The sequence below is a fragment of the Streptomyces microflavus genome, from assembly GCF_014650075.1.
In the GTDB taxonomy this organism is placed as follows: Bacteria; Actinomycetota; Actinomycetes; order Streptomycetales; family Streptomycetaceae; genus Streptomyces; species Streptomyces microflavus.
In genome coordinates this window covers 1,054,755-1,111,129 of sequence record NZ_BMUG01000001.1, presented here as the reverse complement: position 1 = coordinate 1,111,129, position 56,375 = coordinate 1,054,755, and the positions used below count along the sequence as shown (strand labels likewise).

At 71.9% G+C, this 56,375-nt stretch carries 54 protein-coding genes and 1 riboswitch (2 of these 55 cut by a window edge); of the genes, 20 read left to right on the top strand and 34 right to left on the bottom strand.

What is annotated here, in order from left to right; translation table 11 throughout:
• The 12 genes from pgeF to rsmH form a co-directional block, all read right to left on the bottom strand.
• Window positions 1-130, bottom strand: the start of a protein-coding gene (pgeF, locus tag IE264_RS04855) for a peptidoglycan editing factor PgeF (protein ID WP_078657587.1). Its footprint begins 611 nt before the window's first position; the window shows 130 of its 741 coding nt (coding positions 1-130); its start codon is at window positions 128-130; its stop codon lies beyond the left edge, outside the window.
• Complete coding sequence (ftsZ, locus tag IE264_RS04850) at window positions 127-1,347, bottom strand: cell division protein FtsZ (protein ID WP_015607993.1); 1,221 nt, start codon at window positions 1,345-1,347, stop codon at window positions 127-129. Before ftsZ ends, pgeF begins: the two co-directional genes overlap by 4 nt.
• Window positions 1,348-1,623: 276 nt before the next feature.
• Window positions 1,624-2,418 (bottom strand): cell division protein FtsQ/DivIB, encoded by a 795-nt coding sequence (locus IE264_RS04845; RefSeq protein WP_032759491.1) that lies wholly within the window; start codon window positions 2,416-2,418, stop codon window positions 1,624-1,626.
• A gap of 49 nt (window positions 2,419-2,467) precedes the next feature.
• Window positions 2,468-3,562, bottom strand: coding sequence for an undecaprenyldiphospho-muramoylpentapeptide beta-N-acetylglucosaminyltransferase (gene murG, locus IE264_RS04840; protein WP_015607995.1), 1,095 nt, complete (start codon window positions 3,560-3,562; stop codon window positions 2,468-2,470).
• 6 nt (window positions 3,563-3,568) lie between these two features.
• Window positions 3,569-4,900, bottom strand: a complete 1,332-nt coding sequence (gene ftsW, locus IE264_RS04835) for a putative lipid II flippase FtsW (protein ID WP_032759492.1) — start codon at window positions 4,898-4,900, stop codon at window positions 3,569-3,571.
• Between the two features lie 62 nt (window positions 4,901-4,962).
• Window positions 4,963-6,405: a UDP-N-acetylmuramoyl-L-alanine--D-glutamate ligase gene (gene murD / locus IE264_RS04830; protein ID WP_180288890.1), complete on the bottom strand. Its 1,443-nt coding sequence runs from the start codon at window positions 6,403-6,405 to the stop codon at window positions 4,963-4,965.
• Complete coding sequence (mraY, locus tag IE264_RS04825) at window positions 6,387-7,457, bottom strand: phospho-N-acetylmuramoyl-pentapeptide-transferase (RefSeq protein ID WP_015607998.1); 1,071 nt, start codon at window positions 7,455-7,457, stop codon at window positions 6,387-6,389. Before mraY ends, murD begins: the two co-directional genes overlap by 19 nt.
• Window positions 7,454-8,875 carry a UDP-N-acetylmuramoyl-tripeptide--D-alanyl-D-alanine ligase gene (locus tag IE264_RS04820; protein ID WP_032759494.1) on the bottom strand — a complete coding sequence of 474 codons (1,422 nt, stop codon included), beginning with the start codon at window positions 8,873-8,875 and terminating at the stop codon, window positions 7,454-7,456. The genes mraY and IE264_RS04820 overlap by 4 nt, the downstream gene beginning before the upstream one ends.
• Window positions 8,876-8,879: 4 nt before the next feature.
• Window positions 8,880-10,598 carry a UDP-N-acetylmuramoyl-L-alanyl-D-glutamate--2,6-diaminopimelate ligase gene (locus IE264_RS04815; RefSeq protein ID WP_015608000.1) on the bottom strand — a complete coding sequence of 573 codons (1,719 nt, stop codon included), beginning with the start codon at window positions 10,596-10,598 and terminating at the stop codon, window positions 8,880-8,882.
• Window positions 10,599-10,637: 39 nt separating this feature from the next.
• Window positions 10,638-12,620 (bottom strand): peptidoglycan D,D-transpeptidase FtsI family protein, encoded by a 1,983-nt coding sequence (locus tag IE264_RS04810; protein ID WP_032759495.1) that lies wholly within the window; start codon window positions 12,618-12,620, stop codon window positions 10,638-10,640.
• A gap of 4 nt (window positions 12,621-12,624) precedes the next feature.
• Complete coding sequence (gene ftsL / locus IE264_RS04805; RefSeq protein ID WP_032759496.1) at window positions 12,625-13,218, bottom strand: cell division protein FtsL; 594 nt, start codon at window positions 13,216-13,218, stop codon at window positions 12,625-12,627.
• A 19-nt stretch (window positions 13,219-13,237) separates the two neighbouring features.
• Window positions 13,238-14,203, bottom strand: a complete 966-nt coding sequence (gene rsmH, locus IE264_RS04800; protein WP_032759497.1) for a 16S rRNA (cytosine(1402)-N(4))-methyltransferase RsmH — start codon at window positions 14,201-14,203, stop codon at window positions 13,238-13,240.
• A gap of 426 nt (window positions 14,204-14,629) precedes the next feature.
• Here rsmH and IE264_RS04795 point away from each other — a divergent pair, with 426 nt between their 5' ends.
• From IE264_RS04795 to IE264_RS04780, 4 genes are all read left to right on the top strand, one after another.
• Window positions 14,630-15,193, top strand: a complete 564-nt coding sequence (locus tag IE264_RS04795; protein WP_015608004.1) for a beta-class carbonic anhydrase — start codon at window positions 14,630-14,632, stop codon at window positions 15,191-15,193.
• A 217-nt stretch (window positions 15,194-15,410) separates the two neighbouring features.
• A complete protein-coding gene (locus IE264_RS04790; protein ID WP_015608005.1) occupies window positions 15,411-16,475 on the top strand; it encodes an AAA family ATPase in 1,065 nt (354 codons plus the stop codon).
• On the top strand, window positions 16,475-17,854 hold the full coding sequence (locus tag IE264_RS04785) for a DUF58 domain-containing protein (protein WP_032759498.1): 1,380 nt from the start codon (window positions 16,475-16,477) through the stop codon (window positions 17,852-17,854). The genes IE264_RS04790 and IE264_RS04785 overlap by 1 nt, the downstream gene beginning before the upstream one ends.
• Entirely contained in the window at window positions 17,851-20,271 is a 2,421-nt protein-coding gene (locus tag IE264_RS04780; protein ID WP_032759533.1) for a transglutaminase TgpA family protein, read from the top strand. Before IE264_RS04785 ends, IE264_RS04780 begins: the two co-directional genes overlap by 4 nt.
• A gap of 226 nt (window positions 20,272-20,497) precedes the next feature.
• Here the strand turns inward: IE264_RS04780 and IE264_RS04775 are convergent, their stop codons facing one another.
• The 3 genes from IE264_RS04775 to IE264_RS04765 all read right to left on the bottom strand — a co-directional run bounded on the left by IE264_RS04775 (window position 20,498) and on the right by IE264_RS04765 (window position 22,615).
• Window positions 20,498-20,902 carry an SCO2097 family morphological protein gene (locus tag IE264_RS04775; RefSeq protein WP_015608008.1) on the bottom strand — a complete coding sequence of 135 codons (405 nt, stop codon included), beginning with the start codon at window positions 20,900-20,902 and terminating at the stop codon, window positions 20,498-20,500.
• 302 nt (window positions 20,903-21,204) lie between these two features.
• The gene (locus IE264_RS04770; protein WP_015608009.1) at window positions 21,205-21,963 is read right to left on the bottom strand and encodes a class I SAM-dependent methyltransferase; all 759 of its coding nucleotides are present in this window, start codon (window positions 21,961-21,963) and stop codon (window positions 21,205-21,207) included.
• A gap of 124 nt (window positions 21,964-22,087) precedes the next feature.
• Entirely contained in the window at window positions 22,088-22,615 is a 528-nt protein-coding gene (locus IE264_RS04765) for an SAV_6107 family HEPN domain-containing protein (protein WP_015608010.1), read from the bottom strand.
• Window positions 22,616-22,813: 198 nt separating this feature from the next.
• On the opposite strand from IE264_RS04765, the gene IE264_RS04760 reads away from it, so the two are divergent.
• From IE264_RS04760 to IE264_RS04740, 5 genes are all read left to right on the top strand, one after another.
• Window positions 22,814-23,605 carry an ATP-binding cassette domain-containing protein gene (locus IE264_RS04760; RefSeq protein WP_032759499.1) on the top strand — a complete coding sequence of 264 codons (792 nt, stop codon included), beginning with the start codon at window positions 22,814-22,816 and terminating at the stop codon, window positions 23,603-23,605.
• On the top strand, window positions 23,577-25,664 hold the full coding sequence (locus tag IE264_RS04755; protein WP_032759500.1) for a YhgE/Pip domain-containing protein: 2,088 nt from the start codon (window positions 23,577-23,579) through the stop codon (window positions 25,662-25,664). The genes IE264_RS04760 and IE264_RS04755 overlap by 29 nt, the downstream gene beginning before the upstream one ends.
• A gap of 29 nt (window positions 25,665-25,693) precedes the next feature.
• Entirely contained in the window at window positions 25,694-26,305 is a 612-nt protein-coding gene (locus IE264_RS04750; RefSeq protein WP_015608013.1) for a TetR/AcrR family transcriptional regulator, read from the top strand.
• Between the two features lie 363 nt (window positions 26,306-26,668).
• Window positions 26,669-27,286: a DUF4126 domain-containing protein gene (locus tag IE264_RS04745; RefSeq protein ID WP_031122086.1), complete on the top strand. Its 618-nt coding sequence runs from the start codon at window positions 26,669-26,671 to the stop codon at window positions 27,284-27,286.
• 31 nt (window positions 27,287-27,317) lie between these two features.
• Window positions 27,318-28,820: a phytoene desaturase family protein gene (locus IE264_RS04740; protein WP_078657590.1), complete on the top strand. Its 1,503-nt coding sequence runs from the start codon at window positions 27,318-27,320 to the stop codon at window positions 28,818-28,820.
• Window positions 28,821-28,866: 46 nt separating this feature from the next.
• Here IE264_RS04740 and IE264_RS04735 read toward each other — a convergent pair whose 3' ends face one another.
• The 6 genes from IE264_RS04735 to IE264_RS04710 form a co-directional block, all read right to left on the bottom strand.
• On the bottom strand, window positions 28,867-29,811 hold the full coding sequence (locus IE264_RS04735; RefSeq protein WP_032759502.1) for an SCO2102 family sporulation regulator: 945 nt from the start codon (window positions 29,809-29,811) through the stop codon (window positions 28,867-28,869).
• A gap of 48 nt (window positions 29,812-29,859) precedes the next feature.
• Window positions 29,860-30,777 (bottom strand): methylenetetrahydrofolate reductase [NAD(P)H], encoded by a 918-nt coding sequence (metF, locus tag IE264_RS04730; protein ID WP_015608017.1) that lies wholly within the window; start codon window positions 30,775-30,777, stop codon window positions 29,860-29,862.
• 122 nt (window positions 30,778-30,899) lie between these two features.
• Window positions 30,900-31,550, bottom strand: a complete 651-nt coding sequence (gene thiE / locus IE264_RS04725; protein ID WP_032759503.1) for a thiamine phosphate synthase — start codon at window positions 31,548-31,550, stop codon at window positions 30,900-30,902.
• Window positions 31,551-31,632: 82 nt separating this feature from the next.
• A complete protein-coding gene (locus IE264_RS04720) occupies window positions 31,633-31,998 on the bottom strand; it encodes an Rv2175c family DNA-binding protein (RefSeq protein ID WP_032759504.1) in 366 nt (121 codons plus the stop codon).
• Between the two features lie 79 nt (window positions 31,999-32,077).
• Entirely contained in the window at window positions 32,078-33,322 is a 1,245-nt protein-coding gene (locus tag IE264_RS04715; protein ID WP_032759505.1) for an NAD(P)/FAD-dependent oxidoreductase, read from the bottom strand.
• 29 nt (window positions 33,323-33,351) lie between these two features.
• On the bottom strand, window positions 33,352-33,693 hold the full coding sequence (locus tag IE264_RS04710) for an avidin-fold protein (RefSeq protein WP_015608021.1): 342 nt from the start codon (window positions 33,691-33,693) through the stop codon (window positions 33,352-33,354).
• A 52-nt stretch (window positions 33,694-33,745) separates the two neighbouring features.
• Window positions 33,746-33,858: riboswitch (TPP riboswitch) on the top strand.
• Here IE264_RS04710 and thiO point away from each other — a divergent pair.
• From thiO to IE264_RS04685, 5 genes are all read left to right on the top strand, one after another.
• Window positions 33,856-35,064 carry a glycine oxidase ThiO gene (gene thiO / locus IE264_RS04705; protein ID WP_015608022.1) on the top strand — a complete coding sequence of 403 codons (1,209 nt, stop codon included), beginning with the start codon at window positions 33,856-33,858 and terminating at the stop codon, window positions 35,062-35,064. It overlaps the preceding riboswitch by 3 nt.
• A complete protein-coding gene (gene thiS, locus IE264_RS04700) occupies window positions 35,061-35,282 on the top strand; it encodes a sulfur carrier protein ThiS (protein WP_032759506.1) in 222 nt (73 codons plus the stop codon). Before thiO ends, thiS begins: the two co-directional genes overlap by 4 nt.
• Before the next feature lie 2 nt (window positions 35,283-35,284).
• Window positions 35,285-36,079 carry a thiazole synthase gene (locus IE264_RS04695; RefSeq protein WP_032759507.1) on the top strand — a complete coding sequence of 265 codons (795 nt, stop codon included), beginning with the start codon at window positions 35,285-35,287 and terminating at the stop codon, window positions 36,077-36,079.
• A 176-nt stretch (window positions 36,080-36,255) separates the two neighbouring features.
• On the top strand, window positions 36,256-38,184 hold the full coding sequence (gene pknB, locus IE264_RS04690) for a Stk1 family PASTA domain-containing Ser/Thr kinase (protein WP_015608025.1): 1,929 nt from the start codon (window positions 36,256-36,258) through the stop codon (window positions 38,182-38,184).
• 28 nt (window positions 38,185-38,212) lie between these two features.
• Window positions 38,213-39,067, top strand: a complete 855-nt coding sequence (locus IE264_RS04685; protein ID WP_032759508.1) for a deoxyribonuclease IV — start codon at window positions 38,213-38,215, stop codon at window positions 39,065-39,067.
• Between the two features lie 197 nt (window positions 39,068-39,264).
• Here the strand turns inward: IE264_RS04685 and IE264_RS04680 are convergent, their stop codons facing one another.
• Entirely contained in the window at window positions 39,265-39,897 is a 633-nt protein-coding gene (locus tag IE264_RS04680) for a sulfite oxidase-like oxidoreductase (RefSeq protein ID WP_031122098.1), read from the bottom strand.
• Window positions 39,898-40,049: 152 nt separating this feature from the next.
• On the opposite strand from IE264_RS04680, the gene bfr reads away from it, so the two are divergent.
• Window positions 40,050-40,529, top strand: coding sequence for a bacterioferritin (gene bfr, locus IE264_RS04675; RefSeq protein WP_015608028.1), 480 nt, complete (start codon window positions 40,050-40,052; stop codon window positions 40,527-40,529).
• 68 nt (window positions 40,530-40,597) lie between these two features.
• Here bfr and IE264_RS04670 read toward each other — a convergent pair whose 3' ends face one another.
• Window positions 40,598-40,897: a (2Fe-2S)-binding protein gene (locus IE264_RS04670; protein ID WP_032759509.1), complete on the bottom strand. Its 300-nt coding sequence runs from the start codon at window positions 40,895-40,897 to the stop codon at window positions 40,598-40,600.
• 176 nt (window positions 40,898-41,073) lie between these two features.
• Window positions 41,074-42,420, bottom strand: a complete 1,347-nt coding sequence (locus IE264_RS04665) for a class II 3-deoxy-7-phosphoheptulonate synthase (protein WP_031122101.1) — start codon at window positions 42,418-42,420, stop codon at window positions 41,074-41,076.
• Window positions 42,421-42,522: 102 nt separating this feature from the next.
• Between IE264_RS04665 and IE264_RS38625 the strand changes: the two genes are divergently transcribed.
• Together IE264_RS38625 and IE264_RS04655 are read left to right on the top strand one after the other, a co-directional pair.
• Window positions 42,523-42,591 (top strand): trp operon leader peptide, encoded by a 69-nt coding sequence (locus tag IE264_RS38625; RefSeq protein WP_106429850.1) that lies wholly within the window; start codon window positions 42,523-42,525, stop codon window positions 42,589-42,591.
• Between the two features lie 129 nt (window positions 42,592-42,720).
• Entirely contained in the window at window positions 42,721-44,607 is a 1,887-nt protein-coding gene (locus IE264_RS04655) for an anthranilate synthase family protein (protein WP_032759510.1), read from the top strand.
• Window positions 44,608-44,617: 10 nt separating this feature from the next.
• On the opposite strand, the gene IE264_RS04650 is transcribed toward IE264_RS04655, so the two are convergent.
• From IE264_RS04650 to IE264_RS04635, 4 genes are all read right to left on the bottom strand, one after another.
• Complete coding sequence (locus tag IE264_RS04650; RefSeq protein WP_032759511.1) at window positions 44,618-45,613, bottom strand: 2-hydroxyacid dehydrogenase; 996 nt, start codon at window positions 45,611-45,613, stop codon at window positions 44,618-44,620.
• Between the two features lie 96 nt (window positions 45,614-45,709).
• A complete protein-coding gene (locus IE264_RS04645) occupies window positions 45,710-46,354 on the bottom strand; it encodes a response regulator (protein ID WP_051104635.1) in 645 nt (214 codons plus the stop codon).
• A 71-nt stretch (window positions 46,355-46,425) separates the two neighbouring features.
• Window positions 46,426-47,673 carry a MacS family sensor histidine kinase gene (macS, locus tag IE264_RS04640; RefSeq protein ID WP_015608034.1) on the bottom strand — a complete coding sequence of 416 codons (1,248 nt, stop codon included), beginning with the start codon at window positions 47,671-47,673 and terminating at the stop codon, window positions 46,426-46,428.
• A gap of 32 nt (window positions 47,674-47,705) precedes the next feature.
• Window positions 47,706-48,479: a lysophospholipid acyltransferase family protein gene (locus IE264_RS04635; RefSeq protein ID WP_032759512.1), complete on the bottom strand. Its 774-nt coding sequence runs from the start codon at window positions 48,477-48,479 to the stop codon at window positions 47,706-47,708.
• A 227-nt stretch (window positions 48,480-48,706) separates the two neighbouring features.
• Between IE264_RS04635 and IE264_RS04630 the strand changes: the two genes are divergently transcribed.
• Window positions 48,707-49,486: an alpha/beta hydrolase gene (locus IE264_RS04630; protein WP_015608036.1), complete on the top strand. Its 780-nt coding sequence runs from the start codon at window positions 48,707-48,709 to the stop codon at window positions 49,484-49,486.
• Complete coding sequence (locus IE264_RS04625; RefSeq protein WP_032759513.1) at window positions 49,479-50,237, top strand: ICP22 family protein; 759 nt, start codon at window positions 49,479-49,481, stop codon at window positions 50,235-50,237. Before IE264_RS04630 ends, IE264_RS04625 begins: the two co-directional genes overlap by 8 nt.
• A 22-nt stretch (window positions 50,238-50,259) precedes the next feature.
• Here IE264_RS04625 and IE264_RS04620 read toward each other — a convergent pair whose 3' ends face one another.
• The 6 genes from IE264_RS04620 to IE264_RS04595 all read right to left on the bottom strand — a co-directional run bounded on the left by IE264_RS04620 (window position 50,260) and on the right by IE264_RS04595 (window position 55,330).
• A complete protein-coding gene (locus IE264_RS04620) occupies window positions 50,260-51,012 on the bottom strand; it encodes an endonuclease/exonuclease/phosphatase family protein (RefSeq protein WP_190167576.1) in 753 nt (250 codons plus the stop codon).
• Between the two features lie 78 nt (window positions 51,013-51,090).
• On the bottom strand, window positions 51,091-52,032 hold the full coding sequence (locus IE264_RS04615) for an ROK family glucokinase (RefSeq protein WP_015608039.1): 942 nt from the start codon (window positions 52,030-52,032) through the stop codon (window positions 51,091-51,093).
• A gap of 119 nt (window positions 52,033-52,151) precedes the next feature.
• A complete protein-coding gene (locus tag IE264_RS04610; protein WP_032759515.1) occupies window positions 52,152-52,637 on the bottom strand; it encodes a DUF5304 domain-containing protein in 486 nt (161 codons plus the stop codon).
• A gap of 125 nt (window positions 52,638-52,762) precedes the next feature.
• Window positions 52,763-53,956, bottom strand: a complete 1,194-nt coding sequence (locus tag IE264_RS04605; RefSeq protein WP_032759534.1) for an ArsA family ATPase — start codon at window positions 53,954-53,956, stop codon at window positions 52,763-52,765.
• 5 nt (window positions 53,957-53,961) lie between these two features.
• The gene (locus IE264_RS04600) at window positions 53,962-54,411 is read right to left on the bottom strand and encodes an SRPBCC family protein (protein WP_015608042.1); all 450 of its coding nucleotides are present in this window, start codon (window positions 54,409-54,411) and stop codon (window positions 53,962-53,964) included.
• A gap of 109 nt (window positions 54,412-54,520) precedes the next feature.
• The gene (locus IE264_RS04595) at window positions 54,521-55,330 is read right to left on the bottom strand and encodes a metallophosphoesterase family protein (RefSeq protein ID WP_032759516.1); all 810 of its coding nucleotides are present in this window, start codon (window positions 55,328-55,330) and stop codon (window positions 54,521-54,523) included.
• Between the two features lie 288 nt (window positions 55,331-55,618).
• On the opposite strand from IE264_RS04595, the gene IE264_RS04590 reads away from it, so the two are divergent.
• A protein-coding gene (locus tag IE264_RS04590) for an AMP-dependent synthetase/ligase (RefSeq protein ID WP_015608044.1) crosses the window boundary here: on the top strand, window positions 55,619-56,375 show its 5' portion. Its footprint extends 1,040 nt past the window's final position; the window shows 757 of its 1,797 coding nt (coding positions 1-757); the start codon lies at window positions 55,619-55,621; the stop codon falls past the right edge of the window.

Here is a 56,375-nt window from a genome sequence, read left to right as displayed (position 1 = left end):
CGGGGTCGTCACCGACCGCGCCGCCGAGGTTGAGCTCACCGTACGGAGCGGCGCTCACCCCGCCCCACCGGTCGGTGAAGGCGAAATGAGCGCTGCCCGTGACGGGTGCCGTCCGATCCTGACCTATCACTTCAAGAAGTCCGGTACGTCCAGCTCTTCGGCCTGGGTGTCCTGGTAGGGACGGGCCGGCGGGACGTGCGGCGGAGAGACCTGCGACAGCGGGCTCTCGCTCGAAGCCGACGCGGGGGCGGGCTCGGCCGGGGCCGGGCTCTCCTCGCGCGGAGGTACGGAGCCCAGTCCGCCCGACGGGCGCGCGGACTCGGTGGACCTGGCCGGGGCGGCCGGCTCCTCCCGCTTGTTCGTGTTCGCGCCGAGGACGTTCTCCCGGCGGGTCGGCGGCTGTCCGCCGTCGAACCCGGCCGCGATCACGGTGACCCGCACCTCGTCACCGAGGGCGTCGTCGATGACGGCGCCGAAGATGATGTTGGCCTCGGGGTGCGCCGCCTCGCTCACCAGCTGGGCGGCCTCGTTGATCTCGAAGAGACCGAGGTCGCTGCCGCCGGAGATGGAGAGCAGGACACCGCGGGCGCCGTCGATGGACGCCTCCAGGAGCGGCGAGGAGATCGCCATCTCCGCCGCCGCCACCGCGCGGTCGTCGCCGCGTGCGGAGCCGATGCCCATGAGCGCCGATCCGGCCTCGGACATGACCGACTTGACGTCGGCGAAGTCGAGGTTGATCAGGCCCGGTGTGGTGATCAGGTCGGTGATGCCCTGGACGCCCGAGAGCAGTACCTGGTCGGCCGACTTGAAGGCGTCGAGGACGCTGACCTGGCGGTCCGAGATGGACAGCAGGCGGTCGTTGGGGATGACGATGAGGGTGTCGACCTCTTCGCGGAGTTCGGCGATGCCGTCCTCCGCCTGGTTCGCGCGTCGTCGGCCCTCGAAGGTGAACGGGCGGGTGACCACACCGATCGTCAGGGCGCCGAGCGAGCGCGCGATGTTGGCGACGACGGGTGCGCCGCCGGTGCCGGTGCCGCCGCCTTCTCCGGCGGTGACGAAGACCATGTCGGCCCCCTTGAGGACCTCCTCGATCTCCTCACGGTGGTCCTCTGCCGCCTTACGACCGACGGCCGGGTTCGCCCCGGCGCCGAGGCCCCGGGTGAGTTCGCGGCCGACGTCGAGCTTGACGTCGGCGTCGCTCATCAACAGGGCTTGTGCGTCCGTGTTGATCGCGATGAACTCGACGCCCTTGAGACCGACCTCGATCATTCGGTTGATGGCATTGACACCACCGCCGCCGACACCGATGACCTTGATGACTGCGAGGTAGTTCTGCGGTGCTGCCACGTCGAAGGCCTCTCGCCTCGAGTTACGTGTCGTCGCTCTGCGGAGGACCCGCGGCGACGACTGATGTCGATGGGGACGGTCCGAACGCCGACCCAAACCCTAACGTTCAACTTTAGGGTTACCAGTGTGTCTGCTTCCTGGACTCTTCCGAACAGGACACTAAGTCGACAAGTGGCGCACGTTCAACGAACACGCCGAACCTCCCGTTTTTCTTTTCACCCTATGTGATCACCCGTAGCGCTGACCAACCAGGGTGCTGGCCAGCACAAATGCACGTCAACTCGCTGATACCGCAGGGGCGGTGGGGGCACTCACGTCGAAGTGTCCCGCTTTGGGGGCCGCCTTCATGAGAGCGGTGAGCACCCGCGCCTTCACGGCCCCGTCCTCACTACTGCCCCAGGTCACCACACGATCACGGGTGAGCCGCAACGAGATCCCGTCGTACGAGGTGACCCGTACGGCCTCGGTGTCCCCGGCGACGCCCGTGGGCAGTTCACCCGCGACCTGTACCGCTTCCTGCAACAGACGGTCACTGCCGAACCGGCGCAGACTCGCGGACCGGGCCGGCTTCAGCTCCAGCAGCGGTACGCCCTCGGGCGCCCGGTCCACCGTGGCGAAGCGGACACCCGATCCGTCCACCTCGATGAACTTCGCACCCTTTTCGACCAGCAGGACCGGCTTGCGTTCGGTCACCTTAAGGCCGATGCCGTGCGGCCAGGACCGTACGACATCCACCGAGTCGATACGAGGCAGCTTCTGGCGCAACCTGGCTTCCATGGCACCGGTGTCCACCGAGATCAGGGGGGCGCCGAGCGGCACCGCGGCAACCGCTTCCACCTCTGCACGGGTCAGCACCTCGACACCGCTGGTGGAGACGCGCTCGACCCGGAGCCAGGAGGAGCCGTAGAGCACCCAGACGGCGAACGCGGTGAGCAGGGCCGCCGCCACGCCGATCAGGATCAGGAGCGTACGGCGGCCGATGCGGCGCTCCTCGGGGCCGATGTGCGGCGGGCGGGCGGAGGTGTCCGCACGCCCCGCTGGGCCGCGCTGGGCGGTCGTCGGTCCGGCCACGCTCGCTCCTTCGCCGGACCCGGGGCGCCCGCCCCGGGTCCGCACCGCCTCACGCCTGGCGGCGGGAGGCAATCGCTTCGTACACCATGCCGACGAGCAGGTCGTCGGCGTCGCGCCGGCCGAACTCCGCGGCGGCACGGGACATTTCGTACAGCCGGTGGGGGTCCGACAGCACCGGCAGGACGTTGCCCTGCACCCACTCCGGGGTCAGCGCCGCGTCGTCCACCAGCAGGCCGCCGCCGGCGTTGACCACCGGCTGGGCGTTGAGCCGCTGTTCGCCGTTGCCGATGGGCAGCGGGACGTAGGCGGCGGGAAGCCCGACGGCGGAGAGTTCGGCGACGGTCATCGCGCCCGCGCGGCAGAGCATCATGTCGGCCGCGGCGTACGCGAGGTCCATCCGGTCCACGTACGGTACCGGGATGTAGGGCGGCATCCCGGGCATGTTGTCGATCCGCGGCAATTCGTTCTTCGGGCCGACCACATGGAGGATCTGGATCCCGGAGCGCTGGAGCAGCGGCGCGACCCGCTGGACCACCTCGTTGAGGTGACGTGCGCCCTGCGAGCCGCCGGAGACCAGCAGCGTGGGCAGGTTGGGGTCGAGGCCGAAGGAGGCGCGGGCCTCCGGGCGGACCCGGGCGCGGTCCAGGGTGGCGATGGTGCGGCGCAGCGGGATGCCGATGTAGCGGGCGCCGCGCAGCTTGCTGTCCGGCGTGGAGACGGCGACCCCGTGGGCGTACCGCGAGCCGATCTTGTTGGCGAGGCCGGGGCGGGCGTTGGCCTCGTGGACGACGATGGGGACGCCGACGCGCTTGGCGGCGAGGTAGCCGGGCAGCGCGACGTAACCGCCGAAGCCGACCACGCAGTCCGCCTTGGTGCGCTCCAGGATCTGCTCGGCGGCCTTGATGGTGCCGCGCAGCCGGCCCGGGACGGTGATCAGCTCGGGGGTGGGCTTACGGGGCAGCGGTACGGCAGGGATGAGGGCGAGCTCGTACCCCCGCTCGGGTACGAGCCTGGTCTCCAGGCCGCGTTCCGTGCCGAGGGCAGTGATTCCCACGGTCGGGTCCTGCCTGCGCAGGGCGTCTGCGAGGGCAAGCGCGGGCTCGATGTGTCCGGCGGTCCCCCCGCCGGCGAGTACGACATGCACCGAAATTCACCGCTCTCCGGACGGACGCTTCTTGACGCGCCGTCTCATCGTCTTCCATCTCACCCCGGGCCTCCGCATGGCCAGGGCCGCCTTCGCGGCGGGATCGTCCCGCGCGAAGGCGATCATCAGCCCGACCGCGAACATCGTCGGCAGCAGGGCGGACCCTCCGTAGGAGAACAGCGGGAGCGGGACACCGGCGATCGGCAACAGGCCGAGCACCGCACCGATGTTGATCACGGCCTGGGCCATGATCCAGGTGGTCACGCCTCCCGCGGCATACCTGACGAAGGGGTCCTCCGTGCGTCCGGCCACGCGGATACCCGCATAGCCTAGAGCCGCGAACAGGGCGAGCACGGACAGCGTCCCCGCCAACCCCAGTTCCTCACCGGTGATCGCGAAGATGAAGTCGGTGTGGGGTTCCGGGAGTTGACCCCATTTTTCCACACTCGCACCGAGCCCGGAACCGAACCATCCGCCGGAGGCCAGCGCGTAGATTCCGTGGGCTGCCTGCCAGCAGCCGTCGTCCGGGTCGGGTTCGCCGAGCACGCCCATGCAGGAGAGCCGGGACATCCGGTTGGGGCTGGTCCAGACCAGGACGAAGGCGATGGCGGCGGCGAATCCGAGCACCCCGGCGAAGAGCCGGGTGGGGGCGCCGGCCAGCCAGAGCAGGCCGAACAGGATCGCCGTGAGGATGATCGCGGTCCCCATGTCGCCGCCCAGCATGATCAGCCCGAGCAGCATGAAGGCGACCGGGACCAGCGGTACGAGCATGTGCTTCCACTGCGTCAGCAACCGCTTGTCCTGCTTGCGGGCGAGGAGGTCGGCTCCCCACAGGATCAGTGCGAGCTTGCCGAACTCGCTGGGCTGGATCTGGAACGGGCCGCCCAGGTAGAGCCAGTTCTGGTTGCCGTTGACCGACATCCCTATCCCCGGCACCTGGACCAGGACCATCAGGAAGACCGTGACCATGAGCATCGGGTAGGCCAGGGCGCGGTGGAGCTTCACCGGCATCCGGGAGGCGATCAGCATGAGCGCGCCCCCGATGACGGCGGCGACGAACTGCTTCCCGAAGAAGTACGTCGACGACTTGTCGATGCTCAGCGCCTTGATCATCGAGGCGGAGTAGACCATCACCAGGCCCAGCACCGTGATCAGGAGGCTGGAGCCGAGGATCACGTAGTAGGCGGTCAGGGGGCGGTCCCAGGCCCGGCGTGCCTGCTCGTAGAGGCGCCGTACGCCACCGCCGCGCGGGGTGCGGGGGGCGGAGGGGCCGCGCCCGGCACCACGGGGTGGTGCCGGGCGCCGACTGCGTACGGCGGAGCTCTTCTCGGCCGGCATTGTCGCTGTCCCCTCCACTGCTCGTGCCCGGGGGCCCGGCCCCGGCGCGGAGGCCCGGTCGGTCAGGCGCTCTCTTCGGCGCGTGCGCGGACCGCGTCCGCGAACGCCTCGCCCCGCTTGATGTAGTTGGTGAACATGTCCATCGAGGCACAGGCCGGGGCCAGCAGTACCGTATCGCCCGGCTGCGCGAGGCGGGCGGCGTGTTCGACGGCCTCGGACATCGCCCCAGTGTCGGTCCGGTCGAGGTCGACCACCGGGACTTCGGGGGCGTGTCGCGTCAGGGCTTCGTGGATCAGCGCGCGGTCGGCGCCCATCAGAACGACGCCGCGCAGCCGCTTCGCCGCGCCGGTGACCAGCTCGTCGAAGGTGGCGCCCTTGGCCAGCCCGCCCGCGATCCAGACGATGGAGTCGTAGGCGGCCAGGGAGGCCTCGGTGGCGTGGGTGTTGGTGGCCTTGGAGTCGTCGACGTACGCGACTCCGTCGATGTCCGCGACGTGTTCGATGCGGTGGGCGTCGGGGCGGAAGTTGCGCAGCCCGTCGCGGACGGCGGCCGGTTCCACGCCGAACGCGCGGGCTAGGGCGGCGGCGGCGAGGGCGTTGGCGATGTTGTGCGGGGCCGGCGGGTTGACGTCGGAGACCTCGGCCAGCTCCTGGGCCTGCTTCTGCCGGTTCTTCACGAAGGCCCGGTCGACGAGGATGCCGTCGACCACGCCGAGCTGCGAGGGGCCGGGGGCACCGAGGGTGAAGCCGATGGCGCGGCAGCCCTCCTCGACGTCGGCCTCGCGGACCAGCTCCTCGGTGGCCGGGTCGGCCGCGTTGTAGACACAGGCGACCGTGTTGCCCTCGTAGACCCGGCCCTTGTCGGCGGCGTACGCCTCCATCGAGCCGTGCCAGTCGAGGTGGTCGGGGGCCAGGTTGAGGACGGCGGCGGAGTGGGCGCGCAGGGAGGGCGCCCAGTGCAGCTGGTAGCTGGAGAGCTCGACGGCGAGGACGTCGTACTCCGTCTCGCCGAGCACCGCGTCCAGCAGCGATACGCCGATGTTGCCGACCGCCGCGGTGCGCAGCCCCGCCGCCTGAAGGATCGAGGCCAGCATCCGTACGGTGGTGGTCTTGCCGTTGGTGCCGGTGACGGCGAGCCAGGGGGCGGCCTTGCGGCCGTTCGTCCCCCGCAGCCGCCAGGCGAGTTCGACGTCGCCCCAGATGTCGACGCCCGCCTCGGCGGCAGCCAGGAAGAGCGGCTTGTCCGGCTGCCAGCCGGGGGCGGTGACGACGAGTTCCGTGGACGGCGGCAGGGTGGCACCGTCGCCGAGGCGCACGGTGATGCCGAGCGCCTCCAGTTCGGCCGCCTGCGCGCGGGCGCGCTCGTCGTCGCCGTCGTTCACGACGGTGACGAGCGCGCCGCGCTCGTGCAGGGCACGGGCCGCGGGGATGCCGCTGACGCCGAGTCCGGCGACGGTGACGTGCTTGCCCTGCCAGTCCGCGGTGCTCACTTCTTGGCTGCCCATCCTGCGTAGAAGAGGCCGAGGCCGACGATCACGCACATGCCCTGGATGATCCAGAAGCGGACCACGACAAGGACTTCGGACCACCCCTTGAGTTCGAAGTGGTGCTGGAGCGGTGCCATCCGGAAGACCCGCTTGCCGGTCATCTTGAACGAACCGACCTGGATGACCACGGACATGGTGATCATTACGAAGAGGCCGCCGAGGATGGCCATCAGGAACTCGGTGCGGGAGCAGATCGCGAGGCCCGCGAGCGCGCCGCCGAGGGCGAGCGAGCCGGTGTCACCCATGAAGATCTTGGCGGGCGAGGTGTTCCACCACAGGAAGCCGAAGCAGGCGCCCATCAGGGCGGAGGCGACGACGGCGAGGTCGAGTGGGTCGCGTACCTCGAAACAGGCGCTGGGGTTGGTCAGGGTGAGCGCGTTGGCGCAGGACTCCTGGAACTGCCACAGGCCGATGAAGGTGTAGGCGCCGAAGACCATCACCGAGGCGCCGGTGGCCAGTCCGTCGAGGCCGTCCGTGAGGTTCACGCCGTTGGACATGGCGAGGATCATGAACAGCGCCCAGACGCAGAACAGCACCGGGCCGATCGACCAGCCGAAGTCCTCGACGAACGAGAGCCGGGTGGAGGCCGGGGTGTAGCCGTTGGAGTTGGGGAACTGGAGCGCGAGCACCGCGAAGGCGATGCCGACGATCAGCTGGCCGGCCATCTTCGCCTTGGCCCGCAGACCCAGCGAACGCTGCTTGACGATCTTGATGTAGTCGTCGAGGAAGCCGACGAGGCCCATCCCGGTCATCAGGAACAGCACGAGGACGCCGGAGTACCGGATGTCCTCGCCGGTGATCACCTTCGCGAGGAGGTACGCGATGATCGTCGCCAGGATGAAGGCGATGCCGCCCATCGTGGGCGTGCCCTTCTTGCTGCCGTGCGTGCGCGGGCCGTCGTCCCGGATGAACTGCCCGTATCCCTTGCGGGCCAGCAGCTTGATCAGCAGCGGGGTCCCGACCAGGGTCAGAAAGAGCCCGATGGCCCCCGCGAAGAGGATCTGCCTCATCGGCCGGCGACCTCGCCCTCGGTCGAGTTCTCCAGCAGTGCCTGGGCGACCTTCTCCAGGCCGACCGACCGGGACGCCTTCACCAGCACGACGTCTCCCGGGCGCAGTTCACTGCGCAACAGGTCGACGGCCGCCTGTGCGTCGGACACGTGCACCGACTCCTCACCCCACGAACCCTCGTTATATGCGCCCAGTTGCAGCCAGGAGGCTTCTCTCCCCCCGACAGCGACGAGCTTGCTGACGTTGAGCCGGACGGCGAGCCGTCCGACCGCGTCGTGCTCGGCGAGCGACGCGTCACCGAGCTCGGCCATCTGACCGAGCACCGCCCAGGTGCGCCCCCCGTCGGCCCGTCGGGCCTGCCCCATGGCAGCCAGCGCACGCAGTGCGGCTCTCATGGATTCGGGGTTCGCGTTGTAGGCGTCATTGACGACCGTCACACCGTCCGGACGCTCGGTGACCTCCATGCGCCAGCGGGAGAGGGTGCCCGCCTCCGAGAGCGCCTCGGCGATCTCGGTCACGGACATGCCCAACTCATGGGCGACGGCGGCCGCGGCGAGCGCGTTCGACACGTGGTGCTCACCGTACAGGCGCATGGTCACGTCGCTGCACCCGGTGGGTGTGTGGAGCTCGAACGCGGGCCGCCCGTCGGGGGTCATCCGGACCTTCTCGCCCCGTACGTCCGCATCCGGGGCTTCTCCGAAGAGCAGAACCCGGGCCCTGGTGCGCGAAGCCATCGCGCGTACGAGTGGGTCGTCGGCGTTGAGCACGGCGCAGCCGTCCTCGGGGAGCACCTCGACCAGTTCACCCTTGGCCTGCGCGATCGCCTCCCGGCTGCCGAACTCCCCGAGGTGGGCGGAGCCGACGTTGAGGACCAGGCCGATGCGGGGCGGGGTGAGGTCGGCGAGGTAGTGGATGTGCCCGATGCCGCGGGCGCCCATCTCCAGGACCAGGTGCTGGGTCTCGGAGGTGGCCCGCAGGGCGGTGAGCGGCAGCCCGATCTCGTTGTTGAGGGAGCCCGGCGTCCAGACCGTGGGTGCCTTGCGCTGCAGGAGCTGCGCGATCAGGTCCTTGGTGGACGTCTTGCCCGCGGAGCCGGTGAGCGCGACGACGGTGGTGCCGAGGCGTTCGACGGCGGTACGGGCGAGCGCGCCGAGCGCGCCGACGACGTCGTCCACGACGATCGCCGGAACGCCGACGGGGCGGGCGGCCAGGACGGCGGCCGCGCCCGCCTCGACGGCGCGCTGCGCGTAGTCGTGGCCGTCCACGTGCTCGCCGGCGAACGCGGCGAACAGGCTGCCGGGTCCGGCCTCGCGGGAGTCGATGACGACGGGACCGGTGACGGTGACTGCCGGGTCCGGTATGTCGTGCGGCTGCCCGCCGACGATTTCCGCGATCTCGGCGAGGGAAAGGGTGATCACTTGGTCATCCCTGACTGTTGTTCTCGTGGTGAGGGGCACGGTCCGGGGCGCCGGTGCGCCCCAGGGACCGCTCGATGGCGTCGTGCAGGACCTTGCGGTCGTCGAAGGGGCGTACGACCCCGTGGATGTCCTGGCCCTGCTCGTGGCCCTTGCCCGCGACGAGGACGGTGTCGCCCGGTTCGGCGCGCGCGACGGCGGCGGCGATGGCCGAGGCCCGGTCGGCGTCGACCAGGACGTCGCCGCGTTCGTGGACGGGCACTTCGGCGGCGCCGGAGAGCATCGCGGCGAGGATCGCGAGGGGGTCCTCGGAGCGGGGGTTGTCGGAGGTCAGCACGGCGGTGTCGGAGAGGCGGGCCGCGGCGGCGCCCATCGGGCCGCGTTTGGTGGTGTCGCGGTCGCCGCCGCAGCCGAGGACGATGTGCACCCGGCCCTCGGTGACCTTCTGCAGGGAGCGCAGTACGGACTCGACGGCGTCGGTCTTGTGCGCGTAGTCGACGACGGCGAGGTAGGGCTGTCCGGCGTCCACCCGCTCCAGGCGGCCCGGGACGCCGGGGACGGCCGCGATGCCGTCGGCGGCGGTCTGCGGGTCGACGCCCGCGACGGCCAGGGTGACGATCGCGGCGAGGGTGTTGGCGACGTTGAACGGGCCGGGCAGCGGGGCGCGGGCGGTGATCCGCTCGCCCTTCGGGCCGACGGCGGTGAAGGTGCTGTCCTGCGGTCCGACCTCGACGTCCTCGGCGTGCCAGTCGGCGTCCGGGTGGCCCTCGGCGGAGAAGGTGGTGACCGGGACGCCGGACTCGGTGATGAGCCTGCGGCCGTACTCGTCGTCGAAGTTGACCACGCCGCGGTGGCTGCGCTCGGGGGTGAAGAGCTGGGCCTTGGCCTGGAAGTAGTCCTCCATGCCGGAGTGGAACTCCATGTGCTCCGGGCTGAGGTTGTTGAAGACGGCGACGTCGAAGACACAGGCGTCGACCCGGCCGAGCACGAGGGCGTGGCTGGAGACCTCCATCGCGACGGCCTCGACGCCGCGTTCGCGCATGACCGCGAACAGGGCCTGGAGGTCGGTGGCTTCGGGCGTGGTGCGCTCGGACTTGATGCGCTCGTCGCCGATGCGCATCTCGACGGTGCCGATGAGCCCGGTGGGCCGGCCCGCGGCGCGCAGTCCGCCTTCGACCAGGTACGCGGTGGTGGTCTTGCCGGAGGTTCCGGTGATGCCGATCTGGAGGAGGCCGATGCCGGGCCGCCCGTAGATGTCGGCGGCCAGCTCCCCCATGACGCCGCGGGGATCCTCGGCGACCAGGACCGGCAGCCCGGTGGCGGCGGCGCGTTCGGCGCCCGTCGGGTCGGTGAGGACGGCGACGGCACCGAGGCCCGCGGCCTGGGCGGCGAAGTCGGCGCCGTGGAGGCGGGCGCCGGGCAGGGCCGCGTACAGGTCTCCGGGGCGCACGGCCCGCGAGTCGTGGGTGATGCCGGTGACTTCGCCGTCGCCGGGCGTTCCGACGCCGAGCCGGGCGGCCAGCTCGCCGAGGGGGGTGGGCCGGAGCCGGTCCGGTCGGGGCGCTCCCGGGTAGGTCACAGGCGCGTCCTTCTGGGTGGTTTGGGACTGATCAGCGTGGGGCACGGCGGTGAGCGTACCGGGCCGGTGCGGCGTCTCGCGAAGCGAGGGACCGGGTCCCGGGAAGTTCTCGTTCCGGTTCCCGGGATCGGGGGTGATGGTTGTCACTGAGGGTTCCCTTGGGGGGATGCTCGCGCATCCCCGTGTTCACTCGCCGGGTTTGAAGGACACCGGCAGCCGGGGCGGCTTGCTGCCGGACGGTGGGGTCTGGAGCGTCTTGAGGGCGAACTCCATGACCTGCTTGTAGATCGGGCCGCAGATCTGGCCGCCGAAGTAGCTTCCCTTGGTGGGGTTCTGGATCGCGCAGTAGACGGTGATCTGCGGATTGTCGGCCGGGGCGAACCCGGCGAAGGAGGCGGTGTACCCCTTGTAGACACCGCGGACCGGGTCGACCCGGTTGGCGGTGCCGGTCTTGCCCGCGACCCGGTAGCCGGGGATGGCGGCCTTGGTTCCGGTGCCCTCCTGGTCGTCGACGACGGATTCCAGCATGGTCGCCAGGGTCTTCGCGGTCTTCTCGCTGACCACGCGGTTCTTCTCGGGGGCCTCGGCGGAGGTGAAGCGGCCGTCGGCGCCCTTGGTGCCGCGGACGAGGGTGGGCGCGATCCGGACACCGCCGTTGGCGATGGTGGAGTAGACCGAGGCGGCCTGGACGGCGTTGAGCGAGAGGCCCTGGCCGAACGGGATCGTGTACTGCTGCGAGGTCGACCAGTCCTTGGGGTGGGCCAGGAGGCCGGGCGACTCGCCGGGGTAGCCGAGCCCGGTCTTGGTGCCCAAGCCGAACTTGCGCAGGTAGGAGTAGAGGACCTGGTTGGACTCCGCCTGGGTCCTGCCCAGCTGACCGGTCGCCAGGATGGTGCCGATGTTGCTGGACTTGGCGAGGACCCCGTTGAGCGTGAGGTACCAGGTGGGGTGGTCGATGTCGTCCTTGAAGAGCCGGTCGCCGCGGTGCAGCCGGTTGGGGACGGTGACGTGGGTGCCGGGCGTGGCGGCCTTCTCCTCCAGTACGGCGGCCATGGACATGACCTTGCTGGTGGAGCCGGGCTCGTACACGTCCTGGAGGGCCGCGTTGCCCAGGGACGCCGAGGTGGCCTGGGAGAGGTCGTTGGGGTCGTAGCCCGGCGAGTTGGCCATGGCCAGCAGCTCGCCGGTGCGCGTGTTCTGCACGATGACGTAGCCGCGGTCGGCCTTGGACTTCGCGACCTGGTCGCTGATGGCCTTCTGGGCGGCCCACTGGATGTCGCGGTCGATGGTCAGCTCGATGTCGGAGCCGGGCACGGCCGGGATCTCGCTGCTGCCCGCGGTGGGGACGCGGCGGCCGCCGGCCTGGGCGTAGCGGACCTTGCCGTCCTCGCCCGCGAGCTCCTTGTCCAGCTGCGATTCGAGTCCGCCGCCGCCCTTGCCGTCGGCGCTGACGAATCCCAGTATCCCGGCGGCGAGATCCCCGTTGGGGTAGACCCGCCTGGTGGTCGGCTCCTGGAGGACGCCGGCCAGGACGTTGGCTCCCGCCCCGCCGTTCCGCTTGTCCTCGTCGGCCTTCTCGGCGAAAACGGACTTGAGGTCCTTGATCTGCTTCCAGACCTGGGGGGTCTGCCGGTACGCGAGCACGGTGTAGCGGCTCTTGGGCGCCGAGAGCTTCTTGACGAGCTCGTCGACGTCCTTGCCGAGGATGGGAGCGAGCAGGGCGGCGGCCTGCTGGGGCGCGTCGGGGGCCTTGCTGTCCTCGGGCGTGAACATCTTCGGGTCGGCCGTGATGTTGTGCGCGTCGACGCTGGTGGCGAGCGCGACACCTCTGCGGTCGGTGATCTCCCCGCGCTCGGCCGCGACCTCGTACTCCAGGTAGCGGTTCTTCTCGGCCTTGGCCGCGTACGCGGTGGCGTCGACGGCCTGGACCTGGAGCAGCCGGGCCACGAAGGCCAGCATGACCAGCGTCAGCCCGAGGCTGACGAGCCGCAGCCGGGGGCGTGGGCTGCCCAGGCGCAGGGAGCGGGGCGCGCGCCCGCGTGCGGTGGTGCGTCCCGGGGCGGGGCGGGGGCGGCGGGCCGGGGGGCGCGCGCCGGAGCGGCCGTTCGCCCCGTTACGGGGGCGCGCCGGGCCGGGTACACGGCGGCGCGGCGGTTCCTTGGGCGGCACTGCGTCACCTGCCGGGGGTGGTCGGGGGCGGGGTCGCCGGGGTGTTCTCCGGGGCGGGGGCGGGGGCGTCTTCGGACTCGGGTTCCGCGGCTGCGCCCGGTGAGGGGGTCGCGGTGCCGGACGGCGTGGCCGGGGGGACGCCGGCGCCTGCCTCGTCGGCCTGTGCGCCGTCCTCGGGCGTCGGCTCGGGGCTCGGGGTGGGGGTGGGGCTGGGCGACGGCGGCGGGGCGGTGGCCTTCGTGGGGACTCCGCGGACCGTGCCGTCCGGGTCGAGGAAGGCGGGGCTGCCGCCGGGGACCATGCCGAGTTCCCGGGCGCGGCGCTCCAGGGCGCCGGGCTGGGAGTAGCTGTCGACGTCGCGCTGGAGTGCCTGCTGCTCGTCGGTGAGCTCGGTGGTGTCCCGCTTGAGCTCGCTGAGCCTGAACGATCCTTCGTTGAGCGCCGAGTTCAGCAGGAGCAGGGTGATGAGCCCGCCGCCCAGGAGGAGCACGACCAGCAGCACGAAGGGCGTGCGGGCCGCGCTGCTGGGTGACGCGGACGGCATCAGCCGGGCGAGCCGTCCGGCCCGCCCCTTCAGCGGTGCGCCCGCCCTGCTCACCGCGTGCCCCCCGTGGTGGTCATCGCTCTTCCTCCCGGATGCGCTGGGCGCCGCGGAGCCGGGCGGGGGCGGCACGCCGGTTCTCGGCGATCTCGTCCTCGGTGGGCAGTTCGGCGCCCCGGGTGAGCAGCTTGAGGCGCGGCTGGTAGCGCTCGGGGACGACGGGCAGGCCGGGGGGCGCGGTGTTGGCGGCGCCGGCCGCGAAGACCTGCTTGACCAGCCGGTCCTCCAGCGAGTGGTAGGCGAGGACGGCGATCCGGCCGCCGACCGCGAGGCTCCCGACGGCCGCCGGGATGGCCTGCTCCAGGACGCTGAGCTCGCCGTTGACCTCGATGCGCAGGGCCTGGAAGGTCCGCTTGGCCGGGTTGCCGCCGGTGCGCTTGGCGGCCTGCGGCAGCGCGTCGCGGATCAGCTCGACGAGCCGGGCACTGTTGCTGAACGGCTCCTTCTCGCGTTCGCGCACGACGGCCGAGACGATCCGCTTGGCCTGCTTCTCCTCGCCGTACGCGCGCAGGATCCGCACGAGCTCGCCGGGCGGGTAGGTGTTGAGCACCTCTGCCGCGCCGATGCCGGTGGACTGGTCCATGCGCATGTCGAGCGGGGCGTCCTGGGCGTACGCGAAGCCGCGGTCGGCCTCGTCGAGCTGCATGGAGGAGACGCCGAGGTCGAAGAGGATGCCCTGGACCTTGGGGAGGCGGAGCCGGGCGAGGACGTCGGGGAGCTCGTCATAGACGGCGTGGACGAGGGTGGCGCGGTCGCCGTAGGGGGCGAGCCGCTCTCCGGAGAGCCGCAGGGCCTCCTTGTCGCGGTCCAGGGCGATCAGCCGGGCGGTGGGGAAGGCCTCCAGCAGGGCCTCGCTGTGGCCGCCGAGGCCGAGGGTGCAGTCGACGACCACGGGCTCGGGGTGGGCCGGGTCCTGGAGAGCCGGGGCCAACAGGTCCAGACACCTCTGGAGCATCACCGGGACGTGTCGGGTCTGGCTCAATGCGCCCTCTCAGGCTCTGTCCCGCGCGGCCGGTACGTACGTCCTGGTCCCCGCCCGCTCTGAAGGGGAGGTCCGCCGGCGCCGGGGAAGGGGCGCCGGCCGACCGAGAGCGGGAGAGGGCCGGGCCGCACGTACGCCGCACATCACGGGGGAAATACGGAATATGCAGGAGGTGCAGGGTGTGCGGAGTGGGGTGGTGCGGGTTCAGGGTGGTGACTTCGCGTTACTTTAGTCCACCCTGCCATTCGATCGATTCGCGATCAACGAACCGGGCAGCGAGTCGTGCCACCCGTCCGGAAGCGGCGACCTCACCCGAACGGGCGCGTTCACTGGTGCTTGTGGGTTAGCTCACAACAAGCCGTGTTGACGTTCTTTGTCCGCTCTCACAGCACACCCGGGCCAGGTGGGAAGGCTAACGTCGTAACCATGTCGACTTCTGCTCACTCCCCCGCCAAGTCCGTGACGCCCACCGCCGCGGCGGTCCGTGAGGGGGGCCAGGTCACCGATCAGCTGGTCGAGGCGAACTCCACGTACGCCGAGGACTTCCGCGATCCCGGCATGGACGCCCGACCGGTCCTCCAGGTAGCCATCGTCGCCTGCATGGACGCCCGGCTCGACCTGCACGCGGCGCTGGGTCTCGAACTCGGCGACTGCCACACCATCCGCAACGCGGGCGGCGTCGTCACCGACGACGTGATCCGCTCGCTCACCATCAGCCAGCGGGCGCTCGGCACCCGCAGCATCGTCCTCATCCACCACACGGGCTGCGGTCTCGAATCCATCACCGAGGAGTTCCGGCAGGAGCTGGAGCGCGAGGTCGGCCAGCGGCCGGTCTGGGCGGTGGAGGCCTACACGGACGCCGACCAGGACGTACGTCAGTCGATGCAGCGGGTGCGGACCTCACCGTTCCTCCTGCACACCGACGACGTGCGCGGTTTCGTCTTCGACGTGACCACCGGTCTGCTCCGCGAGATCCAGCCCGCCTCCTGACCTTCCGCCGCCCGGCCCACCCGGCCCACCCGGCGAAACACGGCAGAGGCTGACAAATCGCACCCACTTATCCACAGGCGAGTGACACGAAGCGGTAACGGCAACAAGAATGCGGGTGTGACCTCCCCCGGGCCTTCCGGAGGAGTGTCCGTATTTCGGGGTGGGCCGGGCGGGTACGTACGCCGGTCCATGCGCAAAAAGGGCCGAGGAGGGCCGGGTGACGACCTATGACGATCGAGCGAGCCTCACAGATCTGACCACCACAGCGGAGCGGGTGCGCAGGTCGGTGGAGGGTGTGATCGAGGGCAAGCCTGAGGTCGTACGGCTTTCGCTGACCGTGCTGCTCGCGGAGGGACATCTCCTCATCGAGGATGTCCCCGGGGTCGGCAAGACGATGCTGGCCAAGGCGCTGGCGCGGTCCATCGACTGTTCGGTGCGCCGCATCCAGTTCACGCCGGACCTGCTGCCGTCGGACATCACCGGTGTGTCGATCTTCGACCAGCAGCGGCGTGACTTCGAGTTCAAGCCCGGCGCGATCTTCGCCCAGATCGTGATCGGCGACGAGATCAACCGCGCCTCGCCGAAGACGCAGTCGGCGCTGCTGGAGTCGATGGAGGAACGCCAGGTCACCATCGACGGACAGACGTACGAGCTGCCCGATCCCTTCATGGTGGTGGCCACCCAGAACCCGGTGGAGATGGAGGGCACCTACCCGCTGCCCGAGGCCCAGCGCGACCGCTTCATGGCCCGGGTCTCCATCGGTTATCCCAGCCCGGAGGCCGAGCTGCAGATGCTCGATGTGCACGGGGGCGCCTCCCCGCTGGACGACCTCCAGCCGGTGGCGCACGCCCACGACATCGTGAAGCTGATCGATGCGGTCCGTTCGGTGCACGTCGCCGACGCCGTCCGCCGGTACGCGGTGGAGCTGGTCGGCGCCACCCGCAGCCACCCCGATCTCAGACTCGGGGCCTCGCCGCGCGCGACGCTGCACCTGCTGCGCGCCGCGAAGGCGTCGGCGGCCCTCAGCGGCCGGGACTACGCCCTGCCTGACGACGTGCAGTCGCTGGCCACCGCCGTGCTCTCGCACCGGCTGCTGCCCACCGCGCAGGCCCAGCTGAACCGCCGCACCGCGGAGCAGGTGGTGCTGGAGATCATCCAGCGCACCCCGGTCCCGACCGATCCCGGCGCCGTGCGCGGCGGCGCCCTGCCCCCGGTCCAGGGCGCGCACGAGCCGGGCCGCCCGCTCTACGGCCAGCAGCAGCCCGGCCCCCGGCGGCTGTGATGGCGGCCGGCGAGCCCGGCGCCGTGCAGGACGGCTCCAGCAAGGGCGGCCTCCGGGCGGCCCTGGGCGGTCTCACCACCCGGGGGCGGTCCTTCCTCGCCGCCGGGGTGGCCGCCGCCGTCTGCGCCTACGTCCTGGGCCAGGCCGACCTGCTGCGCGTCGGGCTGCTGCTGGCCGTGCTGCCCCTGGTGTGCGTGATCGTGCTCTACCGCACCCGCTACCGGGTGACGGGGACCCGACGGCTCTCGCCGTCCCGGGTGCCCGCGGGCTCGGAGGCCCGGGTGCACCTGCGGATGGACAACGTGTCCCGGCTTCCCACGGGGCTGCTGATGCTCCAGGACCGCGTGCCGTACGTGCTGGGGCCCCGGCCCCGGTTCGTGCTGGACCGGGTGGAGGCGGGCGGCCGGCGCGAGGTGTCCTACCGGGTCCGTTCCGACCTGCGCGGCCGCTACCCGCTGGGCCCGCTGCAGCTGCGGCTCAGCGACCCGTTCGGGATGTGCGAGCTGACCCGTTCCTTCAGCGCGTACGACACCCTCGTCGTCATCCCGCGCACGGTGCCGCTGCCCGCCCTGCGGCTCGCGGGCGAGGCTTCCGGGTACGGCGACGGGCGCCAGCGCTCGCTCGCCCTCGCCGGTGAGGACGACATCATTCCGCGCGGTTACCGGCACGGCGACGATCTGCGCCGGGTCCACTGGCGCTCCACCGCGCGCTACGGCGAGCTGATGGTCCGCCGCGAGGAACAGCCGCAGCGGGCCAGATGCACGGTGCTGCTGGACACCCGGCAGGTCGGCTATGCGGGCGCGGGGCCAGACTCCGCCTTCGAGTGGGCGGTCTCGGGGGCGGCCTCCGCCCTGGTGCACATGCTGGAGCGGGGCTTCGCCGTACGGCTGCTCACGGACGACGGGAACGCGGTGCCCGGGGACGGGTCCGACGGCTTCGCGGGCTCGACCCAGGAGTCCGCGGACTCCGCGGGCCTGATGCTCGACACCCTCGCCGTCGTCGGCCACTCCGACGGCGGCGGGCTCTCGCGCGCCCATGACGTGCTGCGCGGCAGCAACGAAGGACTGCTGATCGCGTTCTTCGGCGATCTCGACGAGGAGCAGACCTCGGTCGCGGCCCGGATGCGGCAGCGCACCGGCGCGGCGGTCGCCTTCGTCCTGGACAGCGCCCGCTGGTCCGGCGGCCTGGATCCATCGGCGGTCGGGGCCGTCCCGGCCGAGAAGCGGCTGCGGCAGCTGCGCGAGGCCGGCTGGGTCGTGGTGCCGGTGGAGCCCGGGGCCGATCTGCCCGCGCTGTGGCAGCTGGCGGGGCAGATGCGCGCCGACACGCAGTCCGCCGGGAACGGCGGTTCGACAGGTTTCCCGGGGGGATGGTCATGAGCGGGCGGGCCCGGCTGGCGCTGTGCGCCTTTGCGGCGACACTCCTGGCGTCGGGGGCCCTGCTCCCGCTGGTGGAGGGGGCGGGCTGGCTGCTGCAGGCGGCGCTGCTGCTCGGGGTCCAGGGCGGGGTGGGCGCGCTCGCCCGCCGGGTTCCGCTGGCCCGGTCGCTGACGATCGCCTCCCAGATGCTGGTGACCCTGCTGTTGCTGACCCTGGTCTTCGCGCGGGACCAGGCCCTGTTCGGCGTGGTCCCGGGCCCGCAGGCCGTCGTCCGGCTCGGTGAGCTGCTGGTGGCGGGCGGCGAGGACATCGGTACGTACGCCATCCCGGCCCCGATGACGGACGGCATCCGGCTGATGGTGGTCGGCGGGGTGGTGCTGATCGGGCTGGCGGTGGACGCCCTCGCGGTGACCTTCCGCAGCGCGGCCCCGGCCGGACTGCCGCTGCTCGCGCTGTACTCGGTCGCCGCCGGACTCGGTGACGGCGGAGCGGGCTGGCTCTGGTTCCTGCTGGCGGCCTCCGGCTATCTGCTGCTCCTGCTGGCCGAGGGCCGCGACCGGCTCTCCCAGTGGGGGCGCGTCTTCGGCGGCGCCAACCGGTCTCCGGGAGGCATGTCGGACGGCTTGTCCGGCCGCGGCGGAGGTGCGGCCGCACCGGTCCGCACCGGCCGCCGCATCGGTGTGCTGGCGCTGGGCATCGCCCTGGTGGTCCCGCTGGCCCTGCCCGCCCTGGACAGCGGACTGCTGGGCGGCAGGGGCGGGGGGAACGGCAAGGGCAGCGGCGGCGGCACCATCTCCGCGGTGAACCCTCTGGTGTCGTTGAAGGACAACCTCAACCAGCCGGAGAACCGGGAGGTGATGACGTATCGCACCAACGCGCAGGACCCGCGGAACCTCTATCTGCGGATCCTGGCCCTGGACGAGTTCAACGGCAGCGAGTGGCGCTCCTCGACCCGCCGTCTGACGGATGTCCCCGACCGCCTCCCGCAGCCCACCGGACTCGGCCGGGACGTCGCCGTCACCGAGATCCGGACGAACATCTCCTCCTCGCCCTCCTACCAGCAAAGCTATCTGCCGCTCCCCTACCCGGCGAGCGAGGTGGCGATCGACGGCCGCTGGCGGTACGAGCCGGAGGGCCGCACGCTCGTCGGCGACAACGGGCAGAACACCGGGGGCGCGCAGTACGAGGCCTCCAGCCTGATCGTCGAGCCGACCGCGGAGCAGCTGGCGGCGGCCGGACCGCCGCCGCAGAAGCTGCTGAACGAGTACACCCAGGTCCCCGGCTCGCTGCCGGGTGTGGTGGCCGAGACGGCCGAGGAGGTCACGGAGGGCTCGGCCAACGCCTACGAGCGGGCCGTGAAGCTCCAGAGCTGGTTCGCCTCCGAGGGCGGCTTCACGTACGACACCTCGGTCAGCTCGGGCACGGGCTCCTCGGCCATAGCGCGGTTCCTCCGTGACAAGGAGGGGTTCTGCATCCACTTCTCGTTCGCGATGGCCGCGATGGCCCGGACCCTGGACATCCCGTCCCGGGTCGCGGTGGGCTTCACCCCGGGCACCCTCCAGGCGGACGGCTCGTACTCGGTCGGGCTGCGCGACGCGCACGCCTGGCCCGAGCTGTACTTCGAGGGCATCGGGTGGACCCGGTTCGAGCCCACCCCGAGCCGGGGATCCACCCCGGAGTACACCCTGCCGGAGACCCCCACGGGCGGTGCGAGCGATCCGGCGCAGCCGTCGGCCGGGGCCTCCGCGGCGCCGTCCGCGGTCCCCTCCGCCCCGGAAAGCTGCTCGCCGCAGATGCGCCGACAGGGTGAGTGCGGCCTCTCCGCCGCACCCGGTCCGACGTCTCCGACCGACGAGGGCACTCCGGCGGGCACGGTCCTGCTGGTGGTTCTCGGGGCTCTCCTGGTCCTGCTGCTGCCCCTGCTGCCGCTGCTCTGGCGAGTCCGGGCGAGAAACCGGCGGCTCGGTTCCGGGGGGCGTACGCCCGCGGACGCGGCCGCCAGGGCCCTGGCCGCCTGGCAGGAGATCACCGACTGCGCCTGGGACTACGGCATCGCGCCGGACGAGTCGCTGACGCCCCGGAAGGCGGCGGCCCGGATCGTGCGCCAGGGCGGGCTCGACATCACCGCGGGCGAGGCCGTGCACCGGATCGCGGGCGCGGTGGAGCAGGTGCTGTACGCCCCCGAGCCGCGCCCCGCGGCCGGTCTGACCGAGGACGCGCGGACGGTACGGGCGGGGCTGGAGGCCTCGGCCGGCCGGGGCGCACGGCTGCGGGCGAAGCTGGCACCCCGCTCGGCCGTCCGGGTGGCGTGGGCGGTCTCGGACCGGTGGGCGGCGCTCGTCCAGCGGTGGACCGACCGTCCGGGACGCGGTCGCTGGACGGCCCGGCTGCGGAGGCTGTCGCGCCAGCACGGCTGAGGACGGACTGAGGGAGGGGCCCGGACAGGCCCCTCCCTCAGCCGTCACAGAGATTTCATGGGAGCAGCAAGGAGAGCAGCGGTTTCCGTGGGAGCAGCGGCTTTCCGTGGGAGCAACGGCTGAGGGGCGGCCGCAGAAATGCGGCCGCCCCTCACCCATCAGTGTCCTGCGTCGTGCCAAGCACGGCCTGCCCCGCCATGAGCGCCGGAGCCGGGCCGAGAGTTCTTTACTGGCCCTGTTCGTCGCGGCGGCGCTGCCACCGTTGCTCGATGCGGTTCATCATCGACCGGCGCTGTCTCGGTCGGCGGCGCGAGCCGCTGTCCCCGCCGTCTGCGGTGGCCTGCTGCTGTTCACCGGGCTTCGGCGCTTTGCGCCATCCGGTGACCGCGAGCACGGCACAGCCGAGCATGACGAGGAACCCCACCACGCTGATCCAGATCTGCTGGGCGACCATTCCGGCCATGAGGAGCGCGATACCCACCAGAAAGCCAGCGACCGCCTGGTAGACCCGTCGTCGGGTGTACGTACGCAGCCCGCTTCCCTCAAGCGCTGTCGCGAACTTGGGATCTTCGGCGTACAGCGCTCGCTCCATCTGCTCGAGCATTCGCTGCTCGTGCTCCGAGAGCGGCACGGGATCCTCCTCGTCGTCGGCCGCGGGGGCGACCGGTATGCGGCCCTTCCAGGATAGGCAGGGATTCGCCCCCGTGAAACCCGCCCTCTAGCCTTCAGCCAGTCCGGACCGCTATGTCGGCTCGGCTGTTGAGGCGTAGATTCCCCGACGACCGACCCGTCATGCCGGATGGTGTCACCCGATCATACGGGGATCCCGCCCGCTACGGGGGTCCCGAGTCCCACTCCGTGCGCAGCTTCGTTGCTGATCAGCCCCGTACCGGCCCTCGCGGGGGCTCCCGGGGGCCGGTCCGCGCGGCCGGTTCAGGGGCGCTTCTCGCCCAGAACGTGCAGCTGGGTCGCGACGGAGTGGAAGGCGGGCAGCTCGGCCACGGCGGCTTCCAGCTTGAGGAGCGCGTCCACGGCGCCGGGCTCGGTGTCGACCAGGACGCCCGGCACGAGGTCGGCGAAGACCCGCACGCCGTGCACGGCGCCGACCTCCAGACCGGCTCCGGAGACCAGCTCCGAGAGCTGCTCGGCGGTGAAGCGGCGGGGCACCGGGTCGCCTTCGCCCCAGCGGCCCGCCGGGTCGGTGAGCGCGTGCCGGGCCTCGGTGAAGTGGCCGGCCAGCGCGCGGGCCAGGACGGCCCCGCCCAGGCCCGCCGCAAGCAGGCTGAGGGCGCCGGAGGGGCGCAGGGCGGCCACCGCGTTCCGTACGCCCTCGGCGGGCTCGTCGACGTACTCCAGGACGCCGTGGCAGAGCACCGCGTCGAAGCCGCCGCGCTCCACGACGTCGAAGAGGCCGAGGATGTCGCCCTGGACGCCCCGGACGCGGTCGGCCACCCCGGCCTCGGCGGCGCGGCGCTCCAGCGCGAAGAGCGCGTTGGGGCTGGGGTCGACGACGGTGACCCGGTGGCCGAGCCGGGCGGCGGGCACCGCGAAGTTGCCGGTGCCGCCACCGGTGTCCAGAACATCCAGGGCGTCCCGGCCGGCCGCCTTGACCTGACGGTCCAGAGCGTCCTTCAGGACCTCCCAGACCACGGCGGTACGGAGGGAGGCGCGGGGGCGCAGCTGGTCCGACACGGCAGATGACTCCTCGGCACGGTGCCGCCTGGGACGGCGGAGCGTGAACAGTGCAGGTGGTGATGTGAGCGTCCACCACCCTATTGCCTCGCACCGCCGTCCCGGTCATCCGGCACCGCCCGTCTCATCCTGCGGCGGACCTCCCCGGCCTCGGCTGCGGGAGCACCGGCTGGAGCACCAGCAGCCGCTCCACCAGACGCAGGAACTGGGCCGCGTCGCGCAGCAGATCGTCCGCGTCCCGGCTGCTGGCCGCGCCGGGCATGCCCGCCTCCGCGCGGGCCCGGCGGGAGGCCCCGGAGGCGAAGAGGTCGCTCCAGTCGGTCAGCTCGGGGGCTATCTCCGGGAGGACCTCCCAGGCGCTCCGGATGCGGTCACGGTTGCGCTTGTTCGTCTCGGGGCGGCCACGGGCGGCCAGCACGGCGGCCGCCGTGCGCAAGGCCGCGAGGTGGGCGGTGGCGTAGCGCTCGTTCGGTTCGTGGAGCACGGCGGCCTCGTCCAGGCCGGTGCGGGCCTTGGCGAGCAGGTCGAGGGCGGCGGGCGGTGCCGTGGTGCGGCGCAGCACGGGGTGCACATCGTCGGCGGGACCGGTCAGTGAGGGGGCAGGGCTGCCTGCGCGGCGCCGCGGGGCGGCGGCTGCGGACGAGCTGGCCATGACGAACCTCCTGTCGTCGTGTGACGGCTCCGTGGCCGTATGTGTCCATGGTGGCGCCCCCCACTGACAATCGGTCAGGACCCCTCCCTGACCTGCTGTTTTGCTTCGAGCGCGAGTTCGGGCTAACTTTTTGCACTGACCAGTCAGTTCAAAAGAAGATGCCGCAGCAGGACCACGCACGAGATCAGGGGAGGGTCTGTGGAGAGCCCGCACGACGCCGCAGCCGACGCCGAGCAATTCGGACTCGGCGCCGAGGACTTCGGACTCAAGGGGCCGCGCGGCTGGGTCTTCCGCCACGTGGGGTTCAGCGCTCCGCCGGGGTCGCTCGTCGCCATCGAGGGACCGTCCGGCTCCGGACGTACCTGCCTTCTGCTCGCTCTGACCGGTCGTATGCGTGCGACCGAGGGCAGCGCCCGGGCCTGCGGCCTCGAACTGCCCCGCAAGGCGGCCGCCGTCCGCAGGATCGCCGCCCTCGGCCCGGTCCCCGGCGTCAGCGAGCTGGACCCCGCCTTCACCGTCGCCGAGCACCTGCGCGAACGGGCCCTGCTCCAGGGCCGCTACGGGGCCTCCCTGCGCACCCTGCTCCGCCCGCGCTCCGAACGCCGGGCCGCCGCCCGGGCCCGGATCGACACGGCGCTGGAGGCCGCGGGCCTGGACCTCGCGACCCTGCCCAAGGCCGAGCGGACCTCCGTACGGGATCTGGAGCGGCTCGAAGCGCTGCGGCTCTCCGTCGCCCTGGCGCTGATCGGCACCCCGAAGCTGCTCGCCCTGGACGACGCCGACCTCAAGCTCTCCCCCGCCGAACGCGCCGAAGCCTGGACGCTGCTGCGCTCCATCGCGGACTCCGGCACCACCGTGCTCGCCGTGTGCAGCGAGGCCCCCGAGGACGCCCAGGTCGTCCGCACCACGCCCGCCGCCCAGGACGCCCCGACCACACCCACCACCGAAGAGGAGACGGCCGATGCGTTCGCCGAAACTGGCCGCGCTTGAGCTGCGGCGGTTCCGCAGGGGGAAGCTGCCGGCCGCCGCGCTGGTCGCCCTGCTGCTCCTGCCGCTGCTCTACGGCGCCCTGTACCTGTTCTCGTTCTGGGACCCGTACGGGAACCTCGACAAGCTGCCCGTCGCCCTGGTCAACAACGACAAGGGCGCCACGAACGACGGCAAGCGCGTCGACGCGGGCGACGAGATCAGCGACAAGCTGCTCGACTCCAAGGTGTTCGCGTGGCATGAGGTGAGCTCCGCGGAAGCGGACAAGGGCGTCGAGGACGGGACGTACTACCTGTCGCTGACGATGCCGGCCGACTTCAGCAAGAAGATCGCGTCCAGCGGCGGGGACTCCCCCGAGACGGGCGCACTCCAGGTGCGGACGAACGACGCCAACAACTACATCGTCGGGCAGATCTCCAAGACGGTCTTCGGCGAGGTGCGCAACGCCGCCTCCACCAACGCCTCGCGGGGCTTCCTGGACCGCATCTTCGTCAACTTCTCCGATCTGCACGACAAGACCGCCGACGCCGCCAAGGGCGCCGACGAGCTCAAGGGCGGCATATCGAAGGCGAAGAAGGGCTCCAAGGATCTCGCGAACGGCCTCAAGGACTCCAAGGCGGGCAGCAAGCGGCTCTCCGACGGGATCGGCAAGCTGAACACCGGGGCGGGCGAACTCGCCTCCGGGTCACGCCAGGTGGCCGGCGGCACCCAGGCGCTGGCCGACAAGGTCAACAAGATCGCCGGTGACGCCCGCCCCTTCTTCAAGGACAACGGGAAGTCCATCGGGGACACCGCCCGGCTGGTCGCCGACACCTCACAGGCCGTACGGAACAACCTCGACGTGCTCGTGAAGAGCGCGCCCGCCGCCGCGGCCGAGTCCAAGAAGGCGGCCGACGACCTCACCGAGATCCACCGCACCCAGTGCGAGGAGGCCGAGGAGCCCGACGCCGAGGTCTGCCCGCCGCTGGAGCGCGCCAAGAACACGGCCGTCGATGTCGCGAGGATCGCCGCCGATGTGAACACCCTGGTCACCAACCAGAACGGCGACCTGAAGAAGCTCAGCACCCATCTGGCCGCCTTCCAGAAGCAGGCCGAGGCGCTCTCCAAGCGCGCACCGGCCCTGGACGACGACCTGGAGAAGGCCGTCAAGGACGTCAACGCCCTCAACACCGGCGCCCACAAGGTCGCCGAGGGTGCCAAGGACCTGCACGCCGGCCTCGGCAGCGCCCGTACCGGCTCCGCCGACCTGGACACCGGCGTCGGCAAGCTCAAAACGGGTGCCGAGAACCTGGACGGCGGGCTGTTCCGGCTCGGCGACGGCTCGGCCGAGCTGGCCCAGGGCCTCAACGACGGCGTCGACAAGATCCCGGACTACGACAAGAAGGACCGCGACGCGCGGACCGACGTCATGGCCGACCCGGTGAAACTGGCCTCCAAGTCTCTTCACGCGGCGCCCAATTACGGCACCGGTTTCGCCCCGTACTTCATCCCGCTCTCCCTCTGGGTCGGCGCGATGGTGGCGTACATGATCATCCAGCCGCTCAACAGGCGTGCCCTGTCCACCGGCGCCTCCGCCTGGCGGATCGCCTTCGCCGGGTGGCTCCCGGTCGCCGCCATCGGCATCCTCCAGGTCGGCGCCCTGATGGCCGTCCTGCACTGGGGTCTGGGCCTGGAGATGGAGCGCTCCGCCGGGACGATCGCCTTCCTCGCCCTGGTGACCTGCTGCTTCGGCGCGATCGTGCAGTGGCTGAACGCCTGCTTCGGCGCGGCGGGACGCATCCTGGTGCTGGTCGTGCTGATGCTCCAGCTGACCTCGGCCGGGGGCACGTACCCCGTCCAGACCAGCCCCGGCTTCTTCGGCGCGATCCACCCGTACCTGCCCATGACGTACGTCGTCGAGGGGCTGCGCAGGCTCATCACCGGCGGCCCCCTCGGCCCGGTCTGGCTGGGCTGCGCGGTGCTGGGCGCCTTCACCGTCGGCGCCCTCGCCCTGACCGCGTTCACCGCCCGCCGCAAGCAGGTGTGGAGCCTGAGCCGGCTGCACCCGGAGCTGAGCCTGTGAGCGCGCCGGAAGCTGGGAGAATCGGCCTCATGGAAAGCAGTGGCACCACGCGCCGCCAGGCCACCCGGCAGAGGCTCTACGAGGCGGCGGTGACCCTCATCGCCGAGAAGGGCTTCTCGGCGACCACCGTCGACGAGATCGCCGAGCGGGCCGGGGTCGCCAAGGGCACGGTCTATTACAACTTCAAGAGCAAGACCGAGCTGTTCGAGGAGCTGCTCCGGCACGGCGTCGGGCTCCTGACCGCCTCGCTGCGGGCCGCTGCCGAGGAGTCCGAGGAGCGCGGCGGCACCCAGGTCGAGGCGCTGGACGCGATGATCCGGGCCGGCCTCGCCTTCATCGACCGCTACCCGGCCTTCACCCAGCTGTACGTGGCCGAGCTCTGGCGCACCAACCGCGCCTGGCAGTCCACGCTCCTGGTGGTGCGGCAGGAGGCCGTCGCGGTGGTGGAGGACGTGCTGCGGGAGGCGGTGCGCAGCGGTGAGCTGAGCGAGGAGATCGACATCCCGCTGACGGCGGCCGCCCTCGTCGGGATGGTGCTGGTGGCGGCGCTGGACTGGCAGGCGTTCCAGCCGGAGCGGTCGATCGACGAGGTCCACTCGGCGCTCTCCCTGCTGCTGCACGGGAGGGTCAGCGGGCACTGAGGCCCTGAGGGCACAGCCCCGTACAACACGAAGACGCCGGCCGCTGGAGTTCGCATCCCCCTGCGAACTTCACCGGACCGGCGTCTTCCGTGCATCCGTCGGACCCGTTCCCCGTGACCCCGTATGTCCCCCGTGGCCCCCGGGTCCTGACGTCGTGCACCCCCGTTCCGTCAGGGGCCGCGCCGTTCCGCCGCCCCGTGTCGGCGGTCCGGGCGCCGCGCCCCTTCCGTGGTCACCACTCTTCCGTCCCCGCAGGTCCAGGCCTATCCGCGCAGCTACTCATCTCGTCTCCTAGGTACGGGTACTCAGGGCTGCGTGCCCGGGCCCACGCGGGCCGTGGGGCGGGTCGTTACGATCTCCTGCGTGTCCGTAATCCCTCTGGTGTTCACAAGTGGCTGGGCGAGCGGGATCAACGCCTATGCGGTGGTCCTGTTGCTCGGCGTCTTCGGCGCGACCGGCGTCTCCGACGAGGTGCCCGCCGCGTTGCAGCGCACCGACGTCCTGATCGTGGCCGGTGTGCTCTTCCTCTGCGAGGTGGTGGCCGACAAGATCCCGTACGTGGACTCCGTCTGGGACACCGCGCACACCGTGATCCGTCCGGTGGCGGGGGCGGTGATCGCCGCGCTGCTCGCCGGGGAGAGCGGTTCACTGCCCGAGCTGGCGGCCGGGGCGATCGGCGGGTCGACGGCACTGATGAGCCATCTGGTGAAGGCCGGCACGCGGATGGCGGTCAACACCTCCCCGGAGCCCTTCAGCAACATCGGGATGAGCATCGCCGAGGACCTCGGGGTCGCCGGAGTCGTCACGTTCGCCATATTCAATCCGGTGGCGGCCGCCGTCATCGCCGCGGTGCTGCTGGTGCTCGGGATCGTCCTCGTGGTCTTCCTGGCCTCGCGGATCCGCCGCTTCCTGCGCCGCCGGGCCCAGCGCCGCGAGGAGAGACACCTGGCGGAATCGGGTGGTCCCCGGCCTCCCGGCTGAGCTGTCAGTGGTGGTCGATAAAGTCACCGGCATGGCACGAATTGCGGTGATCGGCGCCGGGACGGGCGCCATGACGGCGGCCGCCCGGCTCGCCGTCGCGGGCAACAAGGTGACGGTGTACGAGCGGTCCGCGAGCTACGGCGGATCGGTCGGCCGCCATGAGCACGAGGGCTTCGTCTTCGACACCGGGCCCGGGCTGCTGCATCTGCCCGCCGTCCAGCGGGACCTCTTCGTCAAGACCGGCAAGGAGTCCCTGGAGCAGTGCGTCACGCTGACCCAGGTCGACCCGGCCGGCCGCCACCTCTTCGCGGACGGCACGGCGGTGTCCCTGCCCAACGCCTCCCGGGCCGGGGTCGCTTCCGCCCTGGACGCGGCGCTCGGGGCCGGTGCCGGGGAGCGCTGGACCGGGTTCCTGGAGCGGGCCCGGGACGCCTGGGACCGGTCGCGGCGGCCGCTGCTGGAGGAGCCGCTGCGGGCGGACCACCAGGTGCTGGGCCGCGACCCGTATCCCGCCCTGAAGCAGCGGCGGTTGCTGCGCACCCGGCAGGCGGCCACCGTGGCGGAGATCGGCGCGTGGGAGCTGGCGGACGCCCGGCTCGCCGCCCTGCTCGACGGGTACGCGCTGTCGTACGGCCTCGATCCGCGCACCGCCCCCGCGAGCGCCGCGCTGCTGCCGTACATGGAGCAGACCTTCGGCAGCTGGTACGTGCTGGGCGGGATGCGGGAGCTGGCCCGGGCGGTGTACGAGCGGTGCGTGGCCCGGCGGGTGGAGTTCGTCTTCGGGGCCGAGGTGGTCCGGGTCGTGGAGAAGGACGGCCGGGCGGCGGGGGTGGAGCTGACCGGCGGTGAGGTGGCCGAGGCGGACCGGGTGGTGCTGGGGGTGCGCCCGCACGCCGGTCTGGTGCCGGGCGGGCAGGTGTGGGGCGCGGACGATGTGCCGGTCCGCGCGGGCTCGTTGCCGGGGCGGTTCGTGGTGCTGCTGTCGCTGCGCGGGGCCCGGGAGGCGGACACGGTGCACCGGACCGTGGTGCACAGCGCCGACGGGGCGGCGGAGCAGGAGGCGGTGTTCGGGGGCCGGGTCGCCGCGCACCCCACGGTGACGGTGCTGCGCCCCGACGACCCCGCGACCCGCCCGGACGAGGCGCACGAGGCGGTGACGCTGACGGCGACGGTGGCCCCGCAGGGCCCGGTCGACTGGACGGACCCGGCGGTGCGGCAGCGGTTCGCCGACGCCCTGATCGAGCGGGCGGGCGCGGCCGTTCCCGGGCTGCGGGAGCGGATCCTGCACACGGAGATCCGTACGCCCGCGGAGACCGAGGCGGAGACGGGGGCCGAGGGTGGTGCGGTGCCGCCGCCCGCGCTGGCCGGTGCGCAGGGCGCGTATCTCCACCCCGGCAACCTCACGCGGCTGCCGGGGCTCCATCTGGCGGGCGGCTGGTCGCACCCGGGCGGCGGGCTCGCGCACGCCGGGATGTCGGGGACGCTGGTGGCCGGACTCGTGGTGGAGGGCGACGGCTTCCGCGGCTCGCGGTAGGGCCGTCGTCGGTAGCGGTACCGGCCGTCAGCAGAAGCACCGGTCGTCAGTAGCGGTACTGCTCGTTCTGGCCGGTGTCGTAGCCGTTGCCGTACGGAGCGGGCTGCTCGGGCGGCATCGGGGGGTACTGCTCGGCGTCGCGCTGCTGCGGGACCCAGACTCCGCCGGGCGGGGTGTCGGTGGTGTACGCGTCCGTGCCGTAGCTCTGCGCATAGGGGTCGGCGTAACCCTGCTGGCCGCCCTGGCTGTCGTAGCCGTTGCCGTTGCCGTAGGCGTCGTAACCGGCGTAGGGGGCCGTCCCGTTGGTGGTGCCGATGTACGGGTCGGAGTAGGCGGCGTAGCTCTGCTGGCCAGTCCCGTAGTCGTACGGCCCCGCGTAGCCGTCCTGGCCCTGCTGCTGGTCGTAGCCGGAGTACGGGTCGTACGCGGCGAACTGCGGCTGGGCCGCGGGATCCGCCCCGTACTGCTGCTGGTCCTGGCCGCCCTGGCCGGGGGCGTTCGCCGCGTAACCGGAGTCGCTGTACACGCCGTACTGCCCGGTGTCGTCGGGCAGCGGCTGCGGCTCGTACACGGAGGTGGGGGCGTCGGACGCGGTGGCCGGGGCCGTGTTGTGGCCGAAGGAGTCGAAGCCGTCGTCGGCGGTGGGGTCCGAGACCTCCAGGCCGGAGACCTGCAGGGTGGGCTCCTTGGCGGCCGCGCGCTCACCGCCGCCACGACGGCGGCGGCTCTCGCCCGGACTGCCGCCTATGGCCCAGCCGGTGGAGAAGCCGCGCCGGAAGGAGAGCGTCACATAGGTCTGGCCGGTGGCGAAGGCGAGGGTTCCGACGACGATGACCGGGACGGAGGCGAGCAGGACCCCCATGACCACGCCGAGGAAGCCGCCGAAGGCGAGGAGCCGCCAGCGCAGCCGCGCCTTGTACTGCAGCAGTACCTCGCCCAGCAGCCACAGTGCCACCAAGCCGAATGCGATGTAGAGGACCGTCCAGCCCACGCCCGCCCCCTCCTGCGGCCGCAGCCGCTCGGGGGCGGGTACGGCCGGTCACGACTGCTTGTGCAGTCCGAGATTCTCGTAGATTTCGAGCGTTGCCGTCGAGTTGTTGAGCGTGATGAAGTGCAGCCCGGGCACACCCTCGGACAGCAGTTTCGCGCAGAACTCCGTTGCGAACTCGATACCGATGGAGCGTACAGCGGCCGGATCGTCCTTGACCGCGAGGATCCGCTCTTTCAGCGGCTCAGGGACGGTCGCGTTGCTGAGCTGGGAAAATCTTTCCAGTTGTTTCACACTCGTGAGCGGCATGACCTCGGGAATCACCGGCGTTTCGCAACCGGCGGCGACGACCCGGTCACGCATCCGGAGGTAGTCCTCCGGGCGGAAGAACATCTGGGTGATCGCATAGTCCGCCCCGGCCCGGCACTTGTCCACGAAGTGGCCGATGTCCGTCTCCCAGTCGGAGGAGCGCGGGTGCATCTCTGGGAACGCGGCGACGCCGACGCAGAAGTCGCCGGACTCCTTGATGAGGCGGACGAGGTCGGCCGCGTACTTCACGCCCTGCGGGTGCTCGACCCACTCCGCCAGCGGGTCGCCGGGCGGGTCGCCGCGGACCGCGAGGATGTTCCTGATCCCGGCGTCGGCGTACTGGCCGATCATGTTGCGCAGCTCGGCGACCGAGTGGCTGACCGCGGTGAGGTGGGCGACCGGGGTGAGCGTGGAGTCGGCGGCGATCTGCTGGGTCGCGCGCACCGTCCCGGCCCGGGTGGAGCCACCGGCCCCGTACGTCACCGAGACGAAGCTCGGGCGCACCGCCTCGATCCGGCGCAGCGCGTTCCAGAGGTTGCGCTCGCCCTTCTCGGTCTTGGGCGCCCAGAACTCGAAGGAGTACGAGGTTTTGCCGGTCGCGAGCAGGTCACGCACGGTGCGTGCGTGGTCCGTCCTGGTGGAAGGTGTCCCTAGGGCCATATGGGGAGGTTAACCAGGGCGTGGACACTCCCCCAACCAGAGCGGCCGATATTGTCTCGTTTTGCCGGTTTACCGTCCACCCCTTGGGACAGCGGGCCCGAAGTCCGCCGCGAATGCGCTGCTCAGAGCGCGTGCGCCCGGACCCGCTTCGCCAGCTCGGCGGTGGCGGCCGCCGGGTCGTCCGCCGCGGTGATCGCCCGGACGACCACGATCCGGCGGGCGCCGGCCTCCAGCACCTCGTCCAGGTTCCCCGCGTCGATGCCGCCGATCGCGAACCAGGGGCGGGGCTGCGCCAGGGAGGCCGCGTACCGCACGAGGCCGAGGCCGGGGGCGTGGCGGCCGGGCTTGGTGGGGGTGGGCCAGCAGGGGCCGGTGCAGAAGTAGTCCACGCCCTCCTGGGCGACGGCGGCGTCGACCTCGGACTCGGCGTGCGTGGAGCGGCCGATCAGCCGGTCGGTTCCGATGACCGCGCGGGCGGCGGGGACGGGCAGGTCGCCCTGGCCCAGGTGCAGGACGTCGGCGCCGATGGCGTGGGCGACGTCGGCCCGGTCGTTGACCGCGAGGAGCTTGCCGTGGCGCCGGCAGGCGTCGGCGAGAACCGCGAGGTGGTCCAGCTCCTCGGCGGCCTCCATGCCCTTGTCCCGGAGCTGGACGATGTCGACCCCACTGGACAGCACGGCGTCCAGGAAGGCGGGGAGGTCCCCCTGCCTCTTACGGGCGTCCGTGCACAGGTAGAGCCGGGCGTCGGACAGCTGCTCGCGAGGCGTGGGCATGGTGGTGGAGCTCCCCCGTGGTCGTGGCGGGGCACGGGCCGCGCTGTGAGCGGGGCCCGTACGCCGCTTCCTGTCGTATCGGTCAGACGGCGAGCGCCTGGGCCCGGCGCTTCACCTCCGTACCGCGATTCTCGCTCAGCGCCTGCGCGGGGGTGCCGGGCAGGGTCGAGTCGGGAGTGAAGAGCCACTCCAGCATCTCTTCGTCGGAATAGCCGTCGTCCCTCAGGAGGGTCAGGGTCCCGGAGAGGCCCTTGACCACCTTGTCGCCGTCGATGAAGGCGGCGGGCACCTGAAGCGTCCGCTTCTCACCGCGGCGTACGGCGATGAGCTGGCCATCCCTGACCAGCTGCCGTACACGCGTCACCTCGATATCGAGCTTCTCCGCGATGTCGGGGAGGTGGAGCCAGGCGGGTACGAGAGCATCGGTCTTTGCGTCAATCTCGGTCACAAGGACAAGCGTGCCATCCCGGACCGACAGTCGGTACCCGGGCCGACCGTACGGGGGCCGTCCCGGGGTGTCACAGCCGTCACAGGGCCGTGGACTTCAGGGGTACGGCGGGGTCGACGACCCGGTCGGGGTCGAGGACGGCCCCGGACTCGATGAGCTTGCGGCCCTGGGCGAGGTCGCGCGGGCGGCCCACCGCGAGGACGGCGACCAGGGCTCCGTCCTTCAGCCAGCACACCGACCAGGTGGCCTCGGCGCCGTCGCCGCGCCACAGGAGGGTGTCGGCGTGGGCGTGGTGGCCGGCGTACTGCACGAAGCGGCCGAACTGCTCGGACCAGAAGTACGGGACGGGGTCGTGGACCGGGAGGGGCTCCCCGCTGTCGGCGGCGAGGATCGCGGCGGCAGCGGTGCGCGGGCCCTGGAGGGCGTTGTCCCAGTGGTGGATCAGCAGGCGCTCGCCGTAGCGGGCGGAGGGGAAGGAGGCGCAGTCCCCGACCGCGTACACATCGGGCAGGGAGGTGCGCAGCGCGCTGTCGGCGGTGATCGAGCCGTCCGGGCCGCGTTCGATCCCGGAGCCGGCGAGCCAGCCGGTGGCGGGGCGGGCGCCGATGCCGACGACGACGGCTCCGGCGGGCAGCGAGCGGCCGTCCGCGAGGACCACCGTGGACTTCTCGACGCGTTCGACGCGGGCGTCGGTGAGGAGTTCGGCGCCGCTCTCCCCGTACCAGTCGGCCATCGGGGCGGCGACCTCGGCGGGCAGGGTGCCGGCCAGCGGGCGGGCGGCGGCCTCGACGACGGTGACCGCGCAGCCGGCGGCGCGGGCTGCGGTGGCGAACTCGGCGCCGATCCACCCCGCCCCGACGACGACCACGTCGTGCTGCTGCTCCAGGACGGGCCGCAGCCGGGCGGCGTCGCCCAGGGTGCGCAGCAGGTGGACCCCGGGGACGCCTTCGGTGCCGGGCAGGGCGATGGGCTCCGCGCCGGTCGCGAGGACCAGGACGTCGTAGGCGACGGGTCCGTCCACCGTGTCCAGGACGTGGTCGGGGGCGCGCAGGGCGGTGACGTCCAGGCCGAGGCGCAGCGTGATGTCCAGCGCCTCGAAGTCGACGTCGAAGGCGGAGTCCTCGGCCTTGCCCAGCAGCACCGCCTTAGACAGCGGCGGCCGGTCGTAGGGCTGGTGGGGCTCGGCGCCGATCAGCGTGACGGGGCCGGTGAAGCCGGCTTCCCGCAGGGCGACGGCGGTCTGTACGCCCGCCATGCCCGCTCCGACGATCACGACGTTCCGTGTGCGCTGCCGCGCCGCGTGGTGTTCCGTCTGCTCGCTCACGTGTACCAGTCTATTCATCTGACTACGGATCAGATGGTGACTTCCTCCACCACGCTCGTCCCGCTGCCCTGCTGGGACTCCCACTCCCAGCGCTCCTCCAGCCGCACCCGGCCGTCCGCGAGGTCGGTGACGGTGGAGCGGCAGTGCCCGGAAGAGGTCGTTCCGTCCTGCTTGAGCTGGACGTAGCGGAAGTCGAGCACGTCCCCCTCGCGGGTGCCGACGAGATGGCCGCGGACCACGTCACCGCCCGCGTACTCGGCCCAGATCGTGCCGTCCTGCTGGTGGTACGTGAAGCGGGTACGGGTGCCGACCTGGCCCGGGGCCTGGTCGGCGACGGGCGAGAGGACGAGTCCGTCGAGCGAACGGGCCACGGTGGCTGCTTCCTTACTGGGCGGAAGGCGGGTGGGTTTAGGGTGGCCAAGGTAGAACACTCGCGGGAGCCCGGACGCACCGGGCTGAGAGGGAGGCTGGAGCGCCTCCGACCGTACGAACCTGATCCGGGTCATGCCGGCGAAGGGAGGGGCTGGACACCCATGCGCGTCTCGGGGAACACCTCCGGAATCCCGGGGGGAGACTCAGGATCCGATGTCCTCGTCATCGGCGGCGGCATCATCGGCCTGGTCACCGCCTGGCGGGCGGCCCAGCGCGGGCTGACCGTCACCGTGGCCGATCCCGATCCGGGCGGCGGCGCCGCCCAGGTCGCGGCGGGCATGCTGGCCGCCGTCACCGAACTGCACTACGGCGAGGAGATGCTCCTCGGCCTCAACCTCGCCTCCGCCGCCCGCTATCCGGAGTTCGTCGCGGAGCTGGAGGAGGCGAGCGGCCGGGAGACCGGTTTCCGTACCTGCGGCACGCTGGCCGTCGCCATGGACTCCGACGACCGGGCCCATCTGCGGGAGCTGCACGCCCTCCAGGAGCGTTCGGGCCTGGAGTCGGTCTGGCTGAGCGGCCGTGAGTGCCGCCGTCTGGAGCCGATGCTGGCGCCGGGTGTACGGGGCGGGCTGCGGGTGGACGGCGATCACCAGGTGGATCCGCGCCGGCTCGCCGCGGCGCTGCTGGCCGCCTGCGAGCGGGCGGGGGTGGTGTTCCGCAGGGCGGCCGCCGAGCGACTCACCGTCAGCGGGGGCCGGGCGGCCGGGGCGGTGCTCGGTGACGGTACGGAGGCCGGGGCCGACCAGGTCGTGCTGGCGGCGGGCAGCCTCAGCGGGCGGCTCGCGGGGGTGCCGGAGGAGGTCGTGCCGCCGGTCCGCCCGGTCAAGGGCCAGGTTCTGCGGCTGACCGTGCCCCCGGCGTACGCCCCCTTCCTCAGCCGGACCGTGCGCGCCGTGGTCCGGGGCGGCCACATCTACCTCGTACCGCGGGAGAACGGCGAGCTGGTCGTCGGCGCCACCAGCGAGGAGATGGGCTGGGACACCACGGTCACCGCCGGCGGGGTCTACGAGCTGCTGCGCGACGCCCACGAACTGGTGCCCGGCATCACCGAGCTCCCGCTCACCGAGACCCGGGCCGGTCTGCGGCCCGCCTCCCCCGACAACGCCCCGCTGCTCGGCCCGACCGCCCTGCCCGGTCTCCTCCTCGCCACCGGCCACCACCGCAACGGCGTCCTGCTGACGCCCGTCACGGGCGACGCGATGGCGCACGCGCTGACCACCGGCGAGCTGCCCGAGGTGGCCCGCCCCTTCGCCCCGGGCCGGTTCACGTCCGCCGTCGCCGCCCCCGTACTCCAGGAGCAGCCCGTATGAGCACGCCGAACCCGCCCGTATCCGTGACGGTCAACGGGGAGCCGCGCACCCTCGACGCGGGCACCGCGCTGGACCGGCTCGTCGCCGTCCTCACCACCGCGCCCTCCGGGGTCGCCGCCGCCGTCAACGAGTGCGTCGTGCCGCGCGGCCGGTGGACCGCCACCACGCTCGGCGAGGGCGACCGCGTCGAGGTCCTGACCGCCGTGCAGGGAGGCTGACCGTGTCGGACGACGTCTTCACCCTGGGGCCCGCCACCTTCGGCTCCCGGCTGATCATGGGCACCGGCGGGGCGCCGAGCCTGGAGGTGCTGGAGCGGTCGCTGATCGCCTCCGGGACCGAACTGACCACCGTCGCCATGCGCCGGCTCGACCCGACCGTGCAGGGATCGGTCCTCTCCGTGCTGGAGCGGCTCTCCATCCAGGTGCTGCCGAACACGGCGGGCTGCTTCACGGCGGGCGAGGCGGTGCTGACCGCGCGGCTGGCCCGGGAGGCGCTCGGCACCGACTGGGTCAAGCTGGAGGTGGTGGCCGACGAGCGGACGCTGCTGCCGGACCCGATCGAGCTGCTGGACGCGGCCGAGATCCTGGTCGACGACGGGTTCACCGTGCTGCCGTACACCAACGACGACCCGGTCCTGGCCCGGAAGCTGGAGGACGTGGGGTGTGCGGCGATCATGCCGCTCGGCTCCCCCATCGGCTCCGGGCTCGGCATCCGCAACCCGCACAACTTCGAGCTGATCGTGGAGCGGGCGGGGGTGCCGGTGATCCTGGACGCGGGGGCCGGGACCGCGTCGGACGCTGCGCTGGCGATGGAGCTGGGGTGCGCGGCTGTGATGCTCGCCTCAGCGGTGACCCGGGCCCAGGAGCCGGAGCTGATGGCCGCCGCGATGCGGCACGCGGTGGACGGCGGGCGCCTCGCTTACCGGGCGGGCCGCATTCCGCGCCGCCATTTCGCCGAGGCGTCCTCGCCGGTGGACGGGCGGGCGGCGCTGGATCCGGAGCGGCCGGCGTTCTGACCATCCAGCCCCTCCGGCGTTTGAGGAGCGGGGTGCGGGGCGGCGCCCCGGGCGTGCCGGACGTACCGGGACGTGCCCCGACCTGGGACGTGTCCCTGTCACGGATCGGCTGCAGAACGGCCCCGGGAGCGCCCCGGCCCGTCCGGGGTGTCGGTGGCGGCTCGTAGACTCTCGGGGTGGACACGACCCTCCAGGACCCCCTCGTCGGGCAGCTGCTCGACGGCCGGTATCGCATTGAGGCGCGCATCGCCGTCGGCGGGATGGCCACGGTCTACCGGGCCGTGGACACCCGCCTGGACCGGGTGCTCGCCCTCAAGGTGATGCACCCGGCGCTCGCCGTCGACGCCGCCTTCGTCGAGCGGTTCATCCGCGAGGCCAAGTCGGTGGCCCGGCTCGCCCACCCGAACGTCGTCGCGGTCTTCGACCAGGGCGCCCAGGGCGCGTACGTCTACCTCGCGATGGAGTACGTGGCGGGCTGCACCCTGCGTGACGTGCTGCGCGAGCGCGGCGCCCTCCAGCCCCGGGCGGCCCTGGACATCCTGGAGCCGGTCCTCGCCGCGCTCGGCGCCGCGCACCGGGCGGGGTTCGTGCACCGCGACATGAAGCCGGAGAACGTCCTGATAGGGGACGACGGCCGGGTCAAGGTCGCCGACTTCGGCCTGGTCAGGGCGGTCGGCACGGCCACCGACACCACCGGTTCGCTGCTGGGCACGGTGTCGTATCTGGCGCCCGAGCAGATCGAGCACGGCACGGCCGACACCCGCAGCGATGTGTACGCCTGCGGGGTCGTGCTGTACGAGATGCTGACCGGCGCCAAGCCGCACACCGGTGAGAACGCCGCCCAGGTCATCTACCAGCACCTCAACACCGACGTCCCGGCCCCGTCCGCCGTCGTGCCGGGACTCCCGGTGGCGCTGGACAGCCTGGTGGCGAGCGCGACGGCCCGCAATCCCGAGGTGCGCCCGCACGACGCGGTGCTGCTGCTGGCCGAGGCCCGGGAGGCCCGCGCCGGGCTGACCGGGGCCGAGCTGGACGCCGTACCGCCACAGGCGCTGTCGGACACCCACGACGGGGCACAGGACCGTACGAGCGTGATCCCCCGGGCCCTTCCGGCGGACGGCGACGGGGGCGGCGTGCACCGCACCAGCCGCCTGGAGGTTCCGCCGCCGGTCTCCGGACCCCGGCGCGGGGCCGGCCGGCGCGGCCCGTTCGGCGGGCCGCACCGCAAGCTGATCGCGGTGATCACCGCCGTGCTGCTCACCCTCGGCGTGGGGGCAGGTGTCTGGTACATCAACTCCGGCCAGTTCACCCAGGTCCCCTCGCTGCTCGGCCAGACCCAGAAGGTGGCGGAGCAGCGGCTCGCGGCCGAGGGGCTCGGGCTGAAGGGCGTGGAGCGGGTCTTCAGCGACACCGTCGAGCGGGGCTCGGTGGTCGGCAGCGACCCCGCGTCCGGCGACCGGATCCGGGGCAACGGCTCGGTGAAGCTGGTCGTCTCGCGCGGCCCGGAGATCGTCCGGGTCCCCGATGTCGCGGGGGCCTCCCTCGCGGACGCCCGGCGCTCCCTGAAGAAGGTGGGCCTGGCCCCCGGCATGGTGACCAGGGAGTTCAGCGAGGACGTGGCGCGCGGCGAGGTGATCCGTACGGAGCCCCGCGCGGGCACCGACCGGAACCCCGACACGGCCGTGGCCCTGGTCGTCAGCAAGGGCAGCCCCATCGACGTCCCGGACGTCACCGGCCTCTCGGCCGAGGACGCCACCGCGGAGCTGGAAGGGGAGGGGCTGAAGGTCGAGGTGCTGCCCGGCCGGGTCCACTCCACCGAGGCGGCCGGGGACATCGCCCAGCAGTCCCCCGGCGCGGGTGCCGAGGCGGCTGAGGGCGACACGATCGAGCTGACCGTCTCCAAGGGCCCCCGCATGCTGGACGTCCCCGACGTCACCGGCCGGGATGTCGACGAGGCCAGGACCACCCTGGAGGAGGCGGGCTTCGAGGTGAAGGTCGACCGGCCGTTCCTCTCCTTCAGCAACACGATCGCGAGCCAGTCCGTGGAGGGCGGCGAGCAGGCCGCCGAGGGCTCCACCATCACCATCAGGACCAAGGGGTTCTAGGACGACATGCGAAAGCCGGAAGCGATATATGCGTAACCCCGTAGGCGGACATGTCCCGGTGGCCGGCGGTCTCGCCAAGGTCGGCCTCTCCTACGCCCGGGAGCTGGCGGCCGAGACCGTGCAGGTCTTCGTCGCCAACCCGCGCGGCTGGGCGACGCCCGCCGGGAACCCGGCGCAGGACGAGCTGTTCCGCTCGGAGTGCGCGGCCGCGTCGATACCGGCGTACGTCCACGCCCCGTATCTGATCAACTTCGGGTCGCACACCGAGGCGACCGTCGAGAAGTCCGTGGACTCCCTGCGCCACTCGCTGCGGCGGGCGCGCGAGATCGGTGCGCTCGGCGTGGTGGTGCACACCGGCTCGGCGACGGGCGGGAGGCCGCGCGCCGAGGCGCTGGCGCAGGTGCGGGAGTACATGCGGCCGCTGCTGGACGAGCTGACGCACGACGACGATCCGTATCTGCTGCTGGAGTCCACGGCGGGCCAGGGCTCCTCGCTCTGCTCCCGTACGTGGGACTTCGGACCGTACTTCGAGGCGCTGGGCTCCCACCCCAAGCTGGGCATCTGCCTGGACACCTGCCACATCTACGCGGCGGGACACGACCTGACCGGCCCCTCGGGGATGCGGCAGACGCTCGATCTGCTGGTGGAGACGGTGGGTGAGGGGAGGCTGAAGCTGATCCACGCCAACGACTCCAAGGACGTCGTGGGCGCCCACAAGGACCGGCACGAGAACATCGGCGCCGGACACATCGGGGCGGAGCCCTTCCGGGAGCTGTTCGCGCATCCGGCGACCGAAGGTGTACCGCTGATCATCGAGACGCCCGGCGGCAAGGAGGGGCACGCGGCGGACGTGGCCCGGCTCAAGGAGCTCCGAGGTCTCTAGGGCCTCTCGTTTGGATCAGGCCGGATCAGGGAGCGGGGTCCGGTGCGTGCAGCTGCAAGGCGGAGGAGGGAGTCACTGCGGAGCATTGGCGACCGACGACAACGCCGGAGGGGGCCCCTCCCTGCTCGAGCGAAGCCGAGAGCTTGGGGGAGTGCGTGCCGGGGCCCGCGAGCCCGGCATGATCCAAACGAGAGGCCCTAGAGCTCGGGGCCGTCCCCGGGCTCCTCCTGGTAGGAGTAGCGCTGCTCGCTCCAGGGGTCGCCGATGTTGTGGTAGCCCCGCTCCTCCCAGAACCCGCGCCGGTCGGCCGTCATGTACTCGACGCCGCGGACCCATTTCGGGCCCTTCCAGGCGTACAGGTGCGGGACGACGAGGCGGAGCGGGAAGCCGTGCTCGGCGGTGAGGAGATCGCCGTCCTTGTGGGTGGCGAAGAGGGTCCGCTCACCGGCGAAGTCTTCCAGGCGCAGGTTCGAGGAGAAGCCGTACTCGGCCCAGACCATCACATGGGTGACGTCGGGCGCGGGTGGTGCCAGGTCGAGCACCGTACGGGCGAGGACCCCGCCCCATTCGGCGCCGATCATGCTGAACTTCGTCACGCAGTGCAGATCGGCGACGACCGAGGAGAACGGCAGCGCCGAGAAGTCCTGGTGGTTCCAGCAGTGCTTGTCGCCATCGGCGGTGGCCCCGAAGACCCGGAACTCCCAGCGCTCGGACTTGAACTTGGGAACGGGCCCGTAGTGGGTGACCGGCCATCCGCGCTGCAGTCGCTGTCCCGGCGGAAGCTCGGACTGCTCTGATTCGCGGTATTCCCGGCTTTCCGGCTGACCCATGCCTCCATGGTGACAGACAGCCAGGGGTGGTCATGACCAGGGCAGACCCTCATGGGGTCAACTCGTACTAAGCGTGCACTTACTGGACGGCCGGTGGGCGCAGTGCGAGGATGCGGCCACCTTGTCGATCACGCTTGGAAGGAGCCTCTGCGATGCAGGGCGACCCCGAGGTCCTTGAGTTCCTCAATGAACAGCTGACTGCCGAACTGACCGCTATCAACCAGTACTTCCTGCACGCGAAGATGCAGGAGAACTTCGGCTGGACCAAGCTCGCCAAGTACACCCGGGCCGAGTCCTTCGACGAGATGAAGCACGCCGAGGTCCTCACCGACCGGATCCTGTTCCTGGACGGGCTGCCCAACTACCAGCGGCTCTTCCACGTCCGGGTGGGCCAGACGGTCACCGAGATGTTCCAGGCGGACCGCCAGGTCGAGGTGGAGGCGATCGACCGCCTCAAGCGCGGCATCGAGGTGATGCGCACCAAGGGTGACATCACCTCGGCGAACATCTTCGAGTCCATCCTGGAGGACGAGGAGCACCACATCGACTACCTCGACACCCAGCTGGAGCTGGTGGAGAAGCTCGGTGAGGCGCTCTACATCGCGCAGCTCATCGAGCAGCCGGAGAGCTGAGCCGACGCGCTACGAGGGTGGGCCAGGGCGCGTCACGAGGCTGGGTCAGGCTGCGTCACGAGGCTGGGTCAGGCCGCGTCGGAGAGCCGGACGTCCCGGAGCGTGGCCAGGGCGACCGCTGCGACCGGGGTCGGCACCGGTGCGGTGACCGGGTGGGTGACGGACGCCGCCGCGGGCTCCGCCTGCCGGTTCGCGAGGTCGTGGCGCGAGCAGTCGCGCCCCAGCAGGGCCTGGATCCGGCGGACACAGCCGCCGCAGTCCGTGCCGGCCTTGCAGGCTGAGGCGATCTGGCGGGGCGTGCATGCCCCGGCGTCCGCATGCTTCTTGACCTGCGCCTCGGTGATGCCGAAGCAGGAGCAGACGTACATGCGGTTCACCTCCCTGCGGGCCGGTCGCTGGTGCCGTCCCCGTCTTCGTCGGTGAGGCTAACCTAACCTTACCCGCCTGGCGAGGCGTGCAAAAGCCCGGAGACGGACTGTGGGGCACGGATCACATGGATCCGTGCCCCACAGCTGCGTCCGGCGGGAATACCCGCCAGGGGTGCCTACTGGTCGCGGTACATCTCGGCGACGAGGAAGGCCAGGTCGAGCGACTGGCTGCGGTTGAGCCGCGGGTCGCAGGCCGTCTCGTAGCGCTGGTGCAGGTCATCCACGAAGATCTCGTGGCCGCCGCCCACGCACTCGGTGACATCGTCGCCGGTCAGCTCGACGTGGATGCCGCCCGGGTGGGTGCCGAGGCCCTTGTGGACCTCGAAGAAGCCCTTGACCTCGTCCAGGACGTCGTCGAAGCGGCGCGTCTTGTGGCCGGAGGCGGCCTCGAAGGTGTTGCCGTGCATCGGGTCCGTCACCCAGGCCACGGTGGCGCCGGAGGCGGTGACCTTCTCGACCAGCTCGGGGAGCTTGTCGCGGACCTTGTCGGCGCCCATGCGGACGATGAAGGTCAGCCGGCCGGGCTCGCGCTCGGGGTCCAGACGGTCGACGTAGCCGAGGGCCTCGTCGACGGTGGTCGTCGGGCCGAGCTTGATGCCGATCGGGTTGCGGACCTTCGAGGCGAACTCGATGTGCGCGCCGTCCATCTGGCGGGTGCGCTCACCGATCCAGACCATGTGGCCGGAGGTGTCGTACAGCTCGCCGGTGCGCGAGTCGGTGCGGGTCAGCGCCGTCTCGTAGTCCAGCAGCAGGGCCTCGTGCGAGGCGTAGAACTCGACCGCCTTGAACTCGGCCGGGTCGGTGCCGCACGCCTTCATGAAGTTCAGGGCGTTGTCGATCTCACGGGCCAGGGCCTCGTAGCGCTGGCCGGAGGGGGACGACTTCACGAAGTCCTGGTTCCAGGCGTGCACCTGGCGCAGGTCGGCGTAACCGCCGGTGGTGAAGGCGCGGACCAGGTTCAGCGTGGAGGCGGATGCGTGGTACATCTGCTTCAGCCGCTCGGGGTCCGGGATCCGGGCCTTCTCGGTGAAGGCGAAGCCGTTCACCGAGTCGCCGCGGTACGTCGGCAGGGTGATGCCGTCGCGGGTCTCGGTCGACTTGGAGCGCGGCTTGGAGTACTGGCCCGCGATCCGGCCGACCTTCACGACGGGCACGGAGGCCGCGTAGGTCAGGACGGCGCTCATCTGGAGCAGCGTCTTCAGCTTGGCCCGGATGTGCTCGGCGGACACGGCGTCGAAGGCCTCGGCGCAGTCGCCGCCCTGCAGCAGGAACGCCTCGCCCTTGGCGACGGCTCCCAGGCGGGCGCGCAGCTGGTCGCACTCGCCCGCGAAGACGAGCGGCGGATACGACGCGAGGTCCGCGAGTACATCGCGCAGGGCCTCGGAGTCGGGGTACTCGGGCTGCTGCGCCGCGGGAAGGTCTCGCCAGGTGTTGCCACCGGCGACGGAGGTATTGGCGTTCACGGTCACGTGGACAACATTACGGGGTCGCGGGGGGCGTCCATTCGAGCGCTCAATAGTTGAGACACCTGCTCCGATGCCCGGAACGTCCGCTAGGGTCGCAGCATGTCGACGCAACAGATCCAGATCTCGATCCAGAACTGGTGGTGGACCGCTCATCCGGCGGCCCGCTGAATCATCGCGCTGACACACTTCGCGAAGGCCGCCCGAGGGGCGGCCTTTTCTGCGTTGCGGAGCCGTTCCTCTCCACCGTGAATCCCGTACGAGGCCCTCGTACGGACCGTCCGGAAGGAACCCGCTCCCATGTCCCGTACCGCCTTTGACCTCGTCCGCCGGCTGCTGGCCGACGACGCCCCGCCGTTCGCCCTGCTGCGCCGGCGTACGCCCGGCCGTGACCACGATCACGTGGAAGTGCTGATCGGCGGGGTGCGGGAGGCGGAGCGGCTGGCCGATCTGCCGGTGGGCGCGTCGCCCGCGCTGGCCCTGGTGCCGTTCCGGCAGATCGCCGAGCGCGGCTTCGACGTGCGGGACGACGGGACGCCGCTGAGCGTGCTGGTCGCCGACGAGACGCACGAGCTGGAGCTGGCGGAGGTGCTGGCCGCGCTGCCCGCGCACGACGTGCGGGTGGAGGACCGGGGCTTCGATGTGCCGGACGGGGAGTACGCGGAGATCGTCCGGCGGGTGATCCGGGACGAGATCGGGCAGGGCGAGGGCGCGAACTTCGTGATCCGGCGGACGTTCCGGGGTGAGATCCCGGGGTTCGGGCGGGCGGACGCGCTGGCGCTGTTCCGGCGGCTGCTGGCGGGCGAGCGGGGCGCGTACTGGACGTTCGTGGTGCACACCGGGGACAGGACGCTGGTCGGGGCGAGCCCGGAGGTGCATGTGCGGATGTCCGGCGGGACGGTCGTGATGAACCCGATCAGCGGGACCTACCGCTACCCGGCCGAAGGACCGACCGCCGAGAGCCTGCTGGCGTTCCTCGGGGACCGCAAGGAGAGCGAGGAGCTGTCCATGGTGGTCGACGAGGAGCTGAAGATGATGTGCACGGTCGGCGACATGGGAGGCGTGGTGGTCGGACCGCGGCTCAAGGAGATGGCCCACCTCGCCCATACGGAGTACGAGCTGCGCGGCCGGTCCTCGCTGGATGTGCGGGACGTGCTGCGCGAGACCATGTTCGCGGCGACCGTCACCGGCTCCCCGGTGCAGAACGCCTGCCGGGTCATCGAGCGGTACGAGCAGGGCGGGCGCGGCTACTACGCGGGGGCGCTGGCCCTGCTGGGCCGGGACGCGAACGGGGCGCAGACGCTGGACTCGCCGATCCTGATCCGGACGGCCGACATCGCTCCGGACGGCTCGCTGAAGGTGCCGGTCGGCGCCACCCTCGTACGTCACTCGGACCCGGAGAGCGAGGTCGCCGAGACCCATGCCAAGGCCGCCGGGGTGCTGGCCGCGCTCGGGGTGCGGCCGGGGCGGCCGGAGGCGGAGGCGGGACGTCCGCAGCTGGCCGCCGACCCCCGGGTGCAGGCGGCGCTGGACGACCGGCGCGGCTCCCTCGCCCCGTTCTGGCTGCGGATGCAGGAGCGCACCGAGGAGCTGGCCGGGCATGCGCTGGTGGTGGACGGTGAGGACACGTTCACCGCGATGCTGGCCCACCTGCTGCGCTCCTCGGGGCTCGATGTGTCGGTGCGCCGGTACGACGAGCCTGGGCTGCGTGAGGTGGTGCGGGCGCATCAGGGACCGGTCGTGCTGGGCCCCGGGCCGGGGAATCCGGGCGATCTCGGTGACCCGAAGATGCGGCTGCTGCGGGAGCTGACGGCGGAGCTGGTGCGGGAGCACCGGTACGGGCTGCTGGGGGTCTGCCTCGGGCATGAGCTGATCGCGGCGGAGCTGGGCATGGAGATCGTGCGCAAGGCGGTGCCGTACCAGGGGGCGCAGACCAGGATCGAGCTGTTCGGGCGGCCGGAGACGGTCGGCTTCTACAACAGCTTCACCGCCCGCTGCGACTCCCCGGCCGCCGTGGAGCTGGCCGCGCACGGCATCGAGGTGAGCCGGGACGAGGGGAGCGGGGAGCTGCACGCGCTGCGCGGGAGCGGGTTCGCCTCGGTGCAGTTCCACCCGGAGTCGGTGCTGACCGTGCGGGGGGCCGCGATCGTGACGGAGCTGCTGGCGGGGCTGCCGGTGCTGAGCTGAACCCTCCGGTTCAGCTGCGCGGCACGAGCACGTTCTCGCTGGTGCGGCGGGCCAGGTAGTCGGTGACGTTCTGCACCGTCGCGTCGATGATCTGGCCCACCGCGTCCTCGGTGTAGTACGCCTGGTGGGAGGTGACGATGACGTTGGGGAAGGTGACGAGCCGGGCCAGGGTGTCGTCGTCGACGCCCTCCAGGGACTTGTCGAGGAAGAAGAGCCCGGCCTCCGCCTCGTACACGTCGAGTCCGACGCCGAGGAAGCGGCCGGCGCGCAATTCGGTGACCAGGGCGGCGGTGTCGATGAGACCGCCGCGGCTGGAGTTGACCAGGATCGCGTCGTCCTTCATCGACTTCAGGGCGGCCTCGTTGATGAGGTGCTGGGTGGCGGGGAGCAGCGGGACGTGGAGGCTGATGAGGTCGGCCTCGGCGAAGAGCCGCTCCTTCTCCACGTACTCCATGCCGAGCTCGACGCAGGCCGGGTTCTCCACGACGTCCCAGCCGAGCAGCTTCATCCCGAAGCCGTGGGCGATCCGGGTGAACGCCTCGCCGATCTTGCCGGTGCCGACCACGCCGACGGTCCGCCCGTGCATGTCGCGGCCGAGCAGTCCGTCGAGGCGGAAGTCGAAGTCGCGGGTGCGGCCGGCAGCCCGGATGATGCGCCGGTTGACCGCCATGGCCAGGGTCCAGGCGAATTCGGCGACCGAGTACGGCGAGTAGTACGAGACCCGGGAGACGGTCAGGGCGAGCCGTTCGGCGACGTCCAGGTCGATGTTGTTGAAGCCGGTGGAGCGCTGGGCGATCATCTGCGTGCCGCCCGCGGCCAGGGTCTGGAGCACCTTGGAGCCGAGGTCCGCGTTGACGCTGGTGGAGATGACCTCGTACCCCGCCGCGATGGGGGCGGTGTCCCGGTTGAGGAAGACGTCCAGGCAGCGGACCTCGTGCAGCCCCTGGAAGGCCTTCTCGATCAGGGGCTTCTCATCGGACTGCACACCGAACGCCAGGATCTCCATAGCGCGAATATACGGCTCCGCTCCCAGGTGCGCCCGGGGCCGGACGGCCCTCCGGCCGGGCCGGAGGTCCCGGCCCTCCCCGGCCCCGGGTCCCGGTCAGACGTCGTCGAGTCCGCGCTCGATCGCGTACCGCACGAGCTCCACCCGGTTGTGCAGCTGGAGCTTGCCGAGGGTGTTCTGCACATGGTTCTGGACGGTGCGGTGCGAGATGACCAGGCGTTCGGCGATCTGCTTGTACGAGAGTCCCTTGGCGACCAGCCGCAGCACCTCGGTCTCCCGGTCGGTGAGCTGCGGGGCCTTGGGCTCGTTCGACGCGGCGGGTACGGGGTCGGAGGCGAGCCTGCGGTACTCGCCGAGGACCAGGCCGGCGAGGCCCGGGGTGAAGACCGGGTCGCCGTTGGCGGTGGAGCGGACGGCGTCGGTCAGCTCCTGGGTGGAGGCGGACTTCAGCAGATAGCCGGTGGCGCCGGACTTCACCGCCTCCAGGACGTCGGCGTGCTCACCGCTGGCGGAGAGGACCAGCACGCGCAGTCCGGGGTGGGAGGGGACCAGCTCCTTGCAGACCTGGACGCCGGGCATACCGGGCAGGTTCAGGTCGAGGACCAGGACGTCCGGGTTGACCGCCTTGGCCCGGCGGACCGCCTGCGGGCCGTCCCCGGCGGTCGCGACGACGTCGAAGCCGGACTCGGCCAGGTCGCGGGCGACCGCGTCGCGCCACATGGGGTGGTCGTCGACCACCATGACCCTGATGGGCCGGTCGGGCGCCTCCGCGCCGTCCTGCTCCGGTGCGTTCCGCGGTGCTTCTTGCGTGCTCATCGGGCCGATCCTGCCTTCCCCCGGGAAACCTGTGCTTTCGGAACCTTCAACTCGACCTCGGTGCCCTGTCCCGGCACCGAGATCACCTCGGCCGTGCCGCCGAGATCGCGCAGCCGGCCCCGGATGGAGAGCGCGACCCCCATCCGCCCCTCGCCCTCCGCCTGGGCCAGGCGCCCCTCCGGGATGCCTGGGCCGTCGTCCCGGACGGTGACGATGACCTCGCCGGGCTCGTCCTCGACCAGGATCCAGGCCTGGGCCTCCGCTCCGGCGTGCACCCGCACATTGTCCAGGGCGGCACTGACGGCGGCGGCCAGCTCGCGGGCGGCCTCGGCGGGCAGGACCACCGGAGCGCCCGGCTCCGCGAGGCTGGTCCGGGAGCCCGCGTACGGGGCGAGCAGGGCGCGCAGGTCGCAGGTGGTCCCGTCGCCGGGGCTCTCCTCGTCCACGTCGACCGTGCGGACGACCGCGCCGTCGGCGGCGTCCTCGGAGACCCGGGTGGGCGGGACCAGGCCGCTGGAGACCAGGGTACGCAGGGCGACCTCCTGCTCCCCGGCCATCCGGCCCAGCTCGGCCGCCTCCCCGCCGATCGCGGTGCCCCGGCGCTGCACCATCGCGAGGACCTGGAGGACGCTGTCGTGGATGTCGCGGGCCAGCCGCTCGCGTTCGCGGGTCGCGGCCTCGATCTCCAGGGCGCGGGCCAGGGTGCGTTCACTGGCGCGGGCGACCTCGACGACGTACCCGATGGCGATGGAGGCGACCCAGACCAGCAGGACGTTGTGGTACGTGTCCCGGCTGGGCTCGCCGCGCTGGATGATGTTGGCGGCGGCGACGAAGGTGGAGGCGAAGGCCGCCCACCGCCAGCCGCCCTTGATCGCGAAGGCGAGGACCGCTCCGGCCGTCCAGATCGACGGCAGCGTCGGGCCGTCGAAGGTCTGGGAGTGGATGTCGGCGAGCGGGGTGAGCATGATCCCGGTCAGCGCGACGACGAGGTCCGCGCCGAGGAAGCGCTTGGTGCAGGCCGCCGCCGAGCGGACCTTGGGCAGGGTGGCGAGCGTCCACACGACGAGGAACGCGAGGTACGCGAAGGCCACCCAGGGCCGCTCGAACCTCTCCCGGCCGAAGTTGTCCTTCCCGAAGACGGCGAGCAGCACCGCGTAGACCATCGTCAGTACGCGGTAGCCCGTCAGCGCACGCCACAGCGGCTGCTCGACCGACATCCGTACGACCCGCTCACGCTTGGCCATTTCGCCCCACCCCCCGACGGTCCACGACGCCGTTACGCGCCGGACCGTTCCGTTCCGTCCTCGTCGCCCGCCGCCTGTGCCTGCTTCTGGGCGCGCTTGGCCTCCTCCGCCTTCGCCTTCGCCTCGTCGGCGAACTGGCGCTTGGCGGCGGTGGCGTAGATGTCCACGTACTCCTGGCCGGAGAGCTTCATGATCTCGTACATGACCTCGTCGGTCACCGAGCGCAGGATGAAGCGGTCGCCGTCCATGCCCTGGTAGCGGCTGAAGTCCAGCGGCTTGCCGATCCTGATGCCGGGGCGCATCAGCTTGGGCATCACCTGGCCGGGCGGCTGGATCTTCTCGGTGTCGATCATCGCGACCGGGATGACGGGGGCTCCGGTGGCCAGCGCCACCCGGGCCAGGCCGCCGGGCTTGCCCCGGTAGAGACGGCCGTCGGGCGAGCGGGTGCCCTCGGGGTAGATGCCGAACAGGCCGCCGCTCTCGACGACCTGGATGCCTGCCTTGATGGCGGCCTCACCGGCGCCGCGGGCTCCTGAGCGGTCGACGGGGAGCTGGCCGACGCCCTTGAAGAAGGCGGCGGTGAGCTTGCCCTTCACCCCGGGAGCCGTGAAGTACTCGGCCTTGGCGATGAACGTGACCTTGCGGTCCAGGACAGCCGGCAGGAAGAACGAGTCGGAGAAGGAGAGATGGTTGCTCGCGAGGATCGCCGGCCCCCGCTCGGGGATGTTCTCCAGGCCCTCCACCCACGGCCGGAAGGCGAGCTTCAGGGACCCGCCGATGGAGAACTTCATTGCGCCGTAGATCAACTGTGGTGCCTCCTGTGTGCTGTCGGTCAGACCTTAACCTGTGCGCCTGCCGTGCCCCGGGCCAGGCACGGGGTGCGGCCATGGCCCGACGGGCCGTGCGGGGCGGGCCCCGGGGGCCGTGACGACCCTGGTCGGTGTCGGTCCGGTCGCGTACGGTGAAGTCATCCGTCAAGCACGCCCCCGGTGCGCGCCCCGCCCCCGCCTCACCTCACGAACAGGAGACCCCGGTGCCGGTCCTCCCTGGAGCCGAGCCGTTCCGCCACGAGGGCGGAGAGGTCGGCGTCCTCCTCTGTCATGGCTTCACCGGATCGCCGCAGTCGCTGCGTCCCTGGGCCGACTTCCTCGCCGAGCGCGGGCTGACCGTCTCGCTGCCGCTGCTGCCGGGCCACGGCACCCGCTGGGAGGACATGGCGGTCACCGGCTGGCAGGACTGGTACGCGGAGGTGGACCGCGAGCTGCGGGTGCTGCGCGAGAGGTGCGACCAGGTCTTCGTCTTCGGGCTCTCCATGGGCGGTGCGCTGAGCCTGCGTCTTGCGGCCAAGCACGGGGACGCGATCAGCGGTCTGGTGCTGGTGAACCCGGCGAACAAGGTGCACGGCCTCTCCGCGTACGCGCTGCCGGTCGCCCGCCATCTGGTGCGGACGACCAAGGGGCTCGCCGACGACATCGCGCTGCCGGGCTCGCACGAGGTCGGTTACGACAGGGTGCCCCTGCACGCCGCCCACTCGGTGCGGAAGTTCTTCCGGCTGGTCGACGGGGAACTGCCCCAGGTGACCCAGCCGCTGGTGGTGCTGCACAGCCCGCAGGACCATGTCGTACCGCCTGCGGACAGCGCGCGGATCCTGAGCCGGGTCTCCTCCACTGATGTCTCGGAGATCTTGTTGGAACAGAGCTACCACGTGGCGACGTTGGACCATGATGCGGAGCGGATCTTCGATGAGAGCTACCGGTTCATCGGCCGTCTCGCACCGAGCGTCGGGATGAAGGGGAGCACGTCCGGTGGCTGAGCACGACGCGGAACGCACAGGCAGCGACGAGGAGCGCGAACCGCGCCCCACGGAGAGCGCGGCCGTCCCCGAGGGGACGAAGGCCGCTGTCCCGGAGGGCGCGGGAGCCGAGGGTACGGGCGCCGAGGGCGCGGGACCGGACGGCACGGGACCGGAGAAGCGGCCGGAGGAGGAGCGGGCGATCGACGAGGAAGCGGCCTGGGCCGCGATCGTCGCGGGGTACGGGGAGGAGCCCCCGGACCCGCCGGGCGCCAAGCCCTTCAAGTCGATCGAGGACCTCGCCCTGCTGGAGGACGACCAGCGCAACGTGGTGGGGCCGGACAACGGCCGGGCCGGGGACCCGGCGGACAAGGGGTCGGCGAAGACGCCCCCGAAGCCGCCGGAGAAGAAGCCGCTGGGCAGCTCCGTCGTCTTCGCGCCCGGCGTCGCCGGTCCCCGTGACTACGAGCTGCCCGAGTCCAAGGACGACGGCATCGACGAGCCGGACGAGGGCGGGGAGGGCCACTTCGTGCCCCCGGAGCCGCCGCCGCTGCCGGAGGCCGACGTCACGGCGAAGTTCGCCTGGCTCGCGGTGATCGGCGGGCCGGTCCTGATGCTGCTGGCGGTGCTGCTGCAGTGGGAGATGACGTGGTGGCTCACCACGCTCTGCATCGGCGGCTTCCTGGGCGGCTTCGCCACCCTGGTGGCCCGGATGCCGCACGACGACGATGACGACACCTACGGCGATCCGGGGCGCGGCGCGGTGGTGTGACCGTCATACCACGGGGACACCGTCATACCGCGGGGCCTCTGAGGGCGGCCAGGACCGGCAGATGGTCGGTGGCCGCCCTCAGGTCTGCTCCGCTCACCCCGGGGAGCCCGGTGGGCACACCGCAGCCGAGCACATCGATGCCCGGGGTCGCGAAGACGGCGTCGATGCGCTTACGGGGCTCATCGGGCGGGAACGTCAGCTCGCCGCCCCACGGGGCGACCGCCCGGCAGTCCTGGAGCTGTCCGGCCAGGTGCGTGAACGCCTTCCCGGTCGGTACGTCGTTGAGGTCGCCGCCCGCCACGGCGTGCTCGACCCCCATGGACGCCAGCCGCTCCAGCAGCAGCTCCGCCTGGGCGAGGCGCTCGTCGCGCTGGAGGCTCAGATGGCAGCTCAGCACGCCGAGCCGGACCCCGCCGATCCTGACGACGGCGGTGGCGAAGCCCCTGCGGTGCAGGCCCGGGGTGAGGGGCAGCAGGACGTCCTCGGTCCGCTCGACGGACGCGCGCAGCGAGCACAGCAGCAGCGGTCCGGCGGCGGTCGCGCCCCCGCTGAGGACCACCAGGCCGCTGCTCTTGGCCAGCCTCGCGGCCGCCTTGCGCCAGCGGAAGAAGCGCGGCGCCTCCTGGATGAGGACAAGGTCGGGCGCGCAGGCGCGGATGACCCGGGCCAGGGCCTCGGTGTCGTCGTGCATCGACCGGACGTTGTAGCTGAGCACACGGATCACGGCTGACCCGTCCGGCTCGGTACGGGAGTCGGGCAGGGGCGTCAGGACCATGCGGGTCACGATACGACGGACGCCCGCCGCTGCCCCGGAGGGCGGCGACGGGCGTCCGTGCGTCGTACGAAGCGGTACTCAGCCCTGGCGGGCCAGGTCGGCAGCGCCCACGAGCCCTGCCTTGCCGCCGAGTTGGGCGGCGAGCACCTGGGCGTGCGGCCGCCACTCGCCGCCGATCAGCCAGCGCCGGAACGACTTGCGGATCGGGTCGAGGACCAGCTCCCCCTCGTCCGAGACGCCGCCGCCGACGATGAACGCGGACGGGTCGAACAGCGAGGCGAGGTCGGCCAGTCCGGCGCCGGCCCAGCGGGCCAGCTCACGGAACGAGTCGATGGCCACCGGGTCGCCCTGACGGGCGGCCTCGCTGATGTGCTTGCCCTCGATGCCCTCCACCGTGCCGTCACCGAGACCGAGCAGGGTGGCGGCGTTCTCGGGGGTGGCGTTGGCGCGCTGCTTCGCGTACCGGACCAGGGCGCGGCCGGAGGCGTACTGCTCCCAGCAGCCCTGGCTGCCGCAGCCGCAGAGCAGGCCGTCCGGGACGACCCGGATGTGGCCGAACTCGGCGGCCACACCGAAGCGTCCGCGGCGCAGCTTGTTGCCGATGATGATGCCGCCGCCGAGGCCGGTGCCGAGCGTGATGCAGATGACGTCGTCGTGGCCCTGGCCGGCGCCGAAGCGGTACTCGCCCCAGGCCGCCGCGTTGGCGTCGTTCTCGACCACCACGGGCAGGCCGACACGCTGTTCGACCTTGTCCTTGAGCGGTTCGTGGCGCCAGTTGATGTTGGGCGCGAACAGTACGGTGGCGCGCTTGTCGTCGACGTAGCCGGCGGCGCCGATGCCGACAGCCTCCACCTCGTGGCCCTCGCTCGCCCCGGCCACCGCCGCGCAGATCGCGTCGACGATGCCTTCGGCCGTCGGGGGCGTCGCCACCTTGAACGTCGAGAGGATCCGGCCCTCTTCGTCGACCACTCCAGCCGCGATCTTCGTGCCGCCGATATCGACGCCGATGGTGAGTCCCATGAATCCCTCAGTTTCGGTCGAGCCCCGCTAGGGGCAACCGTACCCGAGGCAGGCCCCGGCCTGGCCGGGACCGGTCGGTCCCGGCCGGTGCGCAACGCGCTCCGGGACGATCTGTCCGGTCAGTCCAGGTCGATGCGTTCGGTGCCCGAGGGGCCTTCGTCACGGCCTTCGTCACGCGGGTCGGACGGGTCGGCGGCGGCCTTCTCCGTGCTCTTCCCGGCGGACTTCGCGGGATCGGCGGCGGTGCGGGTCCAGCGGCTCTCCTGGCCCTCCACCGCGGAGCGGTAGGCGGCCAGCAGCTCGTTGCCCGCGGCGGCGAGGTGGTCGAAGACCTGCGGGTTGCGCTCGATGACGGGTTCGACGGCGGACTTGGCCTGCCGGATGGCCTGCTGGACCGCGCCCTGTGCGGCGATGCCGAGCAGGGGCGACTGGAGCGAGGAGACCTTGTCGGCGACCGCGTCGACCAGCTTGCGCAGCTCCTCGGCGGCGGAGCCGGGCTGCGGGCCGTACTGGGCCCGGCGGCGGGCCTTCTCCGCCGCGAGGTCCTCGGCGCAGGCGTCGGCCCACGCGTCGCCGTCTACGGGACGATCGGTGGCTTCACTCATGGCGGACTCCTGCGGCGCGGGGTGCCGGCCGCCGGCTCCCGGCCGGCCGGACTCGTAACTCGTACCACCGACGTTACCCGAATGGCCGCGGACCGTTCAGGAACCGGGGCGCAGGGGCCGCGGAGTCAGGGGGTGCGCGGCCAGAGTCCGGGGTCGGGGGTGAAGCGGACCCGCAGGACGTCGTCGGTGAGGGCCGCGCCCGAGACGGTGCAGCGGCGCAGGGCGGAGGCGACCCGCACGATGCGGTGGAACGGGCCCACGGTCAGGAGCAGTTCCTCGCCCCTGCGGACCAGGCGCAGGTCTTCCTTCGTCGCGCCGGGCAGCGGCAGGCACCAGGCCAGCACGGACGGGCGGCCCTCCTCGCCCGGCTCCTCCTCGATCCACCAGGGGTCGTCCACCCGGCCGGGTTCCCGCACGTCGGGCGCGGGGACGGCGAGCGCGGCCAGGTCCTCGCCGGACCGGGGGTCGCGGCCCAGGTGGGCGGCCTCGTGGACGGGGAGGTGCGGGGACCGCTCCTCGTGCCAGTGGGCCAGGCACTTCTCCTGCTGGGCGGCGAGAGAGGCGAACCAGGGGTCGGAGGAGTGGCGGGGCAGGACCCGGGAGGCCACCAGCAGGTCGGCGCGGAGCCCGTGCAGGGCGAGGCCGGTGCGGGCGGTGCGCAGGGCGTCCTCGGCGGCGGGTCCGGGCTCGGCGACCAGGCGCAGCGTGGTGGCGCCGTCCTCGATCAGCGCCTGGACGGCGGCCAGCTCCTCGTCCTTGCGGGCGGCGGCCTCGTACAGCCACTGCGCGGGCATCGGGACCCCGGCGAGCTGGGCGAGGACCGGGCGCAGGGCGCGGGCGGCCTGGCGTTCGGCGGGCAGCAGCCGGCGCAGGTAGCGGCGGAGCTGTTCGGGGAGGGCCAGCAGGGCGAGGGCCTCGCCGAGCGGCGGGAGGTCCACGACGAGGGTGTCGTAGCCGCCGGCGGCCCAGTCGCCCGCGGCGGCGCGGTGGAGGGTGTGCAGGAGGGCGAGCTGCGGGGAGCCGGGGAGTTCGGTGAGCTCCTCGCCGTCGAGGCGCCCGGCTCCGACCAGGTCCAGCACGCTGGAAGCGCGCTGCTGGAGCTCGGTGAGTTCGGCGCGGAAGTGCTCGCCGGAGTCGATCCGGGCGTGGTCGAGGCGGTCGGTGACCGGGGCCGGTTCCGTGCCGGCGGGGAAGCCGGGTATGGACTCGGCGGAGACCAGGAGGGTGCGGCTGCCGCTCGCGGCGGCGGCCAGGGCGGTCGCCGCGGCGACGGTCGTACGGCCTGCGCCGCCGGGACCGGTGACCAGGACCGTACGCATCGCCATCAGCTCTGCGGGACGGACTCGACGCGCTTCTTCAGACCGGCGAGCGCACGGTCGATGATGACCTTCTCGGCCTTGCGCTTGATCATGCCCAGGAGCGGGATCTTGACGTCGACGGCGAGCTTGTAGGTGACCTCGGTGCGCTCTCCGCCGGCCAGCGACGCGAGGGCGTACGTACCGTCCAGGGAGCGCAGCATCTGGGACTTGACGAGGGTCCAGCTGACCTCTTTGTCGCCCAGCCAGGTGTACGACAGGACGTGGTCGTCCTTGATGGCTCCGGCGTCCAGGACGAGGCGGACCTGCTGGGCGCGGCCCTGGTCGTCGGTGGCCAGCACCTCGGCCTCCTTGACCTCGCCGGTCCACTCCGGGTAGCGGGCGAAGTCGGCGATCACGCCCATGACGTCGGCCGGTGCCGCCTCGATCGTGATGCTCGAGCTGGTGTGTTCAGCCATCGCCGTGGCCCTCCAGTGCGGTGTAACCGGTCGCGTTCGGCAGAAGCCTGCCGCTGTGCAGGCTATCGCGTGCCCGCCGCGCTCCGGTCCACGCCCCGGGCCCTTCCGGTCACCAGGTCAGCGCCCAGGGCTTCCCGGTGGAGGCGAAGTGACCGACGTTGACGCACTCGGTGGCGCCGATCCGCATACGGCGGACCAACGGCTGGTGAACATGGCCGAAAAGCGCGTATCGGGGGCGGGTGGTGCGGATGGCCTCCAGGAGGGCGCGGCTGCCGCGTTCGAAGCGGCGGGCGACGGTGTCGTACGTCAGCTCGGGAACCTCGGGCGGGATGTGCGAGCAGAGGACGTCGACCGGGCCGAGCGCCTCGACCTTGGCGGCGTACTCCTCGTCGCTGATCTCGTACGGCGTGTTCATCGGGGTCCTGAGGCCGCCGCCGACGAAGCCGAAGACCCGTCCGCCGATCTCCACCCGCTCGCCGTCCAGCACGGTGGTGCCCGGGCGGGCGTACTCGGGCCACAGGTGGGGGACGTCGACGTTGCCGTAGGTGGCGTACGTCGGGGTGGGGAAGGCGGCGAAGAGTTCGGCGTACTGCCTGCGTACCGCGGAGAGGATCTCCGCGTTGCGGTCGCGGCCCGCCCACAGCTCGCGGCCGAAGGCGCGGGCCTCGTCGTAGCGGCGGGCGGTGCGCAGCGCGACGATGCGGTCGGCGTTCGCCTCGCCGAAGAGGTCGGGGAAGATGCCGCGCGAGTGGTCGGCGTAGTCGAGGAAGAGCACCAGGTCACCGAGGCAGACGAGGGCGTCGGCGCCGTCCCCGGCGCGGGCCAGGGCCTCGGTGTTGCCGTGCACATCGCTGACCACGTGGATCCGGGTGGAACGCTGTGCGCCCGGCGCCGGCCCGTCCGCTTCGCTGCCTCGCATGCGGATCACCCTAAAGCGCCCGCCCCCGCGCGGGTAGAGGCGGGTGAACCGGCCGGACCTGCGGTTACTTCCAAGTCGTCGTGCCGGTGGACTACTGTGCGCGAAAGGGCCATTTACCTGTGTGATGCATAAGACATCTGGCCGGAACCCCCTATCGGGAACCTGGTACCGGTGGGTAACGTCCGGGCAGTCCAGCGTGCTCACCCCACTGAGCACCCGCCATTCTTGGACCGCAGCCGGTGCGTCACACAGAGCCGTGGCACCGGAGCCCGATGAGGAGCAGCAGTCTTGCGCGAGTTCAGCCTTCCGGCCCTGTACGAGGTCCCGACGGACGGCAATCTGACGGATCTGATCCGCCGCAACGCCGCTCAGCATCCCGATGTCGCGGTGATGAGCCGCAAGGTGGCCGGTGCCTGGACGGATGTCAGCGCCACCCAGTTCCTGGCCGAGGTGAGAGCCGCCGCCAAGGGTCTGATCGCCTCGGGCGTGCAGCCCGGCGACCGGGTCGCCCTGATGTCGCGCACCCGTTTCGAGTGGGTGCTGCTGGACTTCGCGATCTGGAGCGCGGGCGCGGTGACCGTGCCGGTGTACGAGACCAGCTCCGCCGAGCAGGTCCAGTGGATCCTCGGTGACTCCGGCGCGGTGGCGGTGCTCGTGGAGAGCGACGCGCACGCGGCGGCGGTGGCCTCCGTACGGGAGGAGCTGCCGGAACTCGTACACGTCTGGCAGATCGACGCGGGCGCGGTGGAGGCCCTCGGCAAGGCGGGCGCCGAGGTCTCGGACGAGACCATGGACCTGCGGATGGTCAGCGCCAAGGCGGACGACCCGGCGACCATCGTCTACACCTCCGGCACCACGGGCCGCCCCAAGGGCTGTGTGCTCACCCACCGCAGCTTCTTCGCGGAGTGCGGCAACGTGGTGGAGCGGCTGAAGCCGCTGTTCCGTACGGGCGAGTGCTCGGTGCTGCTGTTCCTGCCCGCCGCGCACGTCTTCGGCCGGCTGGTCGAGGTGGCCTCGGTGATGGCCCCGATCAAGCTCGGCTGCG

Excerpts from the sequence above, each read along its gene's own strand:
- metF (WP_015608017.1), bottom strand. The coding sequence starts at position 30,777 with ATGGCCCTAGGGACACCTTCCACCAGGACGGACCACGCACGCACCGTG.
- IE264_RS04680 (WP_031122098.1), bottom strand. The coding sequence starts at position 39,897 with ATGGGTCAGCCGGAAAGCCGGGAATACCGCGAATCAGAGCAGTCCGAG.
- IE264_RS04650 (WP_032759511.1), bottom strand. The coding sequence starts at position 45,613 with ATGGAGATCCTGGCGTTCGGTGTGCAGTCCGATGAGAAGCCCCTGATC.
- murD (WP_180288890.1), bottom strand. The coding sequence starts at position 6,405 with ATGGGCAGCCAAGAAGTGAGCACCGCGGACTGGCAGGGCAAGCACGTC.
- IE264_RS04740 (WP_078657590.1), top strand. The coding sequence starts at position 27,318 with ATGGCACGAATTGCGGTGATCGGCGCCGGGACGGGCGCCATGACGGCG.
- thiS (WP_032759506.1), top strand. The coding sequence starts at position 35,061 with ATGAGCACGCCGAACCCGCCCGTATCCGTGACGGTCAACGGGGAGCCG.
- IE264_RS04750 (WP_015608013.1), top strand. The coding sequence starts at position 25,694 with ATGGAAAGCAGTGGCACCACGCGCCGCCAGGCCACCCGGCAGAGGCTC.
- IE264_RS04620 (WP_190167576.1), bottom strand. The coding sequence starts at position 51,012 with ATGGTCCTGACGCCCCTGCCCGACTCCCGTACCGAGCCGGACGGGTCA.
- thiE (WP_032759503.1), bottom strand. The coding sequence starts at position 31,550 with ATGCCCACGCCTCGCGAGCAGCTGTCCGACGCCCGGCTCTACCTGTGC.
- ftsW (WP_032759492.1), bottom strand. The coding sequence starts at position 4,900 with ATGCCGGCCGAGAAGAGCTCCGCCGTACGCAGTCGGCGCCCGGCACCA.
- IE264_RS04670 (WP_032759509.1), bottom strand. The coding sequence starts at position 40,897 with ATGTACGTCTGCTCCTGCTTCGGCATCACCGAGGCGCAGGTCAAGAAG.
- mraY (WP_015607998.1), bottom strand. The coding sequence starts at position 7,457 with ATGAGGCAGATCCTCTTCGCGGGGGCCATCGGGCTCTTTCTGACCCTG.
- bfr (WP_015608028.1), top strand. The coding sequence starts at position 40,050 with ATGCAGGGCGACCCCGAGGTCCTTGAGTTCCTCAATGAACAGCTGACT.
- IE264_RS04615 (WP_015608039.1), bottom strand. The coding sequence starts at position 52,032 with ATGGGACTCACCATCGGCGTCGATATCGGCGGCACGAAGATCGCGGCT.
- IE264_RS04685 (WP_032759508.1), top strand. The coding sequence starts at position 38,213 with ATGCGTAACCCCGTAGGCGGACATGTCCCGGTGGCCGGCGGTCTCGCC.
- IE264_RS04645 (WP_051104635.1), bottom strand. The coding sequence starts at position 46,354 with ATGGTGGTCGACGACCACCCCATGTGGCGCGACGCGGTCGCCCGCGAC.
- IE264_RS04610 (WP_032759515.1), bottom strand. The coding sequence starts at position 52,637 with ATGAGTGAAGCCACCGATCGTCCCGTAGACGGCGACGCGTGGGCCGAC.
- IE264_RS04765 (WP_015608010.1), bottom strand. The coding sequence starts at position 22,615 with ATGGCCAGCTCGTCCGCAGCCGCCGCCCCGCGGCGCCGCGCAGGCAGC.
- IE264_RS04780 (WP_032759533.1), top strand. The coding sequence starts at position 17,851 with ATGAGCGGGCGGGCCCGGCTGGCGCTGTGCGCCTTTGCGGCGACACTC.
- thiO (WP_015608022.1), top strand. The coding sequence starts at position 33,856 with ATGCGCGTCTCGGGGAACACCTCCGGAATCCCGGGGGGAGACTCAGGA.
- IE264_RS04795 (WP_015608004.1), top strand. The coding sequence starts at position 14,630 with ATGTCGACTTCTGCTCACTCCCCCGCCAAGTCCGTGACGCCCACCGCC.
- IE264_RS04755 (WP_032759500.1), top strand. The coding sequence starts at position 23,577 with ATGCGTTCGCCGAAACTGGCCGCGCTTGAGCTGCGGCGGTTCCGCAGG.
- IE264_RS04600 (WP_015608042.1), bottom strand. The coding sequence starts at position 54,411 with ATGGCTGAACACACCAGCTCGAGCATCACGATCGAGGCGGCACCGGCC.
- IE264_RS04595 (WP_032759516.1), bottom strand. The coding sequence starts at position 55,330 with ATGCGAGGCAGCGAAGCGGACGGGCCGGCGCCGGGCGCACAGCGTTCC.
- IE264_RS04605 (WP_032759534.1), bottom strand. The coding sequence starts at position 53,956 with ATGCGTACGGTCCTGGTCACCGGTCCCGGCGGCGCAGGCCGTACGACC.
- IE264_RS04655 (WP_032759510.1), top strand. The coding sequence starts at position 42,721 with ATGTCCCGTACCGCCTTTGACCTCGTCCGCCGGCTGCTGGCCGACGAC.
- IE264_RS04785 (WP_032759498.1), top strand. The coding sequence starts at position 16,475 with ATGGCGGCCGGCGAGCCCGGCGCCGTGCAGGACGGCTCCAGCAAGGGC.
- macS (WP_015608034.1), bottom strand. The coding sequence starts at position 47,673 with ATGGCCAAGCGTGAGCGGGTCGTACGGATGTCGGTCGAGCAGCCGCTG.